Source organism: Shewanella holmiensis (assembly GCF_025370255.1).
GTDB classification, from domain to species: Bacteria; Pseudomonadota; Gammaproteobacteria; order Enterobacterales; family Shewanellaceae; genus Shewanella; species Shewanella holmiensis.
This window is the reverse complement of record NZ_JAMTCD010000006.1, coordinates 1-57,671: the sequence shown is the minus strand read 5'-3', so window position 1 is coordinate 57,671 and position 57,671 is coordinate 1. Positions and strand designations below refer to the sequence as shown.

The window sequence follows — 57,671 nt, the reverse complement described above, 5'->3', positions numbered from 1 at the left end:
GACGTCGGTGTCAACATCCTCATCGTCAAATATCTCGCAAAGCAATAGTTTTAACTTACGCACTGGAGCAAGCCAAATTGGTGGTTTTAATCCTGGACAAATAGCTAATCTATCTGGCGCTAGAGCGGGCACATCGCCATCATTAACCGCGTTAACCGAAGCAAGTTTTACCCCAACAAGCACCAATAACGCTATTAATTCAGAACCGAATTCATTATCTGATACCACAGCCGTCGCCAATCCTTTTCAATCAGGGTCACCCTCATTGGATGATGCAAATGATGCAGCCGTAGAAGAGAGGGTTAATCCATTTGAGGATACAAGCTTGGCTGATGATGCGACTCAGCAAGATGAATTATCGCCAGCTATTCAAGAGGTTACTAAAGAAGCTGAACCAGAAAAACAACAAGTTGTTCAACCTCAATTTAGCCAAATAAATCAACAGTCCGATGCAGAAAAAGCCGCTGAACAAGCTGAAAAGCAAGTAAAGGCGCAGCAACAAAAAGCCATTCAAGCTGAACAACAAATTATTAATGAGCTGTCCAAGCGTGACACTGAAGTTAAAACCCACGAACAAGCCCATAAAGCCATCGGCGGGATGTTTGCTCAAAGCCCATCTTTTTCTTATGAGAAAGGGCCAGATGGTAAGCGTTATGCGGTTGATGGAGAAGTACAAATTGATGTGGGTGTGATAAAAGGCGATCCACAAGCAACCTTTAATAAAATGCAAAAAGTTTACGCCGCAGCAATGGCGCCGAATCAGCCATCAAGTGCTGATATTCGTGTTGCGGCAGAGGCTGTGCAAAAAATGAATCAAGCCAAGGCTGAAATGGCCGAACAAAGACAGGAAAAAATTGTTCCCGCTGAAGACATTCAGTATATCAATGAATTGGCTAATATTTATAAACAGGCAAACGTTGAACAAAATGGATTTCAGGAGTCACAATTAACCCCGTTCACATTACCTGATGATAATGCTTCGAAACCAAAAGTGACGCTTGCTGCCAAAAATGAGGGCGCTGAACTGTCTAATCCAGCAAGTCGATTTATCGAAAAAATGAATGAATCGGTCGATACCCAATCACCGCAGATGCCATCGGCAACCTTAGCTTACTTCAAAAATCAACAGCCTGAGCCCACCAACAACTTATCCACTTTAGCCTTTTCGGTTTAAACCGCCACAGCTTCAATATCATGTTGAAGTAAAATCAAACTTTCCAATAGCTTACAGGCTGGGCCCTGTCTGTCACGATTAGGAATGATGATGTTTAAGGTGATCCTGCGTTGGTAACTGCCATGCAATTTGAGTTTGTGTAACTTTCCTTGCTTTAAATCGTCTTCAACTAGAAAATTGGGGATCCAACAAAAACCAATGTTTCTGCTTAAAATGACCTTGGCTTCATGAAAATTCGACACGGTAATCCGCTGCTCAGCTTTTAACCAGCCTATATCATTCATTGAGTTAGACCCTGTGTCTTTGATGACTATCTGTAAATACTGAGCCAGTTGTTTTTCATCTTCAATCACCCCAAATTGCGCTAAGGGGTGATCAGGATGGCAAACTAAATCAAAATCACATTCACCTAAAGGCTGGGCTAAATGTCCGCGTGGTGGTGTGGCGCAAATAGCAATATTAACCATCTGTTGATTAATTAAATCATGGGTGCCTGAAATAACGGAATCAAGCACTGTCACTCGTGTACCACGGCTTAGCGGAATAAAAGCTTCTAGTGCATCGACTAACTTTTCAGTTGGGTAAATAATTTCTTTGGCAATGGTTAAGCTTGGCTCCCAACCTTGGCCTAAGTTTGTTGCTAACTGCTCTAGCTCATCTACCGATTGAGTGAGGTGGCGTGAGCGACGCAGCAATACTTCACCTTGCTCTGTTAGATAGGCTTTGCGACCTTTTACTTCTAATAACTGAATACCTAATTGATGCTGCAATTTGGCAACAGCATGATTAAGTGATGATTGGCTTTTATTGAGTTGTTCAGCCGCCTGAGCATAACCACCATGATCAACCACAGCTTGTAAAATACGCCATTGCTCTAAGGTTGATTTTGCACGATTCATATAAAAGCCTTTAACTTGGATGTTCGGGTAGTCGAATAGATTTAACCAGCATTCAGATAGTAGCATTTTGTAGCACAAAGCAAAGCGGATAGGGCGCTTTTAAATCTGTTGTCAGTATGGCAACACTTGAGACTGAATACTGGTGCCTGGGTCGAATCATTGCAGGTAAACCATGGCATTTACTCACCGACATGCGCAAGAATGTCAATATAAGCTCGGCCGTCCGTCCATGGGGCGGACGACTCGCAAACACTCATGGAGCATATGGCTAAGCTGATGGTTTAAGGAAATAAGCTGATATTGAGTGTTTCAATCCTCAGATTTGAATGTAATAGCTAGGTTTTTATAAACTTTACTCTGACCCGATGACCCTTTTTTCTATCAAATTTAACCTTTTTGATACTCCGTTCGCAGCCATCTCAATGAGTGTTCTCATTTATGATGCTTTCCGGGACTGCATAGGAGTAGTATGGAAATAATGGTGCTATGTTATTGATTAACTATGGGTGACAACTTTTTTAACCGCCAATAGCTCAGCCATGGTGAGCGTTTCACAATACAAAACGCCCGATGAGGTTCATCAGGCGTTTTAGGAGGGAATAAGTGTCAACTTATTTCAGGATTAAACATTGATAAACCCTGAACGGTATGCACTATATTGAGTGTTCTATACTGCCAGCTTCGTTAAACTAGCACTTTCAGCTCATATCTTCTGAGGAAAGTGCATGTCTGCGAGACCTGATTTGTTTAGCTTAAACTAGAATCGATAACCAAAGTTAAGCGTATATGAATCACGGGTTTCACCTTTACTATAAAGAGCGGTTATGTTGTAGTTCTTACCGATTTGCTTATTAAAACCAATAAGATATGCCCACTGATTTAATTCAACGCCGACATCATAAGTAAAATCTTGATCAAGTCCATCAATTTTACCTAAATTACCCGACATGGTAGCATCGAGGCCTTGATATTCTGCACCCAAAAATAATTGCGCACGATAATCAACAAATTGATAACCAAGCATAGGCTGAACGGTAATGATACCATCGCCCCAATCTTGTCCACTTAATTTAGTGGCAGCGTATGTGGTATTCACCGAGGCAAAAAACTCCCGGTAACCTACAGACAAGGTTGTACCGACACCAACTACGTCATAATCGAGATCCAATGGCACATCAAACTCTGCTGGTGCACAAATAGGCAAGCCGGCTTTTTCAGCTATGCCACAAACTAAGTCAGCTTTGAATTCACCCCACCGTTCAACGAACACATTACGAATATTACCTGTGTAATCGGCATTGACAACTGCATCTACCTTAATTTTGCCGTAGAGCGCATAGACATTCCAAAATGGTAAAATGTTAACATCTGCTCTGAGGGTAGCACTCTCAGCGGTTACTGAGCCCGAAGTTGTCTTTGGATCAAAAAACTCATCAAGATTGATCCCCATAATGTTAAAAGACGTGAAAGGCACATCCATATCCTGTTTGCGCATTGCTATCGAGAAACCATATGGCAGCGGGACATCAATACCTTGGCGACGGACTAAGTCAGCCATTAACGGGAGAGGTCTATTTAAATCGACCTTTTCTTCGTGAATACGTGGGTCAGATACTTGAGCTAATAAATCTGCATCAATGACTTCAACAGTATTTTTTTTATCGTACAGCGCAATGGTTTTGGTTGTTGTTGTGACAGTGATAGGTTTGCTTTTTTTTCTACCGATGATTTTCTCAACTTTTTCTTTTACATAATGATTGCCGTTATCTAAATAACCAAAGTCGGTAGTCTGACTATAATCGGAAACGATAATGTCATTTAATTCAAAAGATTGATTATTAGAAATGACCATTTTAATTGCTTTGCCATCTTTTGCTGTTAAGGCAACTTTCATAAAACGGAAATAGGCAATGTTTTGTGGCAGTTGATATTTGGAGTAATTGAAACGGATCTCAACTTCGCCATTAGCTTTTTCAGCCACTTTTAACGTTGATCTATCTAAGCTTTCTGCATATTGACGGAGTAAATATTCAGATTTTGTTAAATCTTCAATTCGAGCGATAACGTCTTCATCTTGATCAAGTTTAGCTGGGTCGTATTTTATTCTTAGATCAATATTATTTTTTTCATCGACGCTTTGAACTAAAAATATTTCAGATGATTTTATTTCACCATCATATTCGGTTACCCTAATAGCATGTTCCACAAGATTTTCACCTTGTATCATAGAATTCATAGCAATCTTAGGTATCTCGGGAGATAGTCCGTACCGTTCAAATACATTCACATCCTTTTCAACGCTTTTAAATAGTAGCGGCTCACTCTCTTCAGCTATCGCTCCATTACATAAAAGCAAACTAGCGAGTGTTATACCTAAGATTTTGTTCATTTTATTAACACCCCACATAAAAATGATTAATTTATCGTCTGAATAAAACATATTTTAAAATTTTTACTAAAAAAATATCTTAAAAAGTATTCTAGCAAAAAAAACACAACATTAAGGTAACTGATTTTCAACATTTTTAAGTGATGCAAGTACAAAAGTTTAAACTAATTTGTCTGAATCCTTCTGTTTAAGAGTGTAGGTTGAAAGTGGCTACACAATTGGAGTTACATATTGGTGTTTTCATGCGAAAAAAATTCAAAATAAATAGGACAGACAATGAATAGAACACCCAAAGTTTATGGCACATAAATAGATCTTCGACTTTACTTTGGTTAAGCATTAAACAAGCAGGTTTTTATGCCGCACCCTCGTCGAACTCAAATTAGCCTTGAAGACACACCTTACTACCATTGTTGTAGCCGCGTTGTACGTAGGGCTTTCTTGTGCGGCAATGATGCGCTTTCAGGTAAAAATTATGACCATCGCCGTAGTTGGATTGAAACACGACTCTTTCAACTTGAGCGTGTTTTTGTTATTGATATAGCCGCTTTGCGGTGATGTCGAATCATCTGCATGTGGTGTTGCTTATCGATGTAAAAAGTGTAAATCGCTGGACAGACCGAGAAATAGCTGAGCTGTGGCATAAGTTGTTTTAACGGAGACGACTTAACGCGAAAATTCGTCAAAGGTGCGCTAGTTGAACCTCACGAAGTGGTCAGGTTAAGGCATGCGATAGCGATTTACCGAAGTCGGTTATGTGACATAAGTTGATTCATGCGCTGTTTAAATGACCCCATGGCTCGGCAAGCCAATCAAGAAGATAACTGTACGGGTCGCTTCTGGGAAGGGCGCTTTAAATCCCAAGCCTTGCTCGATGAAGCCGCAGTATTAGCCTGTATGGCTTATGTTGATTTGAACTCAATTAGAGCCAAAATGGGTGGCAACCTTTTTGGCTTCAATGAAGCGAGCATACATCATACATAATAGTGTCGAGTGCTAAAGTTGGTTATATCGGTATATTGAGTAATGGCTAACGCATCGATCCATTAGACATCTGTCGATAAACATCAGCCATTACCTTTTAATCAACCAATTTAACGCTCAACTTCCCGTTTAACGTTTTAATATAAACGGCATGATAAACAGTAATAAACCGACTATCACAAACGGTATGCTAAGCATTTGGCCAACACTCATACTCCAGTCTTGTGCAAACTCGGCTTGTCTCACTTTAACAAACTCAATCAAATAACGTGAACCATAAACCAGCGCTAAAAACAGTCCTAATAATGCGCCTTGCTTTTGCTTAATATTGGTAAAACGATAAAGCAGCCACATACCAATAAATAACCCGAGATAAGTGAATGCCTCATATAACTGCGCCGGATGGCGGGGCACCAAATCAATACGCTCGAAAATAATTGCCCACGGTTTATCTGTTGGAATACCGATAATTTCAGAATTAGCGAAGTTTGCCATTCTAACAAAGAAGCAAAAAATACCCGTGGCGATAGCAATACGATCCATCAAAAATAAAAACGGTATTTGGGCTTTACGTTTATAAAAGTACATGGCCAATATCATGCCGATGGTACCACCATGGCTGGCCAAACCGCCTTTCCAAATAGCCAATATCATCAGAGGGTTAGATAAATAGTATTCTGGTTCATAAAAAAACACATGACCCAAGCGCGCCCCGACAACAATACCAATAACACTATAAATCAATAAATCATCAAGCGATTCACCGTCTAGTCCTTCAAGCGCATACATTCGCTTCATTACCATAAAACCAGTGGCAATGGCCGTGGCAAAAAGTAGCCCATACCAATGTATTGTAAGGCCCATAAAAGACAGCAGCACGGGATCTAAGTTCCACACAAAATGTTCCACAACGGGTACTCCATATAAAATTATCTAAGCAAATTAATTATCTGTTAATAAGCGCAGTATGACCCTGTTAATTGTCTCATTTCAAGGAGATATTCGCCTTTAAGCTAAACATTTATCATTAGCGCTATTCCCCTCCTATTTAGTGGTTTTATGCCATCATGGTTTATCACTTACAATCAAACGACTATCTGTTAGTGCCGTTCAATGATGCAGTTGAAACAAACAAGATACATCCCAAATATGACACTTATTTAGCATTCAGTTAGTCTTATGCGACAGTAGGGTGAGAGGAATTTTTATTTTGGCAGCCTAAAACAATCACTATATGGGCTTACAGCTAGAGTCCGTTGATACTGATTTACACCACTATAAAGCTCATCAACCCCACACACCGACTGAATAACGAACAGCATATTACGCGAAAAATTATCCAGGTTTGCGATGAAAAAATCTCCTTAAAGGCTGAAAGTGTGGGTTATCACACAAAGCTTAACTTGTTAAGTTAGAATAAAAAAACGTCCGTGATATAAGTCGCGGACGTTTAGGTATTGCTAGATTCTAGATTCTAGATTGCTGATTACTGGTAACTGCTAGTGTGTACGTTACGTACTGCGCGTCCTGAAGGGTCAATAATACCTTGTAAGCTCTCATCCCATGCCAGTGCTTCTGGAGTAGAGCAGGCGACCGACTTACCACCTGGTACGGTTTCTGCTGCACTTGCTAGAGGGTAAAACTCTTCAAAGAAACAGCGATAGAAGTACGCTTCTTTGGTTTCAGGTGTGTTGTACGGGAAACGGAATTTCGCATTAGCTAATTGCATATCATCAACGTGTTTTGCTGCATGCTCTTTTAACCCGTCAATCCATGAATAACCCACACCGTCACTGAATTGCTCTTTTTGACGCCATGTGACTTCTTTAGGTAATTTATGTTCAAATGCCTGACGAAGAATGTGTTTCTCAATTTTGCCATCTTTAGACATTTTCGCTTCTGGGTTGATACGCATAGCGACATCCATAAACTCTTTATCTAAGAAGGGCACACGGGCTTCTAATCCCCAGGCTGCCATAGCTTTGTTAGCTCGTAAACAATCAAATAAATGCAGTTTATCGAGTTTACGGACTAATTCTTCATGGAATGCTTGTGCATTTGGCGCCTTATGGAAGTATAAGTAGCCGCCAAACAGCTCATCAGCGCCTTCACCTGATAACACCATTTTAATGCCCATCGCTTTAATTTTTCGGGCCATTAAATACATAGGGGTTGCTGCGCGAATGGTGGTGACATCATAGGTTTCTAAGTGATAAATCACTTCTTTAATCGCATCTAACCCTTCTTGGAAAGTGTAAATAATTGGGTGATGTATGGTGCCAATTGCGTCAGCTACTTTTTGCGCCGCCACTAAATCCGGTGATTCGGCTAAGCCCACAGCAAAAGAGTGTAACTGTGGCCACCATGCGCCAGTTTCACCATCGTTTTCAATACGATGTTTAGCATAAGTTTGGGTAATCGCTGACACGATTGATGAATCTAAACCACCTGATAACAACACACCATAGGGTACGTCAGACATTAATTGACGTTTAACCGCGGCTTCTAATGCGTCACGTAATTCTTCAACGCTGGCAGGGTTATCTTGTACGGCATCAAACTCCATCCAATCACGCACATAGTATTGAGTCGGTTTGCCATCGGCTGAATATAAATATTGGCCAGGTAAAAACTCTGCAACCGTTTTACAGACAGGCATAAGTGCTTTCATTTCAGAGGCAATGTAGAAGTTGCCCGCGCTATCATGGCCTGAATACAGTGGGATAATCCCCATATGATCGCGACCCACTAAATAGGTGTTTTTGGCTTTGTCATAAAGTACAAACGCAAAGATGCCGTTAAGTTTATCTAAAAAGTCACAACCGTACTCTTGGTATAAAGATAAAATCACTTCACAGTCTGAGTTGGTTTGATATTGGTATTTATCACCTAAATCAGCTTTAAGTTGCTTGTGGTTATAAATTTCACCGTTTACTGCTAACACAATGTTGCCATCTTGGCTGATAAGCGGTTGAGCACCGTGGTCAACGTCTACAATTGCAAGGCGTTCATGGGCAAGAATGGCATGTTCATCTGCATAAATACCCGACCAATCTGGTCCGCGGTGACGTAACAGTTTTGACATTTCAAGTGCCACTTGGCGAAGCTCACTTGCATCTGATTTGATATCTAAAATTGAAAATATTGAACACATAATACCGCTCCAACAACATTGTTTAATCTTTATCTGTTTTCTACTTTGCCAGCATTTTATTCACTCGCCAAGTGTTATTTTTGATAAAAACTCACTTTAATAGTGTTTTTAGCGATAATATGATTTATTTAGTTTGTTATTAATGAAGATAGTTCAGTTAAAATGGATAAAAGTTGATTTATCTTGATTTTTATTGGTGATGATAGGCAATTATTGAAGAATTGTTAGTGATGTGCTGAAGATAAATAAATCAGCTGACAGGTTTGTTTGCTGATTATTTGAACAGAAATCTATTAGATTGCGATGGCTTGTTACTATTGAGGTGAGTTTCTAGGTTAAAAAAAGACCAGAAGCTTGGCTTCTGGTCTTTGGCTTTATATCTTATTTGGGAGGAAGATAAATAGGTTACTTGGCTGGACGTAAATGATTAAACTCTGAACCGACAAAATATCCAGGCCAGTCTTGGTTGTTACCCAGTGTATGAGCTGCGTGATAATAGACGCCTAAATCTTGTAATGCGCCTGATAAATCCCAGCTTTCATGGTAATGGTCGCAAACATTGTGATAACAGCCTTTCATGGTCGCTTGCATTTGAGTTTTGTATGTCGAGGTTGCTTCATCTAAAGGCTCGTTGCCACCGCCAGCAAATACCGCTGGCACGCCATATTTGGCAAAGCTGAAGTGATCTGAGCGGAAAAAGCCACCAGATGCGGGATTACGTTCAGATTTTACTTCACGATTTTGCAATTTTGCTGCATCAGCTAGGTAGTTTTCTAATTCCGACTGACCTTTACCCACTATGGTGTAATCTTTAGTTTTGCCATACACATTGGTACTGTCTAGGTTGAAGACGGCGACGGTTTTGTCTAAAGGGTAAATCGGATTGGCGGCATAATAACGTGAACCGAGTAACCCTTGTTCTTCACCCGTGGTGGCGATAAAGGTGATTGATCTTTTCAGGCCATTGCCTTGTTTTGCTTGCACTGCAAACTGGCGGGCAATTTCCATGATACCCGCTGTACCTGAAGCATTGTCTAACGCACCGTTGTAAATTTGATCGCCTTGTTTAGTTTCATCTTTACCAATGTGATCCCAATGGGCGGTAAATAATAATTGTTCATCGGCTTGGGTTGAGCCCTTTAACGTTGCGACAACATTATAACTATCAGCGTATTGTGCTTTATTGGCGAACTGAATATTAGCTGTTTGCGCTAAATCAACGTTGACAGCTTGATCCGCGGCACGTTCCATTAAGGTTGGCAATGAGAATCCAGCTTGAGTGAATAACTGAGTCGCCGCATTTAACGTCATCCAGCCTTCAACTTGAATTCGATTTTTTGCTTCATCAGTGTTTAACACTAGATCCTGTTGAGGACCTGTCCAACTGTTTTCAACTACAGACCATGGGTATGAAGCTGGTTTGGTATCATGAATGATGATTGCACCTAATGCACCTTGACGGCTGGCTTCTTCAAACTTATAACTCCAACGGCCGTAATATGTCATCGCTAAGCCGTTAAACTTAGTGCCTTCGGGATGAGCAAAACCGGGATCATTGACAAGAATGACGGCTATTTTACCTTTCATATCAACATCATTGTAATCATTCCATTGATATTCAGGCGCATTAATGCCGTAACCAACAAACACTAGCGGTGCATTTTCAATGCTAATTTGTTCATTGGCATGACGACTGCTCAAGACGATATCTTGACGATATTGCAGTGGTAAATTGGCTAAGGTAATGCTTTGTTGCTCGCTGGGGGTATAGGTCACCATAGGGACAGCTTGTAAAAAACTGCCTTGATTGGCGCCAACTAAACCCATTTCGGTAAACTGTTTGGTTAAATAATCTAACGTGAGTTTTTCACCCTGGGTGTTAGGGGCTCTGCCTTCAAATTCATCCGACGACAATGTTTTTATATCAGTACGAAAACGCGCTTCATCAAAAGTGACATTTATTGCGGCTTGGTTTGCTTCGGTAGTTTGCTGAGTTTGTTCAATCTGGGGCGCATGCGCTGGTTTGTCGCCGTTACAGGCACTCACCATAAGAGCAATAGCGCATAATGGAAATAAATGCTTCATCAGTATTCCAATTATTATTGTTTGTTGTTTGTTACTGTTGGGTGAGCATAATGAAGCAAGCCTGCACTTGATAACAAGTGTGCAGGCTTGAAAATATGTTACCTAATGTAAATAACCCCAGTGCGCGAGACTAATTGGATATTAAACCGTCTTTACCGCGCTAATGACGTTATTGTTCAGTGACCAAATCTTACAATGGGTGGGTGGTTAGCCTTATTGCGAGTGCAAAGAACATGTTTGCCGTGACGTCTTAGGTCGCGAGATTGTGCTTATAAATTGCTGAGCTTAAATAACATCAATGTCACCGGCGCAGGCAAACACATGGTTTGGTCTAAAGGGTTCTTTATCTATGTCAGCCATTTGACTGACACCACTGGTAACCAAAATGGTTTCTAAACCCGCTTGGAATCCAGCCAAAATATCGGTGCGCATATTATCGCCAATAATAACGGTGTTTTCTGAATGCCCCTGTATGTGATTTAACGCAGAGCGGATAATCCAACTGGAGGGTTTACCGACATAAAAAGGCATTTTTCCGGTGATACGTTCAATGGGGGCGCATAATGCGCCGCAGGCTGGACTGTATCCCGGGCCATTAGTATCGGGGTTAGTGGCAATAAACCGTGCTCCACCCGCGACAAAACGCGCCGCTTTATGGATCATATCCCAATTGTACGAGCGGGTTTCGCCAACAATCACAAAGTCAGGATTGATATCAGTGATAGTAAAACCTGCATTGTAAAGCTCATGGGTGAGGGCACCTTCGCCGATAACGAAAGCTTTTGTGCCTTTTTGATGCTTCAAAAAATCTGCAGTGGCCATGGCTGAAGTGTAAAAACAGTTCTCTGGGACATTGATCCCTGCTGCGCCAAGACGATTTTGCAAATCTTTACCCGTTTGTACTGGGTAGTTGGTTAAGATAACCAGTGGGTTACCTTGTTCAAGGATACGGTGAATAAACTTATCGCTGCCTGGGATCAGTTTATTATCGTGCAGTAAAACGCCATCGATATCACAGATAATATTTTTCATGCTGCTGTATTGTCCTTTAATCATTAACTTTGCTTATCTTATATCATTGTTATGGGTGAAGTGTGTCATATGAGCGGTTTCTGAACAAAATTCAATTTCTATGCTGAAAACTTAAAAATATCAAGTGTATGAAGCATAAAACAATAAAGCCAACCTGTGAGGGTTGGCTTTATTTAATGATTAATCAATCAACAAGATTTAACACTCTACAATGTTTACCGCAAGGCCACCTTTAGCGGTTTCTTTATACTTACTGCGCATGTCTTTGCCTGTGTCCATCATGGTTTTGATCACTTTATCGAGTGACACCTTATGGTTACCGTCTCCGCGTAATGCCATACGTGAAGCATTAATGGCTTTGACTGCGCCCATAGCGTTACGCTCAATACAAGGCACTTGAACTAGGCCGCCAACAGGATCGCAAGTTAAACCTAAGTTATGTTCCATGCCAATTTCTGCGGCATTTTCTACATGCTCGACTGTGCCGCCCATAATCTCAGTGAGCGCTCCCGCAGCCATAGAACAGGCCACGCCAACTTCACCTTGGCAACCGACCTCTGCACCTGAAATTGAGGCATTTTTCTTGTACAAAATACCAATAGCTGCAGCGGTGAGTAAGTAGCGACTGCAAACATCGATATCCACTTCTTGCACGAACATATCGTAGTAACATAAAACGGCTGGAATAATTCCTGCTGCCCCGTTGGTTGGCGCCGTAACTACGCGATCGCCTGCTGCATTTTGCTCATTGACAGACAGGGCGAATAAATCAACCCAATCCATGGCCGTTAATGGATCGGTGTTATTGCGTCCTTCTGCTTTTAAACGGCGGTGTAAAGAAGGCGCGCGGCGACGTAGTTTAAGTCCACCGGGCAAAATACCTTCTTTTTGATAACCACGTTCGACGCAGGTTTTCATGGTTTGCCAAATATTCCATAGGCCTTGCTTAACTTCATCTTCGGTTGCGATGCTAAGTTCATTGGCCATCATCAACGATGAAATACTTAAGCCATTTTCGCAGCAAAGTTCTAGTAGCTGCGCGGCACTATGAAAATCAAAAGGAGCTTGTTTAATCGGTGTTGCAGGTGATGCGTTGCGCTGAGTAATTTCATCTTCATCAAGAATAAAACCACCACCGACCGAATAATAGGTGCGTTGATAAATGATTTCGCCTTTAGACAATGCATACAGTGTCATGGCATTGGCATGGGCAGGTAACGTTTTGCGGCGATGATAAGTGACACCATCTTCACGGGTAAATTTAACATAGCGGCCATCGGCTAACTTTAGCTGTTGATCCTTAGAAGCGGCTTCTAAAATGGCATCAATGGTATCGGTATCAACGGTTTCTGGATCTTCACCCATTAACCCTAAAATAACGGCTTTTCCGGTACCATGACCTTTACCGGTTTGACCTAAAGAACCAAATAATTCGGATTGAAGTTCATCGGTACTGTCTAGCAGGTTTTGTTCTGCTAATTTGTCCATAAAGATTTTACCGGCTTTCATTGGTCCGACGGTGTGGGAGCTTGATGGGCCGATGCCAATTTTGAACATGTCAAAAACGCTGATCATAATATGTAGCCTTTATTAGGTCGTTTATTGTTTTAGTTATTTGAGAGTATTATCATCGCTCAACTAAATATATCGATTCACTGTCGCTGAGTGATTTCACTATAGACGATCGTGAACTGATTTGTTTTACATCTCACAAACGTAAGACAATGAGCTGCTTTGTGTTGAAATACTCAGTTCTTTTAAGAGTATCCCACAGTTTTTAATTGTACTGTTCATTAGTTTTTTTTATGCATTTATTTCAGATTAGCCTGACTTATACATCAATGGTTTTAGGCTAAAAAATTAGAGGTAGTCGATTGAGCTATTTAATGATGGATCTTGCGGGATTAACGGTATCAGATCTCGAAGCGGTACAACTTCAACATCCCCAAGTAGGAGGGATAATCCTTTTTAGCCGCAATTTTTCTAATAAAGACCAGTTAGTTGATCTAGTTAAACAGGTTCGAGGCATTAGGCCTGAGCTACTTATCGCCGTGGATCATGAAGGTGGGCGAGTACAAAGATTCAAAGATGGCTTCACTCATATTCCTGCAATGGGCGATATTTTACCTGCCGCAAATGGCGACATTACATTAGCAAAACTGTGGGCTAAAGAGTGTGGTTTTTTGATGGCGGTAGAATTACTTGCTTGTGATATTGACCTAAGCTTTGCACCAGTCTTAGATGTAAATGGTATAAGTGAAGTGATAGGTAAACGCAGTTTTAGTCCTAATCCTGATGAAGTGACCACTTTAGCGGCGGCGTTTATTAGCGGTATGGAAGACGCCGGTATGGCCGCGGTAGGCAAGCATTTCCCTGGTCATGGCAGTGTGGCGGCTGATTCGCATATTGCGATGCCAGTAGACAGTCGAAGCCAAGCCGAAATTGAAGCCTTTGATATGCAGCCATTTGTCAGTTTGATCTCAAAAGAGCAATTAAATGGTGTTATGCCAGCCCATGTTATCTACGATAAAGTAGATCCAAATCCTGCTGGATTTTCACGTTACTGGTTGCAAGATGTTTTACGTCAGCGTTTAGGTTTTAAAGGGGTTATTTTTTCAGATGACTTAGGGATGAAAGGCGCCAGTTTTGCTGGTGACTATTTAGGTCGTGCCCAAGCGGCACTGAATGCGGGCTGCGATATGATATTAGTCTGTAATGATCCCGTTGGCGTTGACGCATTATTGGCGCAGTTTGTTTGGCCAACTACGCCACCCGTAGCAAATGCCATGAGTTTAAAACCTCAGCCATTAACCGTGGTGAATGCCTTAGAACAGCAAGCACGCTGGCTTAAAGCGATTGAAACGGCCAAGCTCATTCATCAGTCAGTTTAATGCTTGTTATGGACGTTTAACTTCAAAATGGAATAATAAATATTTACCAAACAGTCACTTGTCTTGTTAGCTGCATTTAATTAACGTGCAATAGGCCAGCTATGAATGTGTTGATGTGCTTTGTTTTCAAAAACGAATGATAAGTTTGCTACGAGATTAGCTAAATTGATTGAATTCATCTTATTGAGCAGATCTCAACCCACGTTGGGGTTATTTAGTTTGTGAGCGGTTTTTAATCTGAAGTATTGGATATTCTTTTACTTGAGCCGTTTTAACCTCTTTATAAAGGCTTTTGATTCGTACTGACAGTAACATTAACAGCTAAACTAGTGCTAAAAGTGAGTGTTTTGTTTGTTTTTACAGCATTTGGCAAGGCAAAAAAGGCTAAAGATGGCAAAAAACGAACTGTCGTGATACAAATTGATACAGCTAGCATTTGAAATGCGATTCGAGTGCTATCTTTAATGTCATATTTTTACTGTTTTATGCAATTTTTGCAGGCGGCTATCTTTGATAGCCGCTTTTTTATTCCCTCAATAAAATGCCAAATAAGAACGTGGTTTTGTAGTATTAATCATTATTGTTTCAATTACGGCAATGGAATTTACGTATAAAAAAACCGGAGAATGCCCCCGGTTTCATTTTCAACTACTTGTTCACTTTACTGAGAATAAGGTTGGATCACACCTGATTGAATCGCTTGTGATGGCTCAGATTGTGGCAGGCTTTGCGGTGTTGGCTCACCTAAATCAATCGGTTTTACCATGGTGGGTTGAGGCATTTTTCTGATTTGCATCACAATACCCATTTGCGGGTGATCAAAATAATGGATTTCACCGCTACGAACGCGACGATTTTGGGTTAAAGGGATCGCCTGTAGAAAAGGCTGCATGGTCTTTTCAATTTGGGTATTCACTGCATCGAATTGATTAAACTCACTGCGATTAGACTCAACAAGCTTTTGTGTCGGCTTACGCAATGCTAAGTTATTTTCGATATATAAATAGTGACTTAAGTAAATGTTGATTGTGCCATCAAGCTCCCATACGGGGTTAACTTGCTCGGTTTGCATCATATTACCTAACGTTGAATAATCACTCATTGATAATTGATTCGAAGGGGCATTATTACTTTGGTTGCTAACTTGCTGCCCGTGGTAGTCAAATTGCTTAGAATAATCTTTACCACCAAAAATACGCACTGCTTTGGCGTAACGTTTTGATTGCATATTTTGCTGCCAGGTTAAATGCACAATCGGCTTTACGTTACGTTCGCGGTTAACGGTTCTGATAATGTCTTTAAATCGGCTTTGGCTTTGCGCTAATAGCACTGGGCCTTGGTTCAAGTACGCCTGTTGCGGACTTGATGCAGCAACTTCAACGGGAACCTGACTTGGATGACTGCGAACCGTGCTACTGGTTAACGGATCATTACAATCTGGGGTTAATTCAGTAGACCAATCATTCGAGGTGCAACCGCTTAAGCCTGCGGCTACGCCAGTGATGTCGGTGCTGATCAACGGCGTGATAAAGTCGATTGCACGATCATTAATTTGTGGCGCAGGAGTGTTGATCCATTGCTCTAATGATTGGCTGTCACGCTCAAATATAAACACTTCTACTTCAAACCAAGAATCCGCCTTGGCTTGAACTGACATAGACAGCGCACCAAGCGCTGTCATTGCTATCACTATTTTACGAAGCACTATTGCTCTCCAGTTTGATGTTTAGCAAGCTGTTCAAGTAAGGTTTTTAACAATCCGAGTCGCTCTTTACTTGTTTCAGCTGGAATGGTGAACTTTAACTTATTTGGCCCATCCATTCGATAGATTTGTGGCTGCTTTTGCAATAAATCGATGATAAACATGGGATCGACTTTATGTTGTGGCCCAAATTCAATGCTGCCACCTTTTGCATGCATCTCAATTCGCTGTAATCCCAGCTCGGTTGCTTGATGTTTGTATAAGGTGATATCCATTAAATTACGGGTGGGGTCGGGCAGCATCCCGAAACGATCGATAAACTCTACTTTTAGTTCATCAATCATTCGTTCAGAATCGCAATTAGCAATACGTTTGTACAATGACAAACGCATATTAACGTCACTGACATAATCTTCAGGTAGCAAGGCCGCAATACGCAAATCTATGTCGCAAATGGCATTCATCATGTAAGCCAATGATGGCTCTTTACCTTCTTTGAGCGCTTTAACCGCTGACTCTAACATCTCCATATACAGGCTAAAGCCGATTTTACTGATGTGTCCGCTTTGCTCATCACCAAGTAATTCACCGGCACCGCGAATTTCAAGATCCTGGGTGGCAAGTAAAAAACCTGCGCCTAAATCTTCCAGAGCATCGATGGCCTCTAGCCGTTTGCGTGCATCTGCTGTCATGCGTTTGGGATGCGGCGTCATCATATAGGCGTATGCCTGATGATGCGAACGACCCACTCGACCACGTAACTGATGCAACTGGGCAAGACCAAACATATCAGCGCGGTGGATTAAAATGGTGTTTGCGCTGGGCACGTCAATACCGGTTTCAATGATGGTAGTACATACCAACACGTTAAACCTTTGGTGATAAAAGTCTGACATGACTTTTTCTAAATCACGTTCGCGCATTTGTCCATGCGCCGTTACTACACGCGCCTCAGGGATAATGTCACGAATTTCTTGAGCAGCTTTTTCAATGGTCTCAACGTTATTATGTAAGTAATACACCTGACCACCACGTAAAATCTCTCGTAATATCGCTTCTCTTACTGTGGCAATATCGTACTCACGCACAAAGGTTTTAACTGCTAAACGTTTGGCGGGTGGCGTGGCAATAATCGATAAGTCACGCATACCAGACATAGCCATATTCAAGGTGCGCGGAATAGGTGTAGCGGTTAAGGTGAGAATATCGACATTGGCCCGCAGGGCTTTGATTTTTTCTTTTTGGCGGACACCAAATCGATGCTCTTCATCGATAATTAATAAACCGAGATTGTCAAAATTTGCTTCAGCGGTCAGAAGTTTGTGGGTGCCAATGACAATATCCACTTTTCCTTCGCCTAACGCTTCAACAACTTGGCTTTGTTCTTTGGCGCTTTTAAAACGCGACATGACTTCTATCACAATCGGCCAATCAGCAAAACGGTCCTTAAAGTTTTCATAATGTTGTTGAGCCAGCAGGGTGGTGGGTACCAATACCACAACCTGCTTGCCCGCATTGACGGCCACAAAAGCGGCGCGCATGGCAACTTCAGTTTTACCAAAGCCAACATCACCACAGACTAATCTGTCCATCGCCATAGGCGCTTGTAAATCGGCTAACACAGCATGAATAGCGCTTTCTTGATCGACGGTTTCTTCAAACGGAAAACCTTGGGCAAAAACGGCGTATTCATCTTCGTCCAGAGATAACGCTTCACCGGGTCTAGACTGGCGACGGGCGTAGACATCTAATAACTCGGCGGCGACATCACGAATGCGCTCGATGGCTTTTTTCTTTGCTTTGGCCCAGGTTTCATTACCCAATTTATTCAGTTGGGTATTGTCATCATTGCCAACACTGTAGCGGCTGATAAGATGCAATGACGACACGGGGACATATAATTTATCTCCGCCGGCATATTCTAATTTTAAGTATTCTGCAACCAAGCCGCCGGTATCAAGGGTTTCTAACCCTTGGTAAAGCGCAACGCCGTGCTCTAAATGCACTATGGGTTGACCCACTTTTAATTCGGCGAGGTTTTTGACTAAAACATCAGAACTGACTTGTTTTTGTTTTTCACGGCGGCGTTGCTGTGAAATGCGATGGCCGAACAGTTCAGTTTCACAAATGATACTGACTTTACCTTTCGCACCCAGTTCTAGCTCACAGCCTCGTGATAATGGCGATACGATTAAGCCAATAAATTCTTTAGCACTGATGTAATCATCAATATGTTTGAATAATTTTGGTTTTATGCCGATTTTTCCCAGCAACTCTACCAGTGCTTCACGGCGACCTTCAGATTCTGCCACAAATAACATTTGCGGTTGCTTTTGGCTGTAATCCTGTAATGCCTGCATAGGCTGTTTAAGCTTATGGTTGGCATTGATGTCACCAATCGGTTTCGCTTTTACCATTTGGGCCGTTTTAGGCACTAATTCAGTATCTTGTTGGCCATCAGCCGTGACAATAGTCTGAATAAACTGACTGCGCGGCATCGGTTTAAAAGCTGCAAACAATTGCTCTGTTAATAAATACAGCTCTTTAGGCTCAAGTAATGGCCGGAGTGGATCAACGCGGCGATCTTCATAGCGGGTATGCACTTCGTTTAAGTGTTGCTCACAGGCTTTTTCTATATCACCTAGGGTAATAAGCTGGGTTTGCTCCGGTAAATAATCAAATAACGAGGCACTGTCATCAAAAAATAATGGCAAATAATTTTCAATACCTGCGGGCATGAGATTACGGCTAACCAGTTGATAAACTGACTCGGCTTCTTTTGATATCACTTCAAAACGCCGACGATAGCGCAATCTAAACCCTTCAATAGCAGCGCTATCTGTTGGGAATTCCTTAGCAGGCAACATGCGTATATGTTCAAGAGCCATGCCTGAACGTTGGGTATCAACATCAAAAAAGCGGATTGATTCAACCTCGTCATCGAATAATTCAATGCGTAAAGGTTGTTTTGAGCCCGTTGGGAAAATATCAATAATTGAACCACGGATAGCGAACTCACCATGCTCATACACTTGATCAACAATGTGGTAGCCAGTGTCGGTAAGATGTTGACGTACTTGATCAAGGCTATAAATATCGCCTTTTTTCAAAATCATCACGTTAGCGGTTAAAAATGACTTGGGCGGCAAACGCACCATCAAGGTATTCACCGGCACAATGACCACGTTATGGGTGCTTTGACTGATTTGGGCTAATGATTCTAGACGCTGTGAAATCAGGTCTTGATGCGGCGAAAAACTGTCATAGGGCAAGGTTTCACGATCGGGGAATAAACACACATTTACCGATGAATTTGCCAATAAATAACTTAACTCGGCTTCTAATGCCAGTGCACTTGGTGTGTCGTGGGTAACGACCAAACTGGTGCCTGAATGTTGGTTAATTAAGTTTGCCACTGTCAGCGCTTGGGAAACTCCGCCAAGCGTAGCTAAAATTTGCTGATGTTGGCCTTTTTTGACACTTGGCGGGGCAGTTACACTAAATTGCTTCATGAAATTGATTAACTTGTATTAAGAGAACTTACAGATTGTCATTACGTTGTTGCTTACGCAGTTTAAGCATTTTTTGTTGAACATTTAAGCTAGCTTTCACTAGTTGTTCGATATCTTCATCTAAAATTTGTGTATAGGCGAGTTCGATATGCCATGACGGCGCTGCTGATACGTCCGGTGCGACTGTTTCTACATTGACCTGTTTAGCGGCGGTGACTTCACACATGCACAATACAGCCACGACTTCTGCGTGAAGATAAATATGGCAACTAAAAATAGATCCCACTTCAATTGGGGTGTCAGACACAATACTTAAGCCGCTGCCACCAAATTGAAGCCCTTGGTACTGTTGACCCGTTTGGGTTTCTTTTTCCAATACATGCTGTAGTACTAAATCGACTTTACGTGATTGAAGTTTTAAAAACTCAACAATCGATTTGGTTTCACTCTCTAGCTGACGTATTTGCATTAAACAGTTAGCTTCAAGCGCTTTCACCTCTGATAATAGTTTCAAACCAGTCGATTGCATTTGACGTAATTGGTTATCGTCAGGGATCGGGCGCTGTTTATCCCAAGCATTAAGATACACATTAAACTGGTGAGGCACGCTAAAATAAGAATTGCTATCGTTTATCAAGGTTTGCCTCTTTATTTATCAAACTAATACCCCTATTATCGTGCCCAACTTGATGGTTTAGCAAGTCATAAGCTTTTATGGCCAGTTTTAGCATAGTTTTTGGCTCAGCGATAACCAATATACGCCCGAAATACGGCAGTGGATGACAAATTTTATATGAATTTTGGATTTTCTTTTTTTGTGGGGTATCGCTATTGGCGCGCACGTAAAGCCAATGCCTTTGCTTCATTTATTACCTTGTTTGCTGTGTCGGGCATTTTTTTAGGCGTGGCGGCGTTGATTGTCGTCAGTTCTGTGATGAATGGTCTTGAAGGCCAACTTAAAAACCGAATTTTAGGGGCTGTACCACAACTGACGTTAATTAGTGATACAGGCTTTGACGACTGGCAAACAAGTGTTTTAGCCGTTAAAAAGGATAAGCGTTTACAACATGACATTATGGGCATTGTGCCTAGCGCGACCACTCAGGGTATGTTGCAATCCAGTTCAAATATTGCAGCGGCTCAGGTGTTGGGGGTGTTCCCAGAACTAGAGCAGGGTTTATCCAGTATTATTTCCCATACCTATTCCAGCGCGTTTGATGCATTGACGCCAGGAAGTTATGCCATTGTATTAGGCAGTGAATTGGCCAGAAAACTGGGGGTTAAAGCCGATGATGAAATTCGTATTTTAAGTGGTGATGGGGTTGTTTATTCACCGCTAGGGCCAGTGCCGAGCCAACGTAAATTTAAGGTGGCGGGTGTGTTTGAGATGGGGGCTCAGGTCGACGCGACTGTTGCTTATGTACATTATCAAGATGCGCGTCGGTTAATGCGCCAAGACCCTGAGGTGATTGCCGAATTACGAGTATATCTGAACGATCCCTTTAATGTTGCCAGCATCACGCCGTTAATAACCGATAGTTTAAGTGAACAGGGCGTAGCAGTTACAAGCCGTGATTGGCGCGCTGATTTTGGCCATCTATTTGCTGCCGTGAAGATGGAAAAGAATATGATGTCATTGATGCTCAGTTTAATTGTCGCGGTGGCGGCGTTTAATATTGTCTCGGCACTAGTGATGATGGTAGTAGATAAAACCACTGACGTTGCAGTATTAAAAACCCAAGGCCTGACGACTGCCGCTGTAATGAACATTTTTATTGTGCAAGGCTCACTTAATGCGGTGCTTGGCTTAGTCATAGGCACTTTAACCGGTATTGTGCTTACGCTTAATTTGAATGAAATTTTAACCACGTTAGGGATATCTATTCTAGGCGCAGGTCAAACGCTTCCGGTGCAATTATCACTCACACAATTAACTGTGATTGTGGTTGGCACCTTATTTATTACCCTGATTGCCACCATTTATCCAGCGTTGCGCGCCGCGCAGGTTCAACCCGCTACTGCATTGAGATACGAATAATGACACAGACCAAACAAGTATTACTGCAAGTTAATCATGTCAGTAAACATTATCACGACGGCGAAGTGACGACCCATGTGCTAAAAGATGTCAATCTTGAGGTTTACAAAGGAGAGCAGTTAGCGATTGTGGGCAGCTCTGGTTCAGGTAAAAGTACTTTACTGCATTTGATGGGCACCTTAGATACCCCAAGTGACGGGAAGGTGTTACTTGATGGTGCAGATATTTACCAATTATCTGCGGCTAAGCAAGCCAAATTGCGAAATGAAGACTTAGGGTTTATTTATCAATTCCACCATCTTCTGCCGGAGTTCAGTGCTATTGAAAATGTGGCGATGCCGGCTTTTATTCAAGGGAAGGATAAGCAGCAATCTTTGCAAAACGCCAAAGTGTTGCTAGAACGCGTTGGACTTGGCCACAGACTGCAACATATCCCGGCGCAATTATCGGGTGGTGAACGACAGCGCGTTGCCATTGCCAGAGCGTTAATCAATCAACCTAAGTTAGTGTTGGCTGATGAACCAACAGGTAACTTAGACGCCACCAGCGGTGAAACCGTTTATCAATTGATCCGTGAATTAGCTCAGCAGTTTGGAACGGCCTTTGTGGTGGTCACCCATGACCATAAACTGGCAGCCAAAATGGACAGACAATTAACCATGAAAGACGGTGTGCTACAGGTGGCAGCAGGTAACATTAATGAGTAAATGGTTACCTTTTTTAATCGGTTGGCGTTTTTATCGCGCAAGGCAAAATAATGGCTTTATTGGTTTTATTTCATTTGCATCGACAGCGGGCATTGCTTTAGGCGTCGCTGTGCTGATTATCGTGTTATCGGCAATGAATGGTTTTGAAAAAGAACTGCAAAACCGTTTGCTTGGGGTGATTTCCCATGGTGAGTTGGTCGGCGTGAATGAACCTATTCATGATTGGTTTACCATTGCTGAAACCGCTAAAAATATCCCGCAAATTACCGGTGTCGCACCTTTTGTGCGTTTACAAGGACTGGTACAAAAGCCCGGTGGTTTTCAAGGTATTGTTGTGAACGGTATCGATACTGATTATGAACAGCAAGTATCAAGCATTGCGCAATATATGAATGACAGTGCCTGGCAGTCTTTGCAAGGTAATGACAATCATATTGTTCTGGGGCGCAGTTTATTAAATAAATTGCAATTAAAGGTTGGCGATACGCTGGCAATGTATACCCCTGATGCGAACAATAATCGCTTAAGTGCCGCTAAAAGCCATCGGTTTTTGGTCAGTGGTGTGTATGATTTAGGCGGTGAAATTGAAGCTTCACAAGCGTATGTGCCGCTAAAGTATTTAAGCGACTTACTCAATCTTGGCACTGGTGTTAGCGGAGTGCGTTTGCAAGTTGATAATGTGTTTAACGCGCCAGGTGTTACCCGTGATTTAGGTTACGCTCAGGAGCAATACTTATATTTAAATGACTGGACGCGCTCTCAAGGCCATTTATATCAAGATATTCAACTCGTTAGAATGGTAATGTATTTAGTGTTAGCGCTAGTGATCGCTGTGGCATGTTTCAATATTGTGTCTACTTTGGTGATGGCGGTACGTGATAAAGCGTCTGAAATTGCGATTTTAATGACGATGGGATTAAAGCGTTCAGCCATCATGACCATATTTATTATGCAAGGCGGATTAAATGGCCTTTTAGGTTGCAGTTTAGGCGGTGCAATCGGGGTGTTAGTCGCGCTGAAATTGAGCAGTATTGCCAAAGGCGTTGAAACACTTTTGGGAATTCAGTTATTAGATTCAGATATCTACTTTATTGATTTTCTGCCATCACAATTACAAATGCACGATGTGGTTTTTGTGATTGTATTAGGCTTGGTGATGAGTTTAATTGCAACAGTTTACCCAGCTTGGAAGGCAACCAAAATTGCCCCAGCTGCTGCGTTAGCCGGTCGGTAAATTGCAATGCTAATTCAGGACATACGGTGATGACCACTAAAACGCAATTATCATCACCCGTGCTGCAATCAGAACGCTTTGTCATTCGTGCTTTTAACGAAGACGATTTAATGGCTTTTGCAGCTTATCGAAATGATCCTAATGTGGCTAAATATCAAAGTTGGACCCATTACAGTCTAGAGGATGCTAAGCAGCTTTTACAGCAAACGGATTACTGTCAATTTGCTCAAGCTGGCAAATGGTATCAAATGGCTATTTGCGATAAACGCACAGATACCCTCCTTGGCGATATAGCATTGCATTTTATTGATGAAGACCAGATTGAAGTCGGTTTTACTGTTGCACCTTTGAATCAAAAGCAAGCGGTAGCCTCTGAGGCACTTTACTGTGTTCTCAAATACTTATTTGATACGCTAGGACGTCATAGAGTGCTAGCTATTACAGATTGTTTAAATATAGCCAGTATTGCGCTGTTAGAAAAAGTGGGGTTTCGCCGTGAAGGTCACTTTATTCAACATGTGCTGTTTAAAGGGAACTGGTGCGATGAATATCAATACGCACTGCTAGCCAGTGAATTTAACTCGATCCGTGAACCTAACTAGAGTGCTTCATGTCCTGTCACCAGTGTGAAGAATCCATTTTCATCCAAAAGCTGGGGCGTTGCTTTCGTTGTATGGCACAACTTAGCTTGTTATCAGTTTTCTGCTGGCCGCTATGGTGGTGGTTTTACGCTGAACAACCTAAAACTGTTGAGTCAATTGCGTTACTGTTTTTCTGTGTGGCTTTTAGTGGCTTGTTGTTACTGCATCTAGTGTTTTGGCTGTTTTATCGAATCAGAAATCGTGCTAACACTCAGCATAAATGAGTGTTTTAGCAGATTAAACTGAACATATTAGACATGATTAGTCGGTATGTAGAAGCTAAACATCAAGGTGGAGATGTGAAGTGCGCTTATAAAGGCAGACCTAAACCTCAATTAAGGTTAATTAATTTAGAGATTTAGATGATATGAACTATTTTCTTTTTTGCCATTTAAATAATACTGAATATTTCCATAAGCTATTAATCACCAAATAACCTACTGCAGCAGACACGATACCTAATACAAAACATCCTAGTAAAAATGGTGGCCCTATCGTAGACAATGATGCTTCTATCCATTGCCAACTAGGTTCAAATTCAAAATGCTGACTTTCTTGCCCCAGTAATTTAGAACCCAACAAATAGGCAATGTAAAACATAAAAGGCATGGTTACAGGATTGGTAATCCAGACTAGGGCGACTGCAACCGGAATATTCACATTGAACATGATTGCTAAGCCTGCTGCTGCAACCATTTGAAATGGCATCGGCATCCAACCAACAAACAGGCCCACTGCAAATGCTCCAGGTGCTGATTTGCGATTCAGTAACCATAGATTAGGTTTATCTAATAGTTTGCCGAACACACGCAAATATTTATGCTTTTGCAGTGTTTTAGGATCCGGCATAAATTTTTGTATGAATTTTTTTGGCATCTTAGTTGATTACTGTCTTTACTAGTATCTTATGAATCGATTTGTTTTCGGCTTTTGCATCAGCTGCCTGAGTGCATTACTTTGGCCTGTTATGCCACCTATATGGTGTTTGGCCCTCATACTGCTTTTGGCTTTTGTTTGCCTGATTAAAGCACCGCTGTTAAGTGGTGCTACTTTTGCCGTTTTTTGGATAAGCATCTATTTCTATTCGTTAGACTTTCAACCAAGCTATACACTGCAAAACAAAGTTACATTTACCGGTGAGATAATATCACTAGTTAATGGTGACCGCGACTGGATAAGTCTGGATGTACGTGTAATTGAACCTAAATTAACCAATATTAATCTATCTCAAGGCATAAATGGGTTACCAAGAGACAGAATATATCGACTAACTTGGCAGAAGCCGCCCTCAATTACTGTAGGCCAAGTTTGGCTATTTGAAAATACACGACTTAAGCCTATCACCAGCGTTGCTAATCAAGGGGGATTTAACCAACAGCGGTATTACATTCATCGCCATATCGTTGCCAAGGGGCAGGTTAAACAGGCCAGTTTAGTGTCTTATGAGCCATCAATAAGGCAAAAATGGTTATCGTCATTGTCGTTAGTCACCCCTAAATTAAACAATGGAGACTTACTACTGGCTTTATTATTTGGCGAAAAAAGTCAGATTTCAGATGTTCGCTGGCAGCAGTTAAGGCAAACGGGTACAGGACATTTAATCGCCATTTCAGGTTTGCATTTATCAGTGGTGTTTGGCTTGGTTTTTCTAGGATGCTTTAGTTTATTGACACGTGTTCGATTTGGGCAGTTTTTATTATCGAAAATACATTGTCAATTCGGCTTATTTCCTTTGTATGCATCACTCATGTTAGCAACATCAATGGCATGGGGGTATGCCTATTTAGCGGGTTATTCTGTATCAACACAACGCGCATTAATCATGCTGGTTTTATTGGTACTGCTGAGTTTATTGAAACAGCATCATTCTTTGTGGCAAAGATTAATGTATGCACTGGCGGGGGTATTACTATTTGATCCATTTGCAAACTTGAGTGCCGGATTTTGGTTATCATTTGTCGCCTTAGGCATTATTTTGCGTTTCATTGACCAGCACCAGCACCAGCACCAGCAGCAATTGACACAATCCCCTATTACATCAAGGGCTAATCGAATACAAAAAATGCTCGGTTATTGCCTGGATTTGTGGTCCATTCAATGGCGATTAGCCATAGGGCTTGGTGTGTTGCAAGCACTACTATTTGGAACATTATCTATTCATAGCATTTGGATCAACTTGCTGGTGGTGCCTTGGTTCAGTTTATTAGTGATACCAGTAGCAATGTTAAGCTTTGTTGTTTGGTCAATGTGGTACTTTTTGAGTGAGGTATTCAGTAGCACGCACATTGTGGATTTAGCTTCCGATACTTGGATATTTGCATTAGTTGATATCTTGTTAGTGCCATTTAGTGCATTACTGAATCAGTCAGATGACTTTCCAAGTAGTTTGATTGATGTCAGTGAAACTTGGATTGCTGCAAGTCTGTGTAGTTTGCTTGGTTTTGGCTTATTACTGACATTTCGTTGGTCGATATTTAATAATGCATTTCGAGCGAATCAAAGCATAAATGGGCGGATGCGTGGACTGAGTCAAAATGGCTTTATTCTCTGTCTGTTGACCTTGGTAATGAATCTTCCTCTTATGCAGCTTATGTTTACGGCTGTCACCGCAAATGATGTTAATCATTTTACAGGAAAAGCGCCCATAGGATTTAGTGAAACAACAAGTGTAACGCCAATCAATGACATCAGTTTGCATACCTTAGATGTCGCGCAGGGTAGTGCAATTGTTTTGCAGCAACAGAATAGGGCGTTGATATATGATAGCGGGGCCGCCTTTGGGGATTTTAGTTATGCCGAGCGGGTAATCATTCCATTTTTAAAAACGAGGGGGATCACGCAAATTGATTATATAGTGATCAGTCATCATGATAACGATCATAGCGGTGGTTTACCGGCATTAATTGCTGAATATCCTCACGCTGAACTAATCGCTGACGAGGGGGGGCTGTTATTCAATCAAGCTCGCGAAAATACACATGTAAAAGTCAGCAGTTGTCAGCCGGGTGTGCGGCAATGGGGGCGTGTTACAATTACGACTTTGGCAGATCATTTGCAGTCTAATAAAGACAATAATCGCTCATGTGTGATGATGTTAGCCATTAATCAGAACCCAAATATAAATTCGCACAATCCGCACAATCCCCATAAAGCAATAACAAAGGTATTACTGACTGGCGATATAGAAGCCGCAAGAGAACAAAGCTTGCTATATAATCAGCAAAATATTAATGCAGACATTTTATTTGTGCCGCACCATGGTAGCCGAACCTCATCTTCCTCAGCATTTATTGATGCTGTCTCTCCACAGTTAGCGATATTCAATGCCGGATTTAATAATCAATATGGATTTCCTAAAGAAGACATTATGGCCCGTTATCTTGATCGCGACATAGCCACGCTAGTCAGCGGTGAACAAGGTCAAATAAGCATAAAATTCAACTCAACTGATTACCATGTAAGCAGTTATCGACATGATATGGCCCCTTTTTGGTATAACCGATTGTTTAGATTTGGCCAGATAGTTAAAGCAGAGTAGAATGCTGTCCATGTTTGTTAGCAAAGAATGATATTAATGTCGTCTCACTCAGATAATGCTCACTCAGATAATGAAATGTGGAGCGTTTTTAAACGCTTGATGATTTATGTTTTACCCATGAAAGCTATGTTTATTATGGCCGTGCTGGGTTTACTCACCTATGGCGCAGTTGATGCCGCATTTATCGCTTTTATTAAACCCTTTATTGACCAAGGCTTCGGAGCTGCACCTGTGGTTGCGGGAGTTGAATTACCAACTCATGGTGGTTTTAATGCCAACACCGACATTATGATGATGGCGCCTTTTGTTGTTGTGGGCATGTTTACCCTCAGAGGACTTGCCAATTTTGTCTCTACCTACTGTGTTTCTTATATGAGCGCGCAGTTAATTATGGACATGCGTCAGCAGGTGTTTGAGCACTATTTACGTTTACCTGTGAGCTATATTGATCGCGAAAATAGCGGTAATTTAATTTCTCGAGTGACATTTGATACTGAACAAATCGCCAGAGCCTCAGGCAGTGCATTGATATCAATCGTACGCGATTCTATGACAGTCGTAGGCATGTTAGCGATCATGTTTTTCTACTCATGGAAATTATCATTGTGTATTTTAGTGATTGGTCCTTTGATGGGCATTGTTATCAGTATTGTCAGTAAACGTTTTCGTAAAGTATCAAAACAAATTCAATCAGCAATGGGCGGGGTTACTGCGACAACTGAGCAAATGATTAAAGGACATAAAAACGTCCTATCATTTGGCGGCCAAGAAACCGAAATGGCACGTTTTTTTGAAGTAAATGATAAAAACCGCCATCAAAATATGAAATTGGCGGTGGCGCAATCGGTTAGCCAGCCGGTAATTATGATTATTGGTTCATTCGCACTGGCTTTTGTACTATTCGCTGCCAGCTGGGAGAGCATGCAAACCGATTTAACCGCGGGTACCTTCACTGCAATTTTGGGTGCCATGATGGCAATGCTGCAACCGATTAAAAATTTAACCCGAGTCAATGCTGAATTCCAACGTGGTATTGCAGCTTGTACAACCGTGTTTGAATTACTCGACACGCCAGCAGAATCTGACACTGGCACCCATGAGGTGAACCGTGTACAAGGTCATTTACAATTTAAAGGGGTGAGCTTTAGTTATCCTGAGCAGGAAAAGCAAGCCTTAAACTTAATTGAGTTTGATGTTAAGCCGGGTAAAACGATTGCATTAGTCGGGCGTTCTGGTTCTGGTAAATCGACTATCGCCAATTTAATTACCCGTTTTTACGGTGGATTATCAAACGGTGATATTCTGCTTGATGACACTAGCATTTATGATTACAAATTAAAAAACCTGCGTAATCAGGTTGCTTTAGTGTCACAGCAGGTCACATTATTTAACGATACCATTGCCAATAATATTGCCTATGCTTACCCAGGCGAGGCAACGCGAGAGCAGATTATCAATGCCGCTGAATTAGCTTATGCGATGGAATTTATTAATACACTTCCTGAGGGATTAGACACCCAAGTGGGTGAAAATGGCGTGTTATTGTCTGGCGGACAACGTCAGCGTATTGCCATTGCGCGTGCTATGTTACGTGACGCTCCTGTGCTTATTTTAGATGAAGCGACTTCTGCATTAGATACCGAATCTGAAAAAGCGATTCAAAAAGGCTTAGATAATTTACGTCATAATCGTACTTCAGTGGTTATTGCCCACCGTCTTTCTACGATTGAATCTGCCGACGAAATTTTAGTTATCGACCAAGGTAAAGTGATTGAACGTGGTGTGCATAAAGAGTTAATTACTCAGGATGGCGTATACGCTAGCTTGTATCAGATGCAGTTTGGCAGCTAATGCAAAACTGGATTAACCAAGTTTGGTATCAAGGGCATTGGGCAAAATGGTTTTTATTGCCCTTGTCAGCACTTTTTTGGCTGATAAGTTTTATCCGGCGCGCTTTATTTAGCTTAGGGCTTAAATCAACTCATACCTTGCCGGTGCCTGTTGTGGTGGTGGGTAATATAACCGCCGGTGGTAGCGGGAAAACCCCAACCGTGATTTATTTGATTAATCTATTACGGGCTAATGGCTTGAAACCGGGGGTTGTCAGCCGTGGATATGGTGGCAAGATTGACGGTGTCGCCAGTGTCACGCCGTTAAGTTTAGCTGCCGATGTGGGTGACGAGCCGTTAATGATTGTTACCCGAACCCATGTGCCTATGGTCGTTGGCAGTCAACGCGTGTTAGCGGCAAAAAAACTACTGGCCGATTTTGATGTTGATGTGATCATTTGTGATGATGGTTTACAGCATTATGCCCTTGGTCGAGATATTGAAATTGCATTAGTAGACGGTGGACGTCGTTACGGCAATGAGTGTTTATTGCCAGCGGGTCCATTAAGAGAAGGGCTTTGGCGATTAAATACCATTGATTGGATCATCAATAATGGTGGTCCGGTTGCTTCGGTTAATTCTGACAACTTGACTGAACATCTAATGCAGCTTAACCCTGCGCCCGTATGTCAGGTTCAGTCTTTAAATAGTGTCTTACTACCACCCGAAGACACAGACGCTCAATTAGCATTGCAACAAGCACCGATAACAGCAATGGCTGGCATTGGCAATCCGCAACGATTTTTTGACAGCTTAGCTGAGCAGGGATACCAACTTAAACAAGTTGTCGCCTTTGCCGATCATCAGGCATATGACAAACATCAGTTGATTGCGTTATCTCGAGACACACCTTTGTTAATGACAGAAAAAGATGCGGTTAAATGTCGCGATTTTGCATTACCGAACTGGTGGTATTTGCCAGTAAATGCGAAGCTAAGTACAGAATTTGACACCCAGTTTATGAGTCGAATGACTCAACTTATCCAACTTAAGAAGGAAATTTAAATGGCTTTTGATAAAAAGTTACTTGATATTGTCGCGTGTCCTGTGTGTAAAGGTAAACTGGAGTTTGACAAGGAAGCACAACAGTTGATCTGTAAACTTGATAAAATTGCTTACCCGATTAATGATGGTATTCCAGTGTTACTTGAAAATCGTGCGATTCCTTTAGTCGCTCAAGATTAATCATTAGCCGCTCAAGATTAAGCTTTAATCGCTAAAGATTAACCGCTAGCCGTTTAAAGATTAACTGTTAGTTGTTAAAGATTAATCATGGCAACGAGATAAAATTAAAATTTACCTTGGTTAATACGACATAAAATAAAAAGGCTGTAATTATTCGATTACAGCCTTTTTTATTTCATTCTGCGTCGTTATTTCACACGCATACCCGGTTGAGCACCTTCATGTGGCTCAAGGATCCAAAGGTCTTTACCGCCAGGACCTGCGGCTAATACCATGCCTTCTGACATACCAAAGCGCATTTTACGTGGCGCAAGGTTGGCGACCATCACAGTTAACTTACCGACTAAATCTTCAGGTGAGTAGGCAGATTTGATACCTGCAAAGACTTGTTTGGTTTCACCACCAAGATCAAGCTCTAATTTTAGCAGTTTGTTCGCTTCAGGGACATGCTCAGCTTTCGCGATACGCGCAATACGTAAATCCAATTTAGCAAAATCGTCAAACTCAATTGTATCACTGATAGGATCATCTTCTAACGGATTGCCGCTAGAAGGCTTCACATCTGCTTTGTCGGTCTTTTTACTCTTGGTTTCAACCTGTGTTTGGGTAACTTGCAGATTGTCTTTAGAGGCATCTACCATGGCGGCCACTTTCTCTAAATCAACACGTTGCATCATGGCTTTAAATGGTACTATCTCATGGCCAGTCATATCCATGTTTAAGCTATTCCATGTCAGCTCAATTTGTAAGAATGCTTCAACATCTTGACTTAAACGAGGCAGCACAGGCTTCAAATAAGTCACAAGAATACGGAATAGGTTCAATGCTATAGAGCACACCTGATGGGCTTGTTCTTGTTGATCTTCTTGTTTGATAAGTTGCCAAGGTGCTTGATCAGCAACAAAACCGTTCGCGATGTCAGCAAGAGCCATAATTTCACGCATGGCTTTGCCGTATTCACGGGTTTCGTAAAACTCTGCAATCTGATCCTGTTTAGCTAAAAACGTTTCAGCAAGGCTGTTGTCGGCAATTTTGGCTAACTTGCCATCAAAACGTTTGCTAATAAAGCCAGCTGTTCGAGAAGCGAGGTTAACTAACTTGCCGACTAAATCAGAGTTTACACGTTGTGCAAAATCCTCAAGATTTAAATCCAAATCATCAATACGGCTGCTGAGTTTTGCCGCGTAGTAATAACGCAAAAATTCAGGGTCTAAGTTATCTAAATAAGTACGCGCCTTGATAAAAGTGCCTTTTGATTTAGACATTTTGGCACCGTTAACGGTGACATAGCCATGAGCGTAAACACTTGTTGGCTTACGGTAATTCGCGCCGTGTAACATTGCTGGCCAAAATAAACTGTGGAAATAGACAATGTCTTTACCAATGAAGTGATAAACTTCTGCAGTAGAGTCTTTTGCCCAAAACTCATCAAAACTGACATTAGGGTTTTTATCGCAAAAGTTTTTGAATGAACCCATATAGCCAATAGGCGCATCTAACCAAACGTAAAAATACTTGCCGGGCGCATCTGGAATTTCGAAACCGAAATACGGTGCATCGCGTGAAATATCCCACTGTTGTAAGCCTTGTTCAAACCATTCACTCAGTTTATTGGCCATTTCTTGCTGAAGCGAACCTGAGTTAATCCACTCTTGTAACATGCCCTCAAATGCTGGCAAGTCAAAGAAAAAATGCTCACTGTCTTTCATAATCGGCGTGGCACCTGATACTGCTGACTTAGGATTGATTAAATCAGTAGGACTGTAGGTTGCGCCACAGCTATCGCAGTTATCACCATACTGTTCTTCAGACTTACATTTAGGGCAAGTGCCTTTTACAAATCGGTCTGGTAAAAACATGGATTTTTCAGGGTCAAATAACTGTGAAATCGTTTTTGATTTAATATAGCCACCTTCGCGCAACTTAAGGTAAATGTCGCTTGCTAGCTCACGGTTTTCTGGGCTATGTGTGCTGTGAAAATTATCAAATTGAATATTAAAGTCAGCAAAGTCCTGTTCATGTTCTTTTTGAACTTGAGCAATCATTTCTTCCGGAGCAATCCCAAGTTGCTGTGCTTTTAACATAATAGGTGTGCCGTGAGCATCGTCGGCACAAATATAGTGACACTCATGACCGCGCAGCTTTTGATAGCGAGACCAGATATCAGTTTGAATGTATTCAAGCATGTGGCCTAAATGGATAGGACCATTGGCATAAGGAAGGGCACTGGTAACCAGTATTTTACGCTGTGATTGGGTCATTTTTTCTCAACATCGAATTTCGCTAAAAATATTGCCCAGATACTAACTGAAAAAAGCAATATTTTCACCAAAACATGCATGAAAATATCCCAATTAGTCACTAAATTTTTGTGAAGTTCTGATACACTTGCAGAAATTTGTCTACGGGAGTCATGCTTTTGTCTATTTCCTATCCTGATTATCAACTTGATGCTCAATTATTAACCCCAGTGTTAGCTATTTTAGATGCGCATCAAGATCCTTATTTAAAGCAAGGCTTAGTTGCCGCTGGGTGTGTGGTTAAATTAGCCATTGAAGGCAAACGACTGTTACTTGGATTAGTGTATCCCTATCCTTGTATGACTCAATACCGCGATACCGTCATGGCGATTACTAACAAGCTTGCGGTTTTAGATGCGATTGATGAAGTCGAATGTGAAATTGATTTTCAGCCAAGAGTATACTCAGCGATTACTTCAGTTGCGCCGATTGCCAACGTCAAGCAAGTTATCGCGATAGCTTCTGGTAAAGGTGGCGTTGGTAAATCAACGACTGCGGTAAATTTAGCGTTAGCGCTTAAAGCAGAAGGGGCTGAAGTGGGGATCTTAGATGCCGACATTTATGGTCCCTCTATTCCATTGATGCTAGGGATCCCAAACTTTAGACCGCAATCACCTGACGGTAAGATGATGACTGCGGCATCAGCCCATGGCATATCAGCACAATCAATCGGTTTTATGCTGGGCGATGGCGAAGCTGCTGTGTGGCGTGGTCCTATGGCGGCAGGCGCACTGGTTCAATTACTGAATGAAACTCAATGGCCTGAATTAGACTATTTGATTATCGATATGCCTCCTGGAACCGGCGATATTCAGCTTACATTGTCACAAAAGTTTCCGGTGAGCGGCGCAGTGATTGTTACAACACCGCAAGATATTGCTTTAGCTGATGCGCAAAAGGGCATCACGATGTTCAATAAAGTACAAATTCCTGTGTTAGGGATTGTTGAGAACATGAGTTTCCATTTATGTCCAGAATGTGGCCATAAAGAACACCCATTTGGTACTCACGGTGGCAGTAAAATTGCTGAACGTTATAACGTTCCTTTATTAGGAGCATTACCACTGAATATCAATATTCGTGAGTCAATGGATAATGGCGCGCCTAGCGTAGTCAAAGAGCCAGATTCGGAAGTGTCAGGTATCTACCGTGAAATAGCCCGTAAATTAGGTGCACAACTAGCACTACAACAAGTTAAATCAACCGTATCAATCAGTATATCGGACGACGAGTAAGCGTATATGAATTCTCAACAGTGTGTCATTATTGGTATTGCCGGTGCATCGGCATCGGGTAAAAGTTTAATTGCTAATACCATTTTTCAAGAACTTTGCCGTGACTTGGGCACCAACCAAATAGGCGTGATCAACGAAGATGCCTATTACCGTGATCAATCTCATTTGACCATGGAAGAGCGAGTTCAAACCAATTATGACCATCCTAAAGCGCTGGATCATAAATTACTGGCTAGCCACCTTGAGTTACTGAAACAGGGGCAAGCGGTTAATGTTCCGCGTTACAGTTATACCGAGCACACGCGTATGTCTGAAACCGTCGAAATGTCGCCAAAAAAAGTGATTATTCTTGAAGGCATTTTATTACTAACCGATCCTAAACTGCGTGATTTAATGGATGCCAGCGTGTTTATGGATACGCCACTGGACATTTGCTTCTTACGCCGTTTAACCCGTGACGTGGCTGAGCGTGGACGTACGATGGAGTCTGTGATTTCTCAATATAAAAAGACGGTTCGCCCGATGTTTTTACAATTTATTGAGCCGTCTAAACAGTATGCCGATATCATCGTACCACGCGGTGGTAAAAACCGAATTGCGACTGATATTTTAAAAGCGCGAATTCAACATTTGTTAGCAAAGTAACCGTTAACTACCTTAGGGATATTACCAAAGAGGCTACATTAAATGCGTCTAACCGATATCGAAATTGAACAAAGTTTGGATGAGGGTCTAATCGTTATTCACCCTAGACCGTCGGTAGACGCCATTTCTGGTGTAAGTGTTGATGTTCGTCTTGGTAATCAATTTCGTGTTTTTCAAGATCATACCGCACCGTTTATTGATTTAAGCGGCCCGAGTGCAGAAATGCAAGCAGCCCTTGATCGCGTAATGGGCGATAAAATAACCATTGCTGAAGGTGAGGCTTTCTTTCTTCACCCGGGGGAATTGGCGTTAGCCGTTACGTTTGAAACTGTAACTTTACCAGCCAACATTGTTGGTTGGTTGGATGGTCGATCATCATTAGCACGTTTAGGCTTAATGGTACATGTGACCGCACATCGTATTGATCCTGGTTGGCAGGGGAAAATTGTTTTAGAGTTTTTTAACAGCGGTAAACTGCCGCTTGCATTGCGTCCCGGTATGACAATTGGTGCATTAAACTTTGAACGCTTAAGTGGCCCTGTAGCAAGAGCGTATAATCAAAGAAAAAGTGCCAAATACAAAGATCAACAAGATGCTGTTGCCAGCCGCATTAGTCAGGATGACAAATGACACAAGTTTGGGTTAATCAGCAATCTAGCGCGAACGTCAGCCCGTTTGATCGTGGTTTAGCTTATGGCGATGGCGTATTTGCAACAATGCGCACTTACCCTAAATCAGCCCCACAATCTGGGATTATGTTTTTAGATTTACATTTAGCAAGATTGGCGCAAGGGTGTGAGAGATTACATATTAATTGGACAGTTTCTGAGACATTACTTGCTCATTTGTCTGAGTTAGCAGAAAAGAACCCTAATTGCTGTATTAAGTTATTACTCACACGAGGTGTTGGCGGACGAGGTTACCAGGCACCCGTGCATGCCAATGTCACAGAAATAACTTCAGTCCATGAGATCCCCGCACACTATCAAACCTGGCAACACCAGGGTGTCGCATTGGCCACTTCAAGTATTACATTGGCACAACAGCCTTTATTGGCTGGTATGAAACATTTAAATCGTTTAGAGCAGGTGTTGATAAAAACACAGCCGCTCCCCGAAGGCTTTGATGACTGGTTAGTTTACGATACCCAAGCTAATGTTATTGAGGCTTCAATGGCCAATATTTTTATTGTGAGAGCACAACAGGTGTTCACTCCTGCAATAAATCAGGCGGGAGTCAGTGGGGTTATGCGTCAGGCCGTGATTGAAGCTCTGTTAGACATAGGTGTCGATGTTCGCATTCAGTCTTTAAGCCAAGCTGATGTTGCTGATGCCGATTCAATCATGATCAGTAATAGTTTGTTTGGCATTATTGATGTTATAAAAGTCGATAAAACCAGCTATCAACCTTGGCTTAATACAATTGCAGTTGCACAAAAGTTGCAAACGACATTAAGCTAAAGCGCTTTAAAATAATAAACAATAATAATCATCCACCTAAATAGATGTCTATGAATACAATAATAACGCGACTATTAGCCAGTTTGATCCCACTTTTTACCATCATTTGTTTGGCGGGATATTGGTATGCAAAAGATATTTTAGAATACAAACAACAGCCTTTAACTATTACTGAGGCAATACAAATTACTGTAGTGCCAGGAACTTCATTACTTAAGCTAACACAAGAATTAGAGCAACAGGGCATAGTGACCGACAGTTGGAAAGCCCGGTTTCTAGTCAAACTTGAACCTCAATTTGGCCAAATTAAAACCGGTTTGTACCAAATGACGCCAGGTGACAAGCTAGTTGATTTTTTGAACCGAGTCAGACTTGGGCAAGAAGTGGCGTTCTCAGTGACCTTAATTGAAGGTAAAACCATAAAAGAGTGGCTACCTGTACTACAAAACCTTGAACATATGCCATTTGAAGACGATGTATTTAATCGTGTTCTGGCTGCAAATGGTGATACTTCAGGGTTACCTGAAGGTAAGTTTTTCCCTGAAACCTACCATTATCGCGTTGATGATGATTTGTTTTCTATGTTGCAACGCAGTTATCAAATGATGCAAACGCATTTATCTCAAGCATGGGAACAACGCGATCCTGATTTAAAATTAAACTCGCCATATGAGTTATTAATTATTGCCTCGATTATTGAAAAAGAGACAGCACAAGACTCAGAACGAAATTGGGTTAGTGCTGTGTTTAATAATCGATTGAAAAAAGGCATGCGCTTACAAACTGATCCAACCATTATTTATGGAATGGGTGACAGATATAAAGGCAATATCACTAAAAAAGACATTTTAGAAAAAACGCCTTTTAACACCTATAGAATCGACGGATTGCCACCTACGCCTATTGCTGCGCCAAGCAAAGCGTCTTTGTATGCAGCGGCTAACCCGGCGAAAGTAAACTATTTATACTTTGTGTCAAAAAATGATGGTAGTCATATTTTTTCATCGACTTATAAAGAACATAACCGCGCAGTCAATGAATATCAGAGAAACCGAAAATGAGCCAAACAGGACAGTTTATCGTTATTGAAGGATTAGAGGGGGCGGGTAAATCCAGTGCTGTCGAGTTAGTCCACAATATCATTACCGCAGAAGTAGGCCATGAGCCTGTTTGCACACGAGAACCGGGTGGCACACCATTAGCTGAAAAAATCAGAGATTTGGTTAAAATCGCTGAACCCAATGATCCCTTATGTGATGAAGCTGAATGCTTGCTATTTTATGCTGCACGTACCCAATTAATTACCAATGTGATTAAACCCGCATTGGCGAAAGGCCAATGGGTACTTGGCGATCGCCATAATTTATCATCGCTTGCGTATCAAGGTGGTGGTAGGGGATTAATGCCGTTAGTCAAAGCCATTAGCGATGCAAGCTTACATGGTTTCAAACCTGACTTAACTTTGTACCTAGATATAGAACCTAGTCTAGGCTTGCAGCGTGCATCGCAACGTGGCGCATTGGACAGAATAGAGAAGCAGCATATCGCGTTTTTTGAACGTGCACGTGAAACATTTCTGCAGTTTGCCGCACAAGATAGTTCGATCATTGTGATTGATGCGAGTCAAACGATGGAAAAAGTACATCAAGATATTCGTGCAGAATTAACCAAAAGACTCTTATTAGTGTCTAAATAAGTGTGACGCATTATGTTGAAACACTGGGAATAGAATGACCGACTTCACTCAGGCCAATTATAGACTGACACAATTACCATGGCTATTGACCCCATTTGAGCGGTTTGCTCGACTGTGTTATCGCAATGAACATAGCCATGCACAGTTAATTCCTGTCGACGTGGCGTTAGGTGGTATTCAACTGGCTGGCGAAATGGCACAAATGGCATTGTGTATGGATAGAACCCCCGTCGGTGCCTGTGGTAAATGTAAGGCATGTTTATTGTTCAAAGCGGGTAATCATCCTGATTTACATTGGATCCGCAGTGATGGCAGTCAAATCAAGGTCGATCAAATCCGTGAGCTTTGCCAGTCTTTAATCCATACCGCACAGCAGTCTGGTGCTCGGGTTGCGGTTATTGAACACAGCGAGCGAATGAACATCGCCGCTGCAAACGCATTACTAAAAACGTTAGAAGAACCAGGTAATAATACATTACTGCTATTGCAAACCGATACACCGGCAAATCTGTTACCCACAATCACCAGCCGATGCCAAAAAATTGCTTTCATCACGCCAACTCGAAATGACATTATTAGCTGGCTGGCACAGCAAGATTTATTGCCTCAAGCTGATGCGCAGGGTAATCGCCATGACGTCACTTGGTGTTTAGGTGTTGTAGGAGGGCCAATAAAATTGGCCGAGAGTTTGACCTCAAAACACTACCAACAGTTACTTGATTATCGTCAGGATTGGTCGGCCAGTTTACAGTCGGGACACCTGCAAAACAGTTTATTAAAATTATCAGAACAACAAATTATTGATGCCTTAAAGGTTTTATATTTGTACTTAAGGCAATATGTGTTAAAAAGTAATAAGTTAAATCCACTTATTCAAGCTAGGGTAATTGGATTAGCAGGTGACGTGATGCACATGAGCCATAAATTAACTACAATGGCTAATGTAAACACTCAAGCATTGTGCCAAAATTATGTTTTACAATTCAGGCACGTGCTCGCACTTACTTAACGATTATACTCCTTGAGTCTAGTTCGCTTCAAAATCACTTAACAACTTAACATAAGAGAAGTAAAAGATATTATGGTCGACTTGGTGGTTAACTACGATACATTGCATCAGCTATATCGTGCCTATATGCCGTTTATAAAACCGGCTGGGTTATTTGTTGCAACCACAGAAAGTCATTTTTTAGGCCAAGAACTCACCATTGCCTACCGTTTACCCAATACAAGCCAAGTAAATGAATTTAAAGGTTCGGTTGTGTGGATAAACCCCATAGGTGCTTCAGGTGGGCGTCCAGCAGGTATTGGTATTAAAATTAAAACCGATCCTGAAAGCCATAAACATCATATCGAAAAGTTATTAGCACAAGAATTATCATCAGGTGATTTGACCTGCACCATGTAGCTCGGTATGCTCTGCCTCCCATTTGTTTAAATCATCTTTTTTACTATGCTAATTGACTCACATTGCCACCTTGACCGTTTAAAAGCGGCCCCTGATCATGTTTCTATGCAAACGATAATGAATAATGCCAAGGCTCAAGGAGTCGATTATTTGCTATGTGTCAATGTGCGTCAGCAAGGTTTTGAGCAAATGCGTGAAAAAGTTGCGCAGTTTGATAATGTATTTTTATCATCTGGTGTTCACCCATTAGATGTTAAAGAAGGTTTAGATGTTGCACAAATCAGACGCTTCGCAACCGATCCTAAAGTTGTCGCCATTGGTGAAACAGGTTTAGATTACTTTTATGCCGATGAAACCAAGCAATTACAGCAGCAATGCTTTGAGCAACAGATTGCTTTAGCCGTTGAAGTGAACAAACCCTTAATTGTCCATACCCGTGATGCTAGAGAAGACACCATTGCCATGTTAAAAAATGGCCAAGCCGATAAAGTGGCTGGTGTGCTACATTGCTTTACTGAAACATGGGAGATGGCAAAAGCGGCAATTGATCTTGGTTTTTACATCTCTGTGTCTGGCATAGTTACCTTTAAAAATGCAGGTGATTTACGCAGTGTTATTCGTAAAGTCCCTAAAGACAGATTGTTAGTTGAAACCGATTCGCCCTATCTTGCGCCAGTTCCCCATAGGGGACAAGAAAACCAACCGGCTTACGTTAAAGATGTTGCCGAGTTTGTGGCTGAGCTGCGCGGCGAAAAATATCAGGATTTGGCTGATTACACATCAGAAAACTTCTTCACCTTGTTTAAAGATGCTGCCAAATTAGTGGGCAGATAATGACCAATAAAAATGCTTAATTGAACTGTTATCAATATCAACAGATCAAGATATTCAATGCATATCAATCAGCTGTTTTTGCACATTTAATAGTATTAAATTTTAGACAAAAAAAAGACTCAAAACGATCCAGTTGTTTTGAGCCTAGGGGAATGGCTCTTACAGAGCCGTGCGCTAGAGTGGAGGGACATTGTGTATAAATTATAGACAGTGTTTTTGAGCTTTGCCTAAAAAATAAGTTTTATTTGCGTACTTCTTTTGGGTTAACGACGATTTGTCCGATAAACTCGCTATTTATTAGATGGTTAAGCTCGATTCGAATGAAAAATTAATTTGCCAGTATCGCTTATAATAATTGAGTAAAGAAAAGCCTGAATTGCTTCAGGCTTTTTTATTGGGTCACTTTTTCAGAAAATAGTGACATTTAAGGCGATAAATTAAATGCTGGCTATTCAATGAAGGCAACATTATCCCTGACTAATTCCCGTGGAAGATTGTTTTTTAGTCGATGGCCCAAATGCTTTACCACACCTAAAACGCTTTGATGATAGCTAACCAACATTTCGCCCTGGGGATGTTGCGATAACCATTGCTGATTTTCAATACTAAAACTTGTTGTTTCAATGTCACGGCCCATCAAAAATTGTTGTGCTTGCTGGGCTGATAGTTCAATACAATGAGGGTTAGTTGCAGTCGTTCCAACTAAAGCCTGTATCGCTTCATGTTTGACTTTAAAACCTTTTTTCATCGCATCCGCCAGTTTTACACCTATACGTTGAAAGCGCATTTTTCCTATAAGTGTATTGAAACTATCCGGAAATAACCAAAACTCATCATCGCGTTGCATGACAAAACTGTCGGTAGGCAAGCTAATAGCAAAGCTGGCATTTAAATATTGTGTTAGTGCCTGTATTTGTTTTTCTGACGCGGGTATAAAAGGGAAGTTTTTTTGCATTTTAGGCTGCTTTTTAATCCGCTCAACGGTTGCCGTTTTTTTGATTTTAGCGACAAAGAAACCTTCACTATCATATATTTGTGGCCAAACGTGTAAAAAACCTTCAGGGGTACAAGCTGCTTGTGCATTAGGGAATAAATCGTTCAATGGCATAAATTCTACCGCATCTGGGTAGGTTTGCTGCAAGTGATAACAAATTTGCTGATTTTCTAATTGGCTTAATGTACAGGTTGAATACACTAAGGTTCCACCGGTTTTTAATGCTAGAAAAGCAGATTCAATTAAATCTTTTTGAGTATCAGCGATAGCTGTTACGTCACTAATATCCCAGTTTTTTAAGGCATTAGGGTCTTTTCTTACAGTACCTTCGCCGCCGCAAGGTGCATCCAATAAAATAGCATCAAAGGTATCATACAAATACTCGCCAAATACGCGACCATCAAAGTGAGTAAGGGCTACATTACTTGCGCCCATTCGCAACACATTAGCATGCAACACTTTCACTCTGCTTGCTGAATATTCATTGGCAACTAATAGGCCTTGATTTTGCATCAAAGCAGCTATTTGGGTCGTTTTTGAACCTGGGGCAGAAGCCACATCTAAAATCATGTCTGGATGCGATATGCCATCGAATAATGCAGTAGGCGGTAACATTGAACTGGCTTCTTGAATGTAAAATAGTCCCTGAATATGTTCAATGAGATTACCAGGTTGCAATTCTTCATCATGGTTTATCCAAAATCCATCATTACACCAGGGAATAGGCTCAAATTGCCAGCCTTTAGGTTCCATTAACTGGATAAAGTTAGCACTGCTGATTTTTAAGGTATTAACTCGAATAGATTTACGCAATGGCTTATCGCAAATAGCGATAAACTCATCTAGGCAAAGATGTTCTGGTAATTCATTAGCGATGTGTTTGATAAAATTTGGATTTAATTGAACCATAATGCAGACATTGTTCACTCTCGTGGCATAATTAACAGGATCATATCACGGAATGTGACCGCTTGGGTGCATTGGGAAGACAAACCCATAACCATTTTAAAAAGGAAAGGGTGTGCTGAATCGAGTTTGGTTAGGTTTTTTTATCACTGCGGCGATTGCCATATTATTGCAGCTGATTTCAGGTAATGTAACGGTCTTAAACGATTCTGTTAGTGCACTATTTGCCAGCGCAAAGTTGGCGGCTGAAATCTCGCTTGGTTTGATCGGCGTTTTAGCGTTATGGATGGGCTTAATGCAAGTGGGTGAGAAAGCCGGCGTTGTGGGATTATTTGCCAAACTTTTCGAACCCTTGTTATCCAAATTAATGCCGGAAGTACCACGTGGTCATGCAGCTTATGGCAGTATTAGTATGAATTTAACCGCCAATATGCTTGGATTAGACAATGCTGCGACTCCTCTTGGGTTAAAAGCGATGCAAGACCTGCAAAGCTTGAACCTTAACAAAACTGTGGCGACCAATGCCCAAATTTTGTTTTTGGTACTCAATACTTCTTCTGTGACATTGGTTCCTGTTACGGTGTTTTTATACCGTGCTCAGCAGGGCGCGGCATCACCAGCTGAAATATTCCTCCCCATCTTGCTGGCAACTTGCGCATCGACATTTGTTGGCTTAACTGTGGTGGCGATTGTGCAACGTATCTCATTATTCAATAGCGTCATTCTTGGATACGGCGCGCTGTTGCTGTCATTATTAATGGCTTCGATGTTTTATTTACTCAGCTTAAGCGCCGAGGCGATTGGCCAGGTGTCTAGCGTGTTAGGTAATGGCATTTTATTACTGCTGGTTCTCAGTTTTGTGATTGTGGCGGGCATAAAAAAAGTGGCCATTTATGATGAGTTTATTGAAGGCGCCAAAGGCGGCTTTGATCAGGCAATTAAGCTTATTCCTTATCTGTTAGCAATGCTGTTAGCCATTGGATTACTCAGGGCATCTGGTGCACTCGATTATGTGTTGCAAGGATTGGCAGGCTTAGTGTCTTGGATGGGTTATGACACACGCTTTATCGATGCGATGCCCACCGCCATTATGAAGCCTTTCAGTGGTTCGGGCGCTAGAGCTATGATGTTAGAAACCATGGATCATCACGGTGTTGACTCATTTGCAGGGCGATTGGCGGCAATATTTCAAGGCAGCACAGAAACGACCTTTTATGTTTTAGCGGTTTATTTTGGCTCTGTGGGTATTCGAAATGGACGCCATGCGCTAAGTTGTGGCTTAGCGGCAGACTTAGGCGGCATCATTGCGGCCATTACGGTGTGTTACTGGTTTTATGGTTAGGCTGAACTTTGCTTTATAGTCTTGTAAAGCTTTGCCAGCTAGTATGCTCGGCTGACTCAAACACACGGCTGACTCAAATAAGAGTCGTACCTTATCCGCATGCAGAGTGCGAATAAGGTGACAGGTTAAGTGGCTGATTATTGCTGCTGATAAAAGTGATGCAATAATGTATTGATTTGTTCAGGTTGTTCAACCATGGCTAAATGCCCTGCATCAGCAAGATGATGTAAGCTTGCGCCATCAATATCATCACTCATTAGGTAACTTTCTAATACGGTTCTCAGTTGATTTTCCACGCCGATGATAACCAGAGTCGGTAAAGTTAATTGCTCTACCAACTCCATGGTGTCACGTTTATAAATAGCCATATGGGCAAAACGGCTTAATACTGGGATCTGCTGGCTATCGATATTGCTTAACTGTTGGCTTAATTGATTTACAAGATTGATATCCTGTTGTCCCTTAGCGAACATCAAGGTGCTGATCGTGTTGGCGAGTTCTTTTGTGATAGTTTTTGTTTGGTTCATTACGTCTAACCACTGCTGATACTTGACGCAATTGACTTCTGGTTCAAAGCCAATAAATGCATTAAGCATGACCAGTGATTTTACTTTTGATGGTTGTTGTAACACCATTTCTGCAGCGATTGCTGCGCCACAACCGTGACCAACAATATGATATTGGGCAATTTCTAAATCAGCTAATAGCTGCGTTATATGTGTAGCCACATCAATTAAGTTTCTTGTTTTTGCTGGAATGGTTTTATTGTCTCCATGGCCCCACAAGTCAATCGCAATACAGCGGTAGTGCTCACTTAGATACTGCACTTGGGCTTGCCAAATGTGCTTATCAGCAAATAAACCATGCAACAACACAATCACATCACCTTGACCATTGTCGGTGTAATGCAATGGTTGTTGGTCGATTAAACCTTGTTTTGAATTGGATAACATAATAAAACTCAATAATGAATGAAAATGGCTTTGATGATTGTTCGCTGCCAGTAAAAATATAACCCAAAAATAATCAGGGTGGTGGATGTCAGCAGCCTAATTTATTGAACTTGTTTATCGCTACCTATCAGTTTTATGCATAGTTAAAAAATGCAGTACTTGATGAACTGATCCAATATAGTTATTGGTTAACATGGTGGATGAGCAACAAATTTAACGTAATGGCTAACCAGTTTGTCAAGTTGAGTTAATGTAGGCTGCTTTAGCTCAAATTCGGCATTATCCAGTACTTTTGCTAAGTCTTGTCCGCAAAATAGGCTAGTGTAACCGCTAGCGATAGGAAAGTAACTTAAATGCCATTCCTCAGTGCTGACGCCACTTTTTCCGTGTTGAAAAGGAAAGTAAAAACCAAATTGCTGTGCGTTTTGCTGTAACCACAGATATAAGCTGTGGCAAGGGCCACCAGCTTGATATTCTTTGGCGACTAATTGCAAATTATCATGGTTGATATTATTGGCGTCATACACATCGATATCTGTGCCCCAATGATGTCGAGATGTACCAGGAAGTGCAGACCAAAGTAAAATTGAGTCGATAATTTGTTGTGATGACAAAGACATGAAGTCAATTGGTTGATGCTGTAAATCAAGCAATTGACGTTTGCCTGTTGCTTTGGCATTCCAAATAGATAATTGTTTATCAAAACTGCGATATGCTGAGCAGATGGCAAGTTGAATGCCATCTTTTTGTGCCGCAGTTCGCATAGCCGCAAATGCCGTCGCGGTATCGCTTTGTAATAGTAAAGATTCAAACTCAACTAATGCAGATGCATCCAAGCCATATAGATTTGGATGCATAATTGTTGAGTTTGTCGCCTCGCTAATTGTACCTAGTCGCACAATAGTTTTTCCAATATACGCTCATAACAAAGGGTGAGTAACTCAAGATCCGCAGTACTGACACATTCATTGATTTTGTGAATAGTCGCATTAACAGGACCTAGTTCAATAACCTGCGCACCAGTAGGGGCAATAAAACGCCCATCAGATGTGCCACCTGAGGTTTGTGGATCGGTATCATAGCCAGTGATTTCACGAATACTTTGCTTAGTGGCTTCAAGTAATGGTCCATCGCCGGTTAGAAATGGTAGACCATTGAATACCCAATTAATGTCGTAATCTAATCCGTGCGCGTCTAATAAACTCAGTACTCGCTGGATCAATTCTTCAGCAGTCACTTCGGTTGAGTATCTAAAGTTAAACATGACCTGGAGGTCACCAGGGATCACATTGGATGCCCCCGTTCCACCGTTGATATTCGCTATTTGAAAACTGGTCGGAGGGAAAAACTCATTGCCGTTATCCCAGTGCATTTGTGCCAGTTCTGCTAATGCCGGTGAAGCTTTATGAATGGGGTTGTCTGCTAGGTGAGGGTAGGCAACGTGCCCTTGAATACCTTTCACCGTTAGGTTGCCTGTTAAGCTACCTCTGCGACCATTTTTCACCACATCACCCAGTTTGTGGGTTGATGAGGGTTCGCCAACTAACGCCCAGGTAATTTTTTCATTACGGGCTTCAAGGGTTTCAATCACTTTGGGCGTGCCATTAATGAATGGGCCTTCTTCATCACTTGTGATCAAATAGGCAATTGAGCCTTTATGATCAGGATGCTTGGCGACAAAGCGCTCAGTGGCAATGATCATAGCCGCCAAAGATCCTTTCATATCAGCAGCACCACGGCCATGCAAATAGCCATCAATAATGGTCGGGTCAAAAGGTGGTGTATGCCAACGACTTAAATCGCCTGTAGGCACAACGTCAGTATGGCCTGCAAAGCAAAAAACAGGAGCTTCAGTACCGCGACGAGCCCACAAATTAGTGGTATCGTGAAACACCATAGATTCGATATTAAATCCAATTTTACTCAGGTGTTCGGCCATTAATGGCTGGCAACCTTCATCGAGTGGCGTTACCGAGGCGCGAGAAAGTAAATTTTTGGCTAAATCAATAACACTACTCATTATTTGAACCACGCTTGATAGTCAGCATCTTTGAAACCAACCATTACCTTGGATTGGCTTTCTAGTACGGGACGTTTGATTAGGGTTGGGTGTTCCAGCATTAAAGCGATGGCTTTTTGTTCGGTCAAATCGGTTTTTTGAGCTTCATCAAGGCCTCTAAAACTGGTACTACGCTTGTTAAATACCGTTTCCCAACCTAGGATTTGACACCATTGAGCAACACTTTCCTGAGTCAGAGGTTGTTCACGAAAGTCATGAAATTGGTGGTCAATGTTATGTGCTTCTAACCATTTACGCGCTTTACGAACTGTATCGCAATTTTTAATACCATATAACTTCAATCTGAATACTCCCTTAATGATTTACTGCGCTTTGGGGTGTGATGCAACATTGTGGCATTGTGAATAAGCTTGAACAAGATAAAGGCGCGTGTTTGAAGATATTTCACCCATTATTGATGACAAAAATGAAAAAAGCAGATATTCAATATCTGCTTTGTGTCACTCACATCTCGTGAGTTCTGTGAGGTAATTTAAGGGCTATCTTTTCTATGACAGCTGAACGGTAAAAATAATGTCTTTACCTGCGGTAACATGACCTTGCGGGGACTTATCTAACCCTTTAATGTCTTCCATATTAGCAAGTACCACAGGGGTTAATAGGCTTTCCACTTGTCCCTGTAAGAAGGCTAAATCAAAAGACAAAATTGGCTCACCGGCTTTAACTTGTTGCCCTTCTTCGGCAAGCCGTTTAAAACCATTACCACGAAGCTCTACAGTGCCGACGCCAAAGTGAACAAAAAGTTCTAACCCCTGTGGCGACTCAATGCTAAAAGCATGATTGGTCTCAAAAATCTTTCCTATGGTGCCGTCAATGGGTGCCAGAATAAATTCACCTTCGGGATTGATGGCAATACCATCACCCACGATTTTTTCAGCAAATACCACATCGGGTACTTTTTCGATTGGCACAATTTGTCCTGAAACCGGCGCATAAATAGCGATACCACCAGTGAGTTCTGGTTGGCCTGAAATTAGTCGTCGAATACGGCTTAAAAATCCCATTAGAGCAAGCCTCTTGTTATTGTTGTTTTGATTATAGTTGTCTATTGGCAACTTATAACACATTCTAAGCTCAACTAAATACTCTGATTATACTCTGATTAATCTTAAAACGACCGTATCAGTGTGTATTAGCATAGTTGGCGGGGGTTTTATTTACCGAATAAGTGTTTACTGCTTACGTTAAACGATTTTATGGCTTCGTCAATCGCTGCGTTGGTAATAAGTTGCTTAACCGATTGAGCATGCTGATAAAAAGCACTGAAGTTACCCTCGACAATACGCGCTTTAACCGCAAGTAAACTGGCGGGATTAATGCTAAGTTCATTCAATCCCAACCCCATCAATAATGGTAAGACGTTTGCATTGCTTGCGAGTTCCCCACATAAACAGACTTTAACCTTTGCCTGATGGCATTTTTCAATCGTCATGGCAATTAATCTGAGTACCGCTGGTGATAATGGCGGATATAAGTTAGCTAATTTGAGGTTAGTGCGATCAGCTGCAAGAGTATATTGCGTTAAATCATTACTGCCAATACTGACAAAATCTAAATAGGGCAACATACTTTCTAATGATAAAACCGCTGCAGGCGTTTCAACCACAATGCCATATTTAACACTGCCAAATTTTTTGCCTTGCTCAACCAGTTGTTGTTTTGCCTGCTCTATTAGCTCAAATGCCTGAAGCAACTCTTCAATTTGACTTACCATAGGGAACATTAATCGAATGTCACCATGGCAGGCTGCCCGCAAAATTGCTTTAGTTTGCACAATAAACATTTTAGGGTTGAGCAGACTGTAACGAATACCTCTTACCCCGAGTGCGGGGTTTTCTTCAGTATGCTGTTGTAAGCAAGGAATGTCTTTATCCGCGCCAACATCAAATGTTCTAATGGAAAACGTTTGTCCATTTAATGCTTGTAACGCATCTGAGTAAAGTTTGTATTGCTGGTCTTCATCAGGCAATGCCTGGGCATTCATGAGTAAAAATTCTGTTCTGAATAAGCCAATGCCTTCAGCTCCAACCAACATTAGTGAACTAATATCACTCAAATTTCCAACATTGGCACGTAAAGTTAAGGCATGACCATCAAGGGTGTGGCTCGGTTTATCTTTGTATACCAGTAACGCTTGCTGCTGCTTTAGATGCTCTACGTGCTTATGTTCAAGCGATGTTTGCATGTCCACATCAGGTTGGATGTAAAGCACACCTTCAATGGCGTCGAGGATCAACACTGCACCATCTTCAATATGACTGTCTTGGCTGGACCAAGGACAATTGAGTAACGCAGGAATACCGGCTGAGCGGGCTAATATAGCGGTGTGACTGGTTAAGCCTCCTGACTCTAATACTATGCCTTTAATAAACTTAAGCGGCAGCATGGCAAAGTCGGCGGGGGTGAGGTCATCTGCCAGTAAAATGGTATTTTCAGTGAGTGTTGATAAATCGTGCTGACTTTTTCCCTGCAAAGTGGTAATCAAACGCTTGGCGAGTAACAAAATATCTTGGCTACGATTAGCAAGATAGGGATCGTCAATATCAGCAATGGCCAATGCTTGCTCGTTAAAAATACGTTCTACAGCTACAGCTGCACTGACGCGATATTGTTCAATATGCTGCTGTATGTCAGTAACAAGTGTTTCATCTTCAAGCTGCAATATATCGGCATCAATTAATTGAAACGTATCGCAAGAGGAACAAACCCGTTGTTGACAGTCTTGAAGGTAGCTAATGAGATTAAGAATAGCTTTTTTTAAGGCGTCTTTTTCAGAATCGATATTGGCAATAGGCAGTAAACGCAGATCAAGTGGTTGAGGGTGGGTACTAATATTGAGTGCTTGTCCAAATGCAACACCTGTTGATACCACAATGCCATTTACCTGCATGATAACCTCTTAGCTTAAGGTAATGAGAAGTTCTGAAACCCTTTCAACGGCTTGTTGAGCCTGCTCACCTTGGGCTATTACCGTTACCTCAACACCCTGATATAACCCAAGGGTTTGTAGTTTAAATAAACTTTTAGCACTCGCTTGTTTACCATTACATTCAACTATCACATCACAATCAAAGCTTTTTGCCTCTTTAACCAGTAAAGCGGCTGGTCGAGTGTGAATACCATGTGGCGCGGTAATAGTAACGGTTTTTTGATACATATTGATGAGGCTCTTTTAAAGGACTAAGACTAAAACCGAATTACTATACCTTAATGTACCAAGCCATCAAAGCAAGCAATTCGACTGAGTTTTTTGTTGGCTAAATCTTAAATTGTTTTAACGTATTGTCCATTTTTTGGCTGATGTTTTGTAACGCATTTGCTTCATGTTCATTGACTTCATTGGCTTTGACCACTTGGGCGGTGAGATCTGAAATCGCATTGATGTTGATATTAACCTCTTCGGTTACCATTGCTTGTTGCTCGGTGGCGCTAGCTAATTGGTTGGTCATATCATTAATATTGCCGACCAGCGATAAGATAATAGCCATCGCCTCGCTAGATTGGCGAGCCTTTGACTGCAAGTCATCAGACTGTTGTAACGTTTCGCTATTGCTTTGCTTTAATAAAGCGATGCCTTGATGAATTTTTGCAACGATTTGATTGATCTCATTGGTTGAATCTTGAGTCCTATTGGCCAGAGCCCTGACTTCATCGGCTACAACCGCAAATCCACGGCCATGGCTGCCAGCTCTTGCCGCTTCAATTGCAGCATTTAGTGCAAGGAGGTTAGTTTGATCTGCGATGCCTTTAATAACGTCTAAAATTGAGCTAATTTCATTAGAAGATTGCGACAAGGTCTCACTGACCTCTACGTTATGACGTAATTCGTTGCCTAGTGCTTCACTTTGGCTAACCGTTAATTGCATCAATTGCTGCCCATGTTGAGCTTGGGTTGTTACTGCGCTGGCACTTTCTGCCGTTTGCTGGGTATTACGCGCCATATCTTGAGTGGTCATCAGCATTTCATGAATGGCAGCGGCCACACTTTGGGTTTCTTGATTGACGTTTTGGCTACTGTGTTGAGAGGTGCTTACCGATGTTAATAATTCTCTGGCATTAATATTTAATTGCTGACCAATTGGGTTTAGCTCGCCAACCACATTGGCAATTTTAATCACAAACAAATTGAAGGCTTTAGCTAATTCAGAGACTTCATCTTTGCCATTTTCATTTAGGCGGCGGCGTAAATCACCTTCACCTGCGGCAATATCCTGCATGGTCGCAATAACAGTATTGATGGGGGTCGTGATTGAACTATTCAGTAATAAGAAAAAGATGAAAATCGGCACCGATATCATCAGCATAATAATCAAATAATTGATGGTGATGCGTGTAAGGTTAGTGTTTATATCATCGGTGTTTGCGTTTGAAACAACGAAATATCCTCGTTGACGATCATATTGTGCGGTCAGTAAGCGGGTATGCGGGCGGCCGTTAATATTGAATTCAATTGTGGCATTGGCATGGGATTGATTTTTAGCTTGATCAAGTAAATGGCTGACACTAAATTTACCTCTGGTATCGGTTAATTTGGCAATATGGGTCGTAAAAAGTGGATCTGATGTTTGCGACAGTAATTGTTGTTGACTATCAAATAGATAAATGGGATTTTGACTGTGTTGATTGATACCGTCGAGTAGCTCAATAAGATGATTATCATCATATTGACTTGCTGTTAACTCATTTGCTGTTGCAATGAAAAGGGCAATATTGCTTTCTAATTGATGGTGTTTTTCATGGATCAAATTGTCATATTGTTCTTTGACAGAAAAACTGCCAAAACACACAGTGCCGATAGCTGCTAAAATAAGCATAATGAACAAACGTTTTAATATAGTTAACTGCCGTAATGATGCGATCATTTCTGCCCTCAAGTGGTCAAATCAAGATGAGGCTAGGATATAAGAGTAAGCAGAGTTTGTAGTGTTTATTGTCATAAATTTGTGAAGTTAGAACAAAATTTTCTAAAACGTTGTCCCACGGCTAAGCTATTAAAATTAACTTTAAATCAATAGGTTAATCGTTAATCACTTTTTTTAGCTGACTTATTGAGCTAAAGAGTTGTTTTAATTTTGATTTTTTATCATTTTACCCGCAAGATTAGAACAATTATAAAAATAAGGTGTCCCCCATGAATGCATATCAAACCGTTAACAATGACGATATTTTGTTAAAACTCTGCCATTCAGTTTCCCATGTACTTTCCAGTACCAGTGCAAGCCATGTTACCCACGCTGGTATGGTGCAGTCTATTTCACGTACCCGGTTAAAACCTGACTTAGGCTGTTTTTCTATTTTTGATGGTGGCTTTTCAGGCCTAGTTGTGATCAACTTTTCGGCAGATGCCGCAATTGAGATATACCGCCGTTATATGATTAATATGGGCATGCCAGAAACTGAATTGGCTTTTTCGCACACTTCAGATGATGTTGCCAACGTAATGGGCGAGTTGATGAATCAAATTTTAGGTGATTTCATCGGCAAAATTTCGAAAGAACTGCAAACCTCTATTAGTCAAAGTCAACCTAAAATGTTAACCATAAACAAAGAGTTAACTATTTCTGTTGATACTAATCTTGATAACGCAGTCGCGCGTCGTGTGTCATTTCGCACTGAAAACAATCATATTTTCTACCTCGAATTTGCAATGGATAAAACTGAATTCATGCGTTCTGAAGATTTTGAAATGGATGAAGAGTTTGATCCAGATTCATTATTTGAAAGCCATCGTCAAAGTGAATCTAAGCCACCGAAATCATCTAAACCCACCCCCAAGCAAGATACTAACGTAAAAGGGGTTGCCATTGCCGAAGCCGATAATTTACTTGATGAGTTAGGTCTTTAATATCGAACAGTTATGTGTAACTTGAATCAGGCAAGGCGATAAACATGGCATCTAAAGCTACATCCATTGATATTGCTTATCGCGCAGGCGTTTCCCAATCTACGGTTTCACGCGCGTTAAGAAACAGCCCATTAGTCAATTTAGAAACTCGGCAACGCATTCAAGCAATTGCCAAAGAAATGAATTACAAAGTGGATAAGAACGCCAGTAATTTACGGACTCAAAATAGTCACACTCTGGCGCTGTTAATTTGTGAAGATCCCACCAATGATGACTCAATGATTAACCCTTTCTTTTTATCTATGTTGGGGTCAATCACGCGAGCAACCGCGCAACAAGGTTATGATTTATTAGTGTCATTTCAACAGCTTTCAAGCGATTGGCATGCTGATTATGAAGACAGCAATAAAGCGGATGGTATTATTTTATTAGGCTATGGCGACTATATGGATTACGCCCATAAGCTTGAAAAACTACTCGCACAAAATACCCACTTTGTTATTTGGGGTGCCGAACATAATAATAAATTAGTGTTATCTATTGGTTGTGATAATCATCAAGGTGGGGTGATTGCCACTGAGCATATGCTGGCCCAAGGCAGAAAACATATCGCATTTTTAGGGGATTCATCCAGTCATAGTCCTGAATTTAGAGATCGCTATCTTGGTCATTGTGAAGCCTTGAAAGCCCAGCAAATAAAACCGAACAAGCAGTTACAATTTGATGCGATAAGCACTGAAAGTTCGGGATTTGATGCTGCTAATGCACTATTAGATAAAGGGATAGCGTTTGATGCCATCTTTGCTGCCAGTGATTTAATTGCCATTGGTGCATTACGGGCATTGAAGAAGCGTGGAGTAAACGTGCCATCTGATGTTGCAATTATTGGCTATGATGATATTCCAGTGGCCAGTTTTGCTAATCCCTCTTTGACTACCATTAAGCAAAATACACAACTAGCAGGCGAAATACTGGTTGAAAGTTTATTAAAACTGATCCGAGGCCAAGACGTTTCTCCTATGTTGATCCCAACTAATCTTGTTGTGCGGCATTCATGTGGGGCAACCTCAGATTAATTTTGAGGTAAGGGTATTCAGCTAACTCAGTAACACACTGTTATCCAGTGTGTTCAAGTTGCAATCATCATTAAAGGACTGAGAGATTCAATGCTAATACGACCATTTAGACACTTGATTAAACCAATAATCCTCCCTATTTGCCTTATGAGCAGCCTAGTAAGTTTGTCTGGTTTAGCACAAGATTTAGAACCCCGCAGTTATTCGAATATCCCAATTGATATGCACTTTGTGGTAGCCGGTTATGGCCGTTCTCAGGGCGGTTTATCGCCAGCGCCTGAAGTGCCACTCAAAGACTCTGATGTGGAAATCAATGCCGGGGTTTTAGGCTATGCCGCAACGTTTGATTTAGGCGGCAGTTCGTCAAAATTCGACATGGTGGCAAGTCGGGTTTGTATTAGTGGTTCGGCAATATTTCAGGGTGAATATGTTGAGGGTGAACGTTGTGGTTATAGCGACCCGACATTCAGATTAACCTGGAATTTTTATGGTGCACCGTCTTTAACTCGTCAAGAATTTGCCCAATACAAAGAAGGCTTTGTTATGGGGGCGAGTTTGCAAGTGACCGCGCCAATTGGTGATTATGATGCCAGTAAGTTAGTGAATATTGGTGCTAATCAATGGGTATTTAGACCCGGGTTTGGTGTGTCATATAAAGTAGGCGATTGGTATTACAGCGCAAATACTACGGTACGCATCTATCAAGATAACGATGAGTTTTATAACGGGATTTATTTAGAGAAAGCACCTCAATATTCACTTCAAGGCCATCTTATTTACAGTTTGGCTAAAGGTCAGTGGGTATCTTTAAGTGCAAATTACTTTATCGGTGGTGAAACCCGTAAAAATGGTGTGGATGCCAACGATGAACAGGACAATTCGCGTTTTGGTCTAACTTATTCATTAGCGTTAAATCAACAACATAGCCTTAAGTTTTATGCCAATACTGGTGTAATTACGCGCATTGGCAACGATTTCGACTCATTTGGTTTACTTTGGCAATATGCGTTATAACGCGCTTAAAAAGGAATAACGAGATTATGGCTGGTGCAAGTTTATTAACATTACTTGATGATATTGCAACGATTTTAGACGATGTTGCGGCTATGAGTAAAGTTGCCGCACGTAAAACGGCAGGGGTGTTGGGTGATGATTTAGCATTAAATGCCCAGCAAGTTTCCGGTGTGGCTTCTGAGCGGGAGTTACCCGTGGTATGGGCTGTTGCGAAAGGATCTTTTCGTAATAAGCTGATATTGGTGCCCGCGGCATTATTGATCAGCGCTTTTATTCCCTGGGCCATTACGCCGCTGTTAATGTTTGGTGGCTTATTCCTGTGTTACGAGGGCTTCGAAAAATTACACCATTCCTACACTCACAGAAATCAACAACATCAGCAAGATGATCAAGCCGCGGCGCTAAAACTCGCTCAAGATGTGAAAGATTTACAGCTTTATGAACAAGAAAAGATCAAGGGGGCTATTCGAACCGACTTTGTGCTTTCTGCTGAAATTATCGCTATTAGTCTAGGCGTTGTTGCCGAGTCTGATTTAATGAGCCAATTTTTAACCTTGTCAGTTATTGCAATAGTGATGACCGTTGGCGTTTATGGTTTAGTGGCGGGAATCGTAAAGATAGATGACCTCGGTTTTTATCTGAATAAGCGTCAGGGTGAGGGCGTATTGACCCGCTTTGGACGATATATCGGTTTGAAGCTGATTCTAGCAGCCCCATACCTGATGAAAACATTAACCGTGGTCGGTACGATAGCCATGTTCATGGTAGGTGGCGGTATTCTTACCCACGGGTTACATGCCGTGGGCGAGTCATTTGAGCACGCAGCAACATGGGTGTCGCAACTTGACTATATTGGTGCAGTATTAGGCGCAATGACACCCAGTGTATTAAATGCGTTGTTTGGGGTTGCAGCAGGGGCGATAGCATTGGCCTTGATGGCAGCGGTGCAAAAATTACGGTCATAGCTAGGTTCACATTAATGTGTAGCACTTTTATGCTTAGTTGAGCGGTGTTAGTGGTGTTAGTGGTGTTTGGTTTAATGTCTAGCTGCGCAGGAATTGGTTATGTCTGTTTGAGCTTTTACCTTTATGGTAATCAATTGTCTGCTGCATAGATGTTCAGGATTAACGTTATTGCCCACTGTGACTTAATCAACAAAAATCAAAGTAAAATATTGAATTAAATATATAAACTAGGTTAAATTATAAAAAATTAAGGACAGAGTTGGGTTATCTCGAACATAATCATCGAGCACGCCATTTAGGGAAGAAGAAGCCATTCAATAACTTGAACCGCTCGACTCCCTTTTTAATGTTTACTCAACCCCACTAATTTCTATGTTTGATAAATTCGCCCGCTTTCATTTATACCTGTACATTTATACAGTTGTAATGATTTTCGGCAAATTGACGAAATATAAGGTCAAAAATCATTCATAAGTAGTAGATGTTATTGAAGTGATGGTTTTATAAGATGTTAATTTTTTTAATGTTTTTTCAGCAAGCAAGTCGAAAAATAATATTGAAAAACATTTTGCACGCTTTGTTTTGCGTTTTTTGAAATAAAAAGTGCTTTACATCAATAAGATAGCAAATTTAGGATGTTATTAATCAATAACTTGAATGGCCGACATTGAATGATGCGCCGTTCAATAAGCTGTTAGCAGTACAGGGAGTTCGATGAAAACTAATGAAGCTCGTCCACTTTTTAGGGTTCTTTCTTTCATTATTGCTTTACTAATGTGGTTCGTTTTCGGTTCTAGTTTATTATCCGTACTTGAAAATGGCTCAGGGAAATATCAAAACTGGGAACTCGTCTTAGGCATGTTTATTGGGGCTGTTTCATTTTCTTATGTAGCTATCATTGGTTATATGCCTAAAATTCTTTTAATGTTTTTTTCTCGTGGTTCCGTAGCAGACGACAAGGATTTAAAATAATAAATGTTTGGTGGTAATGTACTGCTAATCGGGTAGCCGGAGGTATCTAGCCTCCAGCCCCCACACCACCCTGCATGCGGCTCCGCACAGGGCGGTTCATTTAGAACCCCTAACTAAATTCTCTGGTTAGGGTAATGAACTGCGATCCATCCGTCTCTTAGTGAATATAATCCTGCTTTCTTCAGATACTCATTACTCAGCGCCTGCTGTATACCCGGTGTTTTCGAGCTCCGCCATGGGCCTTTACTTGTGATCCCACAAGCAACGGCAGCTTGGATCCTGACGCCACGTTTAAGTAAGTTTTGTACCTTAGTCCGCGGTTTTCGCCACTGACGCCAGTAGCACATACGTACACGACGTCGGATCCAGTGGTCTAAATCGACACATCCTTGATAAGCGTTAGCGATGCCAAAGTAGTTGATCCAGCCTAGCATGTATTGACGCACTTTAAACAGCTGATATTCCATACTAACGCCCCAATTTCGGTTCGTCAGCCGTCTCATCTTTTGTTTGAAAATGTGCAATGTTTTAGCATGCCACTGGATCTTCCCGCGGTTAAATGTGAAACCTAGGAACTTGCTTTGACCTACCTTAACCACTTGGCTTTTCTGTTCATTAACAACCAGTTTTAGCTTAGTGGCCAGATATTGAGTAATGCTCTTGAGTACCCGCTCTCCTGCTCGAATAGACTTTACCAAAATGATGAAGTCGTCCGCGTAGCGGGCGAATTTATGCCCTCGGCTTTCCAGCTCTTTATCCAGACTATCCAACATAATGTTAGAGAGTAATGGCGAGAGTGGGCCGCCTTGAGGCACGCCTTCGAAACTTGCTTCAAATTGGTCGTTGACCATCACACCAGCTCGAAGGTATTTACCAATAAGCGCCAACAGAC

The 57,671-nt window shown here is 41.5% G+C and carries 48 protein-coding genes and 1 pseudogene (1 of these 49 running past the window's edge); 27 read left to right on the top strand and 22 right to left on the bottom strand.

Translation table 11 applies throughout. The annotated features are described in order from the left end of the window. Positions 1-1,174 carry the 3' portion of a putative metalloprotease CJM1_0395 family protein gene (locus tag NE535_RS06415; protein ID WP_261297839.1) on the top strand. The gene continues 281 nt to the left of window position 1, outside the view, so 1,174 of the gene's 1,455 nt are visible here — the last part of the coding sequence; its start codon lies off the left edge, out of view; it ends in the stop codon at positions 1,172-1,174. Here the strand turns inward: NE535_RS06415 and NE535_RS06410 are convergent. Both NE535_RS06410 and NE535_RS06405 read right to left on the bottom strand, forming a co-directional pair. Further along, entirely contained in the window at positions 1,171-2,073 is a 903-nt protein-coding gene (locus NE535_RS06410) for a LysR family transcriptional regulator (protein ID WP_261297838.1), read from the bottom strand. The two genes, NE535_RS06415 and NE535_RS06410, sit on opposite strands and share 4 nt — an antisense overlap. Before the next feature lie 757 nt (positions 2,074-2,830). After that, positions 2,831-4,462 (bottom strand): porin family protein, encoded by a 1,632-nt coding sequence (locus NE535_RS06405; protein WP_261297837.1) that lies wholly within the window; start codon positions 4,460-4,462, stop codon positions 2,831-2,833. A 357-nt stretch (positions 4,463-4,819) separates the two neighbouring features. On the opposite strand from NE535_RS06405, the pseudogene NE535_RS06400 reads away from it, so the two are divergent. Further along, positions 4,820-5,398: pseudogene (locus NE535_RS06400) on the top strand (transposase); the annotation flags it as partial. Positions 5,399-5,575: 177 nt separating this feature from the next. On the opposite strand, the gene lgt reads toward NE535_RS06400, so the two are convergent. From lgt to NE535_RS06375, 5 genes are all read right to left on the bottom strand, one after another. Then, positions 5,576-6,355 (bottom strand): prolipoprotein diacylglyceryl transferase, encoded by a 780-nt coding sequence (gene lgt / locus NE535_RS06395; protein WP_261297836.1) that lies wholly within the window; start codon positions 6,353-6,355, stop codon positions 5,576-5,578. Between the two features lie 577 nt (positions 6,356-6,932). Next, the gene (asnB, locus tag NE535_RS06390) at positions 6,933-8,600 is read right to left on the bottom strand and encodes an asparagine synthase B (RefSeq protein ID WP_261297835.1); all 1,668 of its coding nucleotides are present in this window, start codon (positions 8,598-8,600) and stop codon (positions 6,933-6,935) included. 405 nt (positions 8,601-9,005) lie between these two features. Then, on the bottom strand, positions 9,006-10,685 hold the full coding sequence (locus tag NE535_RS06385; RefSeq protein ID WP_261297834.1) for a M28 family metallopeptidase: 1,680 nt from the start codon (positions 10,683-10,685) through the stop codon (positions 9,006-9,008). A 285-nt stretch (positions 10,686-10,970) separates the two neighbouring features. After that, on the bottom strand, positions 10,971-11,717 hold the full coding sequence (locus tag NE535_RS06380; RefSeq protein ID WP_261297833.1) for an HAD-IIA family hydrolase: 747 nt from the start codon (positions 11,715-11,717) through the stop codon (positions 10,971-10,973). A gap of 198 nt (positions 11,718-11,915) precedes the next feature. Beyond that, complete coding sequence (locus tag NE535_RS06375) at positions 11,916-13,292, bottom strand: L-serine ammonia-lyase (RefSeq protein WP_261297832.1); 1,377 nt, start codon at positions 13,290-13,292, stop codon at positions 11,916-11,918. Between the two features lie 299 nt (positions 13,293-13,591). On the opposite strand from NE535_RS06375, the gene nagZ reads away from it, so the two are divergent. Then, positions 13,592-14,608 carry a beta-N-acetylhexosaminidase gene (gene nagZ, locus NE535_RS06370; RefSeq protein WP_261297831.1) on the top strand — a complete coding sequence of 339 codons (1,017 nt, stop codon included), beginning with the start codon at positions 13,592-13,594 and terminating at the stop codon, positions 14,606-14,608. A 661-nt stretch (positions 14,609-15,269) separates the two neighbouring features. On the opposite strand, the gene NE535_RS06365 is transcribed toward nagZ, so the two are convergent. From NE535_RS06365 to NE535_RS06355, 3 genes are read right to left on the bottom strand one after another with little or no spacing between them, the layout of a single operon-like run. Beyond that, positions 15,270-16,313: a peptidoglycan binding protein CsiV gene (locus NE535_RS06365; protein WP_261297830.1), complete on the bottom strand. Its 1,044-nt coding sequence runs from the start codon at positions 16,311-16,313 to the stop codon at positions 15,270-15,272. Continuing rightward, positions 16,313-19,822 carry a transcription-repair coupling factor gene (gene mfd, locus NE535_RS06360; RefSeq protein ID WP_261297829.1) on the bottom strand — a complete coding sequence of 1,170 codons (3,510 nt, stop codon included), beginning with the start codon at positions 19,820-19,822 and terminating at the stop codon, positions 16,313-16,315. The genes NE535_RS06365 and mfd overlap by 1 nt, the downstream gene beginning before the upstream one ends. A 28-nt stretch (positions 19,823-19,850) precedes the next feature. Continuing rightward, positions 19,851-20,459, bottom strand: coding sequence for a hypothetical protein (locus NE535_RS06355; protein ID WP_261297828.1), 609 nt, complete (start codon positions 20,457-20,459; stop codon positions 19,851-19,853). A 156-nt stretch (positions 20,460-20,615) separates the two neighbouring features. Between NE535_RS06355 and NE535_RS06350 the strand changes: the two genes are divergently transcribed. From NE535_RS06350 to NE535_RS06330, 5 genes are read left to right on the top strand one after another with little or no spacing between them, the layout of a single operon-like run. Continuing rightward, a complete protein-coding gene (locus tag NE535_RS06350) occupies positions 20,616-21,860 on the top strand; it encodes a lipoprotein-releasing ABC transporter permease subunit (protein WP_261297827.1) in 1,245 nt (414 codons plus the stop codon). Then, positions 21,860-22,567, top strand: a complete 708-nt coding sequence (gene lolD / locus NE535_RS06345; protein WP_261297826.1) for a lipoprotein-releasing ABC transporter ATP-binding protein LolD — start codon at positions 21,860-21,862, stop codon at positions 22,565-22,567. The genes NE535_RS06350 and lolD overlap by 1 nt, the downstream gene beginning before the upstream one ends. Beyond that, positions 22,560-23,801, top strand: coding sequence for a lipoprotein-releasing ABC transporter permease subunit LolE (gene lolE / locus NE535_RS06340; RefSeq protein ID WP_261297825.1), 1,242 nt, complete (start codon positions 22,560-22,562; stop codon positions 23,799-23,801). Before lolD ends, lolE begins: the two co-directional genes overlap by 8 nt. A 29-nt stretch (positions 23,802-23,830) precedes the next feature. Further along, positions 23,831-24,403, top strand: a complete 573-nt coding sequence (locus NE535_RS06335; RefSeq protein WP_261297824.1) for a GNAT family N-acetyltransferase — start codon at positions 23,831-23,833, stop codon at positions 24,401-24,403. 8 nt (positions 24,404-24,411) lie between these two features. Beyond that, a complete protein-coding gene (locus tag NE535_RS06330; RefSeq protein ID WP_261297823.1) occupies positions 24,412-24,666 on the top strand; it encodes a DUF3624 domain-containing protein in 255 nt (84 codons plus the stop codon). A gap of 148 nt (positions 24,667-24,814) precedes the next feature. Here NE535_RS06330 and NE535_RS06325 read toward each other — a convergent pair whose 3' ends face one another. Continuing rightward, positions 24,815-25,318 carry a DUF2062 domain-containing protein gene (locus NE535_RS06325; protein ID WP_261297822.1) on the bottom strand — a complete coding sequence of 168 codons (504 nt, stop codon included), beginning with the start codon at positions 25,316-25,318 and terminating at the stop codon, positions 24,815-24,817. A gap of 31 nt (positions 25,319-25,349) precedes the next feature. Here NE535_RS06325 and NE535_RS06320 point away from each other — a divergent pair, with 31 nt between their 5' ends. From NE535_RS06320 to NE535_RS06305, 4 genes are read left to right on the top strand one after another with little or no spacing between them, the layout of a single operon-like run. Then, on the top strand, positions 25,350-27,980 hold the full coding sequence (locus tag NE535_RS06320) for a DNA internalization-related competence protein ComEC/Rec2 (RefSeq protein ID WP_342454494.1): 2,631 nt from the start codon (positions 25,350-25,352) through the stop codon (positions 27,978-27,980). Between the two features lie 36 nt (positions 27,981-28,016). Further along, positions 28,017-29,831, top strand: coding sequence for a lipid A export permease/ATP-binding protein MsbA (msbA, locus tag NE535_RS06315; RefSeq protein ID WP_261297820.1), 1,815 nt, complete (start codon positions 28,017-28,019; stop codon positions 29,829-29,831). Continuing rightward, positions 29,831-30,874, top strand: a complete 1,044-nt coding sequence (gene lpxK / locus NE535_RS06310) for a tetraacyldisaccharide 4'-kinase (RefSeq protein WP_261297819.1) — start codon at positions 29,831-29,833, stop codon at positions 30,872-30,874. Before msbA ends, lpxK begins: the two co-directional genes overlap by 1 nt. Then, positions 30,875-31,054 (top strand): Trm112 family protein, encoded by a 180-nt coding sequence (locus tag NE535_RS06305; protein ID WP_261297818.1) that lies wholly within the window; start codon positions 30,875-30,877, stop codon positions 31,052-31,054. Positions 31,055-31,242: 188 nt separating this feature from the next. Here NE535_RS06305 and metG read toward each other — a convergent pair whose 3' ends face one another. After that, complete coding sequence (gene metG / locus NE535_RS06300; RefSeq protein WP_261297817.1) at positions 31,243-33,315, bottom strand: methionine--tRNA ligase; 2,073 nt, start codon at positions 33,313-33,315, stop codon at positions 31,243-31,245. A 152-nt stretch (positions 33,316-33,467) separates the two neighbouring features. Between metG and apbC the strand changes: the two genes are divergently transcribed. The 9 genes from apbC to NE535_RS06255 all read left to right on the top strand — a co-directional run bounded on the left by apbC (position 33,468) and on the right by NE535_RS06255 (position 40,632). Beyond that, positions 33,468-34,589 carry an iron-sulfur cluster carrier protein ApbC gene (gene apbC, locus NE535_RS06295; protein ID WP_425347444.1) on the top strand — a complete coding sequence of 374 codons (1,122 nt, stop codon included), beginning with the start codon at positions 33,468-33,470 and terminating at the stop codon, positions 34,587-34,589. Positions 34,590-34,595: 6 nt separating this feature from the next. Further along, positions 34,596-35,234 carry a uridine kinase gene (gene udk / locus NE535_RS06290; RefSeq protein ID WP_261297815.1) on the top strand — a complete coding sequence of 213 codons (639 nt, stop codon included), beginning with the start codon at positions 34,596-34,598 and terminating at the stop codon, positions 35,232-35,234. 42 nt (positions 35,235-35,276) lie between these two features. Beyond that, on the top strand, positions 35,277-35,864 hold the full coding sequence (gene dcd, locus NE535_RS06285) for a dCTP deaminase (protein WP_261297814.1): 588 nt from the start codon (positions 35,277-35,279) through the stop codon (positions 35,862-35,864). Further along, positions 35,861-36,694 (top strand): aminodeoxychorismate lyase, encoded by an 834-nt coding sequence (gene pabC / locus NE535_RS06280; RefSeq protein WP_261297813.1) that lies wholly within the window; start codon positions 35,861-35,863, stop codon positions 36,692-36,694. The genes dcd and pabC overlap by 4 nt, the downstream gene beginning before the upstream one ends. A gap of 50 nt (positions 36,695-36,744) precedes the next feature. Then, positions 36,745-37,755, top strand: a complete 1,011-nt coding sequence (gene mltG / locus NE535_RS06275; RefSeq protein WP_261297812.1) for an endolytic transglycosylase MltG — start codon at positions 36,745-36,747, stop codon at positions 37,753-37,755. After that, positions 37,752-38,390, top strand: a complete 639-nt coding sequence (tmk, locus tag NE535_RS06270; protein ID WP_261297811.1) for a dTMP kinase — start codon at positions 37,752-37,754, stop codon at positions 38,388-38,390. Before mltG ends, tmk begins: the two co-directional genes overlap by 4 nt. A gap of 34 nt (positions 38,391-38,424) precedes the next feature. Beyond that, complete coding sequence (gene holB, locus NE535_RS06265; RefSeq protein WP_261297810.1) at positions 38,425-39,399, top strand: DNA polymerase III subunit delta'; 975 nt, start codon at positions 38,425-38,427, stop codon at positions 39,397-39,399. Positions 39,400-39,471: 72 nt separating this feature from the next. Then, positions 39,472-39,798 (top strand): PilZ domain-containing protein, encoded by a 327-nt coding sequence (locus tag NE535_RS06260; RefSeq protein WP_188839587.1) that lies wholly within the window; start codon positions 39,472-39,474, stop codon positions 39,796-39,798. 45 nt (positions 39,799-39,843) lie between these two features. Beyond that, entirely contained in the window at positions 39,844-40,632 is a 789-nt protein-coding gene (locus NE535_RS06255; RefSeq protein ID WP_261297809.1) for a TatD family hydrolase, read from the top strand. Between the two features lie 448 nt (positions 40,633-41,080). Here NE535_RS06255 and rsmF read toward each other — a convergent pair whose 3' ends face one another. Next, a complete protein-coding gene (gene rsmF / locus NE535_RS06250) occupies positions 41,081-42,535 on the bottom strand; it encodes a 16S rRNA (cytosine(1407)-C(5))-methyltransferase RsmF (protein ID WP_261297808.1) in 1,455 nt (484 codons plus the stop codon). 112 nt (positions 42,536-42,647) lie between these two features. Here rsmF and NE535_RS06245 point away from each other — a divergent pair, with 112 nt between their 5' ends. Continuing rightward, on the top strand, positions 42,648-43,874 hold the full coding sequence (locus tag NE535_RS06245) for a nucleoside recognition domain-containing protein (RefSeq protein WP_261297807.1): 1,227 nt from the start codon (positions 42,648-42,650) through the stop codon (positions 43,872-43,874). A 137-nt stretch (positions 43,875-44,011) separates the two neighbouring features. Here NE535_RS06245 and NE535_RS06240 read toward each other — a convergent pair whose 3' ends face one another. The 8 genes from NE535_RS06240 to NE535_RS06205 form a co-directional block, all read right to left on the bottom strand. Continuing rightward, positions 44,012-44,827, bottom strand: a complete 816-nt coding sequence (locus NE535_RS06240) for an alpha/beta fold hydrolase (protein ID WP_261297806.1) — start codon at positions 44,825-44,827, stop codon at positions 44,012-44,014. Positions 44,828-45,015: 188 nt separating this feature from the next. Next, complete coding sequence (locus tag NE535_RS06235) at positions 45,016-45,726, bottom strand: M15 family metallopeptidase (protein ID WP_261297805.1); 711 nt, start codon at positions 45,724-45,726, stop codon at positions 45,016-45,018. Beyond that, positions 45,717-46,847, bottom strand: coding sequence for a succinyl-diaminopimelate desuccinylase (dapE, locus tag NE535_RS06230; RefSeq protein WP_261297804.1), 1,131 nt, complete (start codon positions 46,845-46,847; stop codon positions 45,717-45,719). Before dapE ends, NE535_RS06235 begins: the two co-directional genes overlap by 10 nt. Further along, positions 46,847-47,188, bottom strand: a complete 342-nt coding sequence (locus NE535_RS06225; protein WP_261297803.1) for an ArsC family reductase — start codon at positions 47,186-47,188, stop codon at positions 46,847-46,849. The genes dapE and NE535_RS06225 overlap by 1 nt, the downstream gene beginning before the upstream one ends. Before the next feature lie 207 nt (positions 47,189-47,395). Then, complete coding sequence (gene crr, locus NE535_RS06220; RefSeq protein WP_188839594.1) at positions 47,396-47,911, bottom strand: PTS glucose transporter subunit IIA; 516 nt, start codon at positions 47,909-47,911, stop codon at positions 47,396-47,398. Between the two features lie 149 nt (positions 47,912-48,060). After that, entirely contained in the window at positions 48,061-49,797 is a 1,737-nt protein-coding gene (ptsP, locus tag NE535_RS06215) for a phosphoenolpyruvate--protein phosphotransferase (protein ID WP_261297802.1), read from the bottom strand. Between the two features lie 9 nt (positions 49,798-49,806). Beyond that, positions 49,807-50,064, bottom strand: coding sequence for an HPr family phosphocarrier protein (locus NE535_RS06210; protein ID WP_226410078.1), 258 nt, complete (start codon positions 50,062-50,064; stop codon positions 49,807-49,809). Positions 50,065-50,164: 100 nt separating this feature from the next. After that, a complete protein-coding gene (locus tag NE535_RS06205) occupies positions 50,165-51,769 on the bottom strand; it encodes a methyl-accepting chemotaxis protein (RefSeq protein ID WP_261297801.1) in 1,605 nt (534 codons plus the stop codon). A 269-nt stretch (positions 51,770-52,038) separates the two neighbouring features. Here NE535_RS06205 and NE535_RS06200 point away from each other — a divergent pair, with 269 nt between their 5' ends. The 5 genes from NE535_RS06200 to NE535_RS06180 all read left to right on the top strand — a co-directional run bounded on the left by NE535_RS06200 (position 52,039) and on the right by NE535_RS06180 (position 56,779). Beyond that, positions 52,039-52,752 carry a DUF3334 family protein gene (locus tag NE535_RS06200; RefSeq protein ID WP_261297800.1) on the top strand — a complete coding sequence of 238 codons (714 nt, stop codon included), beginning with the start codon at positions 52,039-52,041 and terminating at the stop codon, positions 52,750-52,752. Positions 52,753-52,796: 44 nt separating this feature from the next. After that, complete coding sequence (locus NE535_RS06195; RefSeq protein WP_261297799.1) at positions 52,797-53,828, top strand: LacI family DNA-binding transcriptional regulator; 1,032 nt, start codon at positions 52,797-52,799, stop codon at positions 53,826-53,828. Positions 53,829-53,975: 147 nt separating this feature from the next. Then, positions 53,976-54,842 carry a transporter gene (locus NE535_RS06190; RefSeq protein ID WP_261297798.1) on the top strand — a complete coding sequence of 289 codons (867 nt, stop codon included), beginning with the start codon at positions 53,976-53,978 and terminating at the stop codon, positions 54,840-54,842. 26 nt (positions 54,843-54,868) lie between these two features. Further along, positions 54,869-55,807, top strand: a complete 939-nt coding sequence (locus tag NE535_RS06185; RefSeq protein ID WP_261297797.1) for a DUF808 domain-containing protein — start codon at positions 54,869-54,871, stop codon at positions 55,805-55,807. Between the two features lie 714 nt (positions 55,808-56,521). Next, positions 56,522-56,779 (top strand): hypothetical protein, encoded by a 258-nt coding sequence (locus NE535_RS06180; RefSeq protein WP_261297796.1) that lies wholly within the window; start codon positions 56,522-56,524, stop codon positions 56,777-56,779. A 113-nt stretch (positions 56,780-56,892) separates the two neighbouring features. Here NE535_RS06180 and NE535_RS06175 read toward each other — a convergent pair. After that, the coding region (locus NE535_RS06175) for a reverse transcriptase domain-containing protein (protein WP_261297795.1) at positions 56,893-57,671 on the bottom strand (779 nt) is incomplete at its 5' end.

Coding starts and splice junctions, on each gene's coding strand:
- NE535_RS06305 (WP_261297818.1), top strand. CDS start 30,875: ATGGCTTTTGATAAAAAGTTACTTGATATTGTCGCGTGTCCTGTGTGT.
- NE535_RS06380 (WP_261297833.1), bottom strand. CDS start 11,717: ATGAAAAATATTATCTGTGATATCGATGGCGTTTTACTGCACGATAAT.
- rsmF (WP_261297808.1), bottom strand. CDS start 42,535: ATGGTTCAATTAAATCCAAATTTTATCAAACACATCGCTAATGAATTA.
- msbA (WP_261297820.1), top strand. CDS start 28,017: ATGTCGTCTCACTCAGATAATGCTCACTCAGATAATGAAATGTGGAGC.
- NE535_RS06255 (WP_261297809.1), top strand. CDS start 39,844: ATGCTAATTGACTCACATTGCCACCTTGACCGTTTAAAAGCGGCCCCT.
- apbC (WP_425347444.1), top strand. CDS start 33,468: ATGCTTTTGTCTATTTCCTATCCTGATTATCAACTTGATGCTCAATTA.
- NE535_RS06240 (WP_261297806.1), bottom strand. CDS start 44,827: ATGTTATCCAATTCAAAACAAGGTTTAATCGACCAACAACCATTGCAT.
- lolD (WP_261297826.1), top strand. CDS start 21,860: ATGACACAGACCAAACAAGTATTACTGCAAGTTAATCATGTCAGTAAA.
- NE535_RS06210 (WP_226410078.1), bottom strand. CDS start 50,064: ATGTATCAAAAAACCGTTACTATTACCGCGCCACATGGTATTCACACT.
- NE535_RS06200 (WP_261297800.1), top strand. CDS start 52,039: ATGAATGCATATCAAACCGTTAACAATGACGATATTTTGTTAAAACTC.
- mltG (WP_261297812.1), top strand. CDS start 36,745: ATGAATACAATAATAACGCGACTATTAGCCAGTTTGATCCCACTTTTT.
- NE535_RS06330 (WP_261297823.1), top strand. CDS start 24,412: ATGTCCTGTCACCAGTGTGAAGAATCCATTTTCATCCAAAAGCTGGGG.
- NE535_RS06180 (WP_261297796.1), top strand. CDS start 56,522: ATGAAAACTAATGAAGCTCGTCCACTTTTTAGGGTTCTTTCTTTCATT.
- NE535_RS06190 (WP_261297798.1), top strand. CDS start 53,976: ATGAGCAGCCTAGTAAGTTTGTCTGGTTTAGCACAAGATTTAGAACCC.
- NE535_RS06410 (WP_261297838.1), bottom strand. CDS start 2,073: ATGAATCGTGCAAAATCAACCTTAGAGCAATGGCGTATTTTACAAGCT.
- NE535_RS06205 (WP_261297801.1), bottom strand. CDS start 51,769: ATGATCGCATCATTACGGCAGTTAACTATATTAAAACGTTTGTTCATT.
- NE535_RS06350 (WP_261297827.1), top strand. CDS start 20,616: ATGAATTTTGGATTTTCTTTTTTTGTGGGGTATCGCTATTGGCGCGCA.
- NE535_RS06325 (WP_261297822.1), bottom strand. CDS start 25,318: ATGCCAAAAAAATTCATACAAAAATTTATGCCGGATCCTAAAACACTG.
- NE535_RS06375 (WP_261297832.1), bottom strand. CDS start 13,292: ATGATCAGCGTTTTTGACATGTTCAAAATTGGCATCGGCCCATCAAGC.
- ptsP (WP_261297802.1), bottom strand. CDS start 49,797: ATGCAGGTAAATGGCATTGTGGTATCAACAGGTGTTGCATTTGGACAA.
- NE535_RS06335 (WP_261297824.1), top strand. CDS start 23,831: ATGACCACTAAAACGCAATTATCATCACCCGTGCTGCAATCAGAACGC.
- mfd (WP_261297829.1), bottom strand. CDS start 19,822: ATGAAGCAATTTAGTGTAACTGCCCCGCCAAGTGTCAAAAAAGGCCAA.
- dcd (WP_261297814.1), top strand. CDS start 35,277: ATGCGTCTAACCGATATCGAAATTGAACAAAGTTTGGATGAGGGTCTA.
- NE535_RS06320 (WP_342454494.1), top strand. CDS start 25,350: ATGAATCGATTTGTTTTCGGCTTTTGCATCAGCTGCCTGAGTGCATTA.
- NE535_RS06185 (WP_261297797.1), top strand. CDS start 54,869: ATGGCTGGTGCAAGTTTATTAACATTACTTGATGATATTGCAACGATT.
- asnB (WP_261297835.1), bottom strand. CDS start 8,600: ATGTGTTCAATATTTTCAATTTTAGATATCAAATCAGATGCAAGTGAG.
- holB (WP_261297810.1), top strand. CDS start 38,425: ATGACCGACTTCACTCAGGCCAATTATAGACTGACACAATTACCATGG.
- NE535_RS06260 (WP_188839587.1), top strand. CDS start 39,472: ATGGTCGACTTGGTGGTTAACTACGATACATTGCATCAGCTATATCGT.
- dapE (WP_261297804.1), bottom strand. CDS start 46,847: ATGAGTAGTGTTATTGATTTAGCCAAAAATTTACTTTCTCGCGCCTCG.
- NE535_RS06405 (WP_261297837.1), bottom strand. CDS start 4,462: ATGAACAAAATCTTAGGTATAACACTCGCTAGTTTGCTTTTATGTAAT.
- tmk (WP_261297811.1), top strand. CDS start 37,752: ATGAGCCAAACAGGACAGTTTATCGTTATTGAAGGATTAGAGGGGGCG.
- udk (WP_261297815.1), top strand. CDS start 34,596: ATGAATTCTCAACAGTGTGTCATTATTGGTATTGCCGGTGCATCGGCA.
- lpxK (WP_261297819.1), top strand. CDS start 29,831: ATGCAAAACTGGATTAACCAAGTTTGGTATCAAGGGCATTGGGCAAAA.
- NE535_RS06385 (WP_261297834.1), bottom strand. CDS start 10,685: ATGAAGCATTTATTTCCATTATGCGCTATTGCTCTTATGGTGAGTGCC.
- crr (WP_188839594.1), bottom strand. CDS start 47,911: ATGGGATTTTTAAGCCGTATTCGACGACTAATTTCAGGCCAACCAGAA.
- lolE (WP_261297825.1), top strand. CDS start 22,560: ATGAGTAAATGGTTACCTTTTTTAATCGGTTGGCGTTTTTATCGCGCA.
- metG (WP_261297817.1), bottom strand. CDS start 33,315: ATGACCCAATCACAGCGTAAAATACTGGTTACCAGTGCCCTTCCTTAT.
- NE535_RS06195 (WP_261297799.1), top strand. CDS start 52,797: ATGGCATCTAAAGCTACATCCATTGATATTGCTTATCGCGCAGGCGTT.
- pabC (WP_261297813.1), top strand. CDS start 35,861: ATGACACAAGTTTGGGTTAATCAGCAATCTAGCGCGAACGTCAGCCCG.